Below are 57057 nucleotides of genomic sequence, written 5' to 3' on the forward strand. Positions count from 1 at the left end.
CGCGGCGTCCACCGGGTCGTCATCCGCGACGGCGAGAGCATCAGCGCGATGCTCACCCTGATGGGCGCGACCGCGACCGTCGCGAGCTGGGAGGAGCTGCGCCAGCGCCGCGAGGTGCGGGCGACCGCGAACCGCCTCGTCAACTTCGACGACGCGAACCTCCGCCGCTCCGCCCAGGCCGCCGTCGCGGCGTGCGCCCGCGTCGAGCGCGCGATGGAGATCCTGGGCGACGACATCCCCGAGCACCTCCGCTACGCCGGGCGCCTGCGCCTCGCCCACCGCGACGCGAGCCTCGACGAGCTCGGCCACCACGCCGATCCGCCGATGACGAAGGACGCCGTCGCCGGCCGCATCCGCCGCCTCCTCGCGATGGCCGACAAGCGCGCGTCCGACCTCGACATCCCGGGCACCGACGCGAACCTCCCGGCAGAGCTGCAGGACCTGTAGGCCCGGCCGCACGGCGCGCCCCGCCCGGCGAACGCTGAGTGTCTCCTGGTCGAACAACGCAAGCCCTCCGAACGCGGAGGGGCCCCCTCGCTAGACTGACCGGGTCGCTCAGGACACTCCCGGCCCTCCTCCTCCGCCTCGCGGAGGACGCCGAGACGCCGGCGGGTCGCACGGGAGCGACGACCACGAACAGGAGATCGCACATGGCTGACTACACGCTCGCCGAACTGCCCTACGACTACTCGGCCCTCGAGCCGAACATCAGTGGGCGGATCATGGAGCTCCACCACGACAAGCACCACGCGACGTACGTGGCCGGGGCGAACACCGCCCTCGCCTCGCTGCAGGAGGCTCGCGACAGCGAGAACCTCGCGAACGTGAACAAGCTCCAGAAGGACCTCGCCTTCAACCTCGCCGGTCACGTGAACCACACCGTGTTCTGGAACAACCTCTCGCCGGACGGCGGCGACAAGCCCGTCGGCGAGCTCGCCGCGGCCATCGACGACAACTTCGGGTCGTTCGACAAGTTCCGCGCCCACTTCACCGCCTCGGCCCTCGGCATCCAGGGCTCCGGCTGGTCGATCCTCGCCTGGGACTCGCTCGGCGAGAAGCTCATCATCGAGCAGCTCTACGACCACCAGGGCAACCTCGCCGCGGCGACCGTCCCGGTCCTCCTCCTCGACATGTGGGAGCACGCCTTCTACCTCGACTACGTCAACGTGAAGGCCGACTACGTCAAGGCGTTCTGGAACATCGTGAACTGGGCCGACGTCTCCGCGCGCTTCGAGAAGGCCCGCGAGAAGACTTCGGGCCTGCTGCTACTGTCGTAGCGATCTCGGCGTCCCGGGCCCCGCGTCCGGGACGCCCTGTCGTCGGCTTCCACCCCTCCACTGCACCGTCGAGGTGCCTTTCCTCACCAGGAGATATCTGTGTCCGTCAAGATCGGCATCAACGGCTTCGGCCGTATCGGCCGTAACTTCTTCCGTGCAGCCCTCGCCAAGGGCAGCGACCTCGAGATCGTCGCGGTCAACGACCTCACCGACAACAAGGCCCTCGCGCACCTCCTGAAGTACGACTCCATCACGGGCCGCCTCGACGCGACCGTCGAGCTCGACGGCGACCGCATCGTCGTCAACGGCAAGCCGATCATCGTCCTCGAGGAGCGCGACCCCGCGAACCTCCCCTGGGGCGAGCTGGGAGTCGACGTCGTCATCGAGTCGACCGGCCGCTTCACCAAGTCGGAGGACGCGCGCAAGCACATCACCGCGGGTGCCAAGAAGGTCATCGTCTCCGCTCCCGCCACCGGCAGCGACGTCGCGACCCTGGTCCTCGGCGTGAACGAGAACACCTACGACCCCGCGACGCACGACATCATCTCGAACGCGTCCTGCACCACGAACTGCCTCGCGCCGCTCGCCAAGGTGCTGCTCGACAACTTCGGCATCGAGCGCGGCCTGATGACCACGGTCCACGCCTACACCGCCGACCAGAACCTCCAGGACGGCCCGCACAGCGACCTGCGTCGCGCCCGCGCCGCCGCCGTCAACATCATCCCGACCTCGACCGGTGCCGCCAAGGCGCTCGGCCTGGTCATCCCGGAGCTCGTCGGCAAGCTCGACGGCTACGCCCTCCGCGTCCCGGTCCCGACCGGCTCGATCACCGACCTCACCGTCGAGCTGACCAAGCCCGCCACCGTCGAGGAGATCAACGCGGCGTACAAGGCGGCCTCCGAGGGAGACCTCAAGGGCATCCTCAAGTACACCGAGGACCCGATCGTCTCGAGCGACATCGTGACCGACCCGCACTCGTCGATCTTCGACGCGGGCCTCACGAAGGTCATCGGCAGCCAGGTCAAGGTCGCCTCCTGGTACGACAACGAGTGGGGCTACTCCAACCGCCTCGTCGACGTCACCGAGTTCGTCGCCGGCAAGCTCTAAGGGCTGCGCGCAGTGACGTTCCGCACTCTGGACTCACTGGGCTCCCTCGCAGGCAAGCGCGTCGTCGTCCGCTGCGATCTGAACGTCCCCCTGAAGGACGGAACGATCACGGACGACGGCCGCGTGCGCGCGTCGGTGCCCACGCTCCAGCGTCTGGTCTCCGAGGGCGCCCGAGTCGTGGTCGTGAGCCACCTCGGGCGCCCCGAGGGGAAGCCCGAGGCGAAGTACAGCCTCGCTCCCGTCGCCGCCCGCCTCGGCGAGCTGCTCGACGCTCCGGTGGCCTTCGCCGAGGACACCGTCGGGGAGGCGGCCTCGGCCGCCGTCGACGCCCTCGAGGACGGCCAGGTCGTCGTCCTCGAGAACCTCCGGTTCAACGCCGGCGAGACGAGCAAGGACGAGGCCGAGCGCCGCACCTTCGCCGAGAAGCTGGCCGCCTACGGTGACGCCTTCGTCTCCGACGGGTTCGGCGTCGTGCACCGCAAGCAGGCGAGCGTCTACGAGCTCGCCGAGCTTCTCCCCAGCGCCGCCGGCACGCTGATCGCGGCCGAGCTCGAGGTGCTGGAGCGGCTCACCGAGAAGCCCGAGCGCCCCTACGCGGTCGTCCTCGGCGGCTCGAAGGTCTCGGACAAGCTCGGCGTGATCGAGCACCTGCTGCCGAAGGTCAACTCGATCCTCATCGGCGGCGGAATGCTCTTCACCTTCCTCAAGGCCCAGGGCCACGAGGTCGGCGCCAGCCTGCTGGAGGCCGACCAGGTCGACACCGTGCTCGGCTACCTCGCGAAGGCGAAGGAGCTGGGTGTGGAGATCGTCCTGCCGACGGACGTCGTCGTGGCGTCGGAGTTCGGCCCCGACGCCGAGCACCAGGTCGCCTCGGCCGACGCGATCGAGGGCACGCCCTTCGGTGAGAAGGGCCTCGGCCTGGACATCGGACCGGACACCGCCGCGCACTTCGCCGAGATCATCGCGGCGTCCAGGACGGTGTTCTGGAACGGCCCCATGGGCGTCTTCGAGCTCGAGCCGTTCGCGGCGGGTACCAAGACCGTCGCGCAGGCGCTCACCGAGGTCGACGGTCTCAGCGTCGTCGGCGGAGGCGACTCCGCCGCGGCCGTCCGCGCCCTCGGGTTCCGCGACGACCAGTTCGGCCACATCTCGACGGGAGGCGGAGCGAGCCTCGAATTCCTCGAGGGCAAGCGCCTCCCCGGACTGGAGGTCCTCGGATGGTAGACACCACCGCCCGCACCCCGCTCATCGCCGGCAACTGGAAGATGAACCTGGACCACCTCCAGGCCATCGCCTTCGTGCAGAAGCTGGCGTGGAGCCTCAAGGACGCCGATCACGACTTCGACGGCGTCGAGGTCGCGGTGTTCCCGCCCTTCACGGACCTCCGGCCCGTGCAGATCCTCGTCGACTCGGACAAGCTGCCGCTCAAGTACGGCGCGCAGGACGTCTCGAAGTTCGACAGCGGCGCCTACACCGGTGAGATCTCGGGTCAGTTCCTGAAGCAGCTCGACTGCGACTACGTGATCGTCGGCCACTCGGAGCGTCGCACGCTCCACGGCGAGACGGACGCGGACATCGCCGCCAAGTCGGCTGCGGCCGTCAATCACGGCGTCGCTCCGATCATCTGCGTCGGCGAGACCGCGGAGGACCTCGAGAAGCACGGCCCGTCGGCCGTGCCGGTCGCCCAGCTGAAGGAGGCCCTCACCGGCCTCCCCGCGGACGCCGACCTCGTCGTCGCCTACGAGCCGGTCTGGGCCATCGGCTCCGGACAGGCCGCGACGCCCGAGCAGGCCCAGCAGGTCTGCAAGGCGCTCCGCGGTGTCGTCGCCGACGTCCTCGGCGCCGACACCGCCGCGAAGACCCGCATCCTCTACGGCGGCTCCGTGAAGTCCGGCAACATCGCCGGCTTCATGCGCGAGCCCGACGTCGACGGAGCACTCGTCGGAGGCGCCAGCCTCCAGGTCGACGAGTTCGCGGCGATCGCACGATTCCGGAACCACGTCGGGGTCTGAGCTGCTGCGACGAGAGGGCGGGCCCATCGGGCCCGCCCTTTCGTCGTCCACGCCGCTCCCCGCGCGGCGTGGCGCGGTCGGCTTCGCGACGGGGCGCGGTTCCGAGAGCGGGATGCGTTCGGCTACGGCGATCCGCTCGGACGCGGATCGCCGGTTCGCCTCGCTGTCGTCCACGCCGCTCCCTGCGCGGCGTGGCGCGGTCGGCTTCGCGACGGGGCGCGGTTCCGGGAGCGGGATGCGTCCGGCTACGTCGATCCGCTGGAACGCGGATCACCGGTTCGCCTCGGAAGATCCCACACCGGCTTCGCGCGTTGGCCGGTCCGGGGCTGTCGGCTCGTTGCGGGGTGTCGTCCGAGAGCGTGGCGCGTTCGGCTCGATCGGTCCGCTGGTACGTGGATCACAGGCTCGCGGTCCGGCGACTGGAGAGGTTGTCGAGGGCACCGCGACGAGGCCACCCGCTCCGCCCCTCGACGGACACTCGTATACATCGCCCCGAACACGGGACGACGCATTCCTCGCGGATTCGCAGGCGCCGTTATACTCGTCGGGGCGCGCAACGCGCCAGAACTTCGAAAGGTACCGCGTGGACATCCTCCAGGTCGTGCTCCAGGTCATCCTGGGCATCACGAGCCTCCTGCTCACCATGCTGATCCTGCTCCACAAGGGGCGCGGCGGCGGTCTGTCCGACATGTTCGGGGGCGGAGTCACCTCCAACCTCGGCGCGTCGGGCGTCGCCGAGCGCAACTTGAACCGCATCACCGTGATCCTGGGCGTCGTCTGGCTGGCCTGCATCGTGGTGCTCGGACTCATCACCAAGTTCACCACCGGAGCATAGGGGTACTCGCAATGGCATCAGGCGGCAGTGCAATCCGCGGTTCGCGCGTCGGCGCAGGACCCATGGGCGAGCAGGACCGGGGCTTCCACGCGGAGCGCGTCGCGGTCTCCTACTGGGACGCTCTCGGCAACGAGACGGTGCGCCACTTCTCGGCGGCCCTCCCCGAGGACGAGATCCCCGAGGTGATCGACTCCCCGCAGTCCGGTCTCCCCGCGGGCCGCGACCGGGCGAACCCGCCCCAGGTCGCGAAGACCGAGCCCTACAAGACGCACCTCGCTTACGTGAAGGAGCGCCGCACCGAGGCCGAGGCGGCTCAGCTCCTCGAGGAGGCGCTGCAGCAGCTGCGCGCCCGACGAGGCACCGCGACCCCGTCCTGATCCTCACCGCACGACGAACGACGGAAGGCCCGCCCCCTCAGGGGACGGGCCTTCCGTCGTTTCCGGACCGGGCTCAGTAGCTCGGAGCGATGAGCGACTCGGGGACCTCGGCCGCTGCCTCCTGGTCGACGAAGAACACCGTGCGCTTGCGACCGAACGCGCCCGACGCGGGCACCTCGTTCGTGCTGGCACCCGCGAGCGCGAGGCCCAGGGCCGAGGCCTTGTCGGCGCCGGCGAGCACCATCCAGATGCGGTCCGACTGGTTGATCAGCGGCAGCGTGAGGGTGAGGCGCTCGGGCGGCGGCTTCGGAGAGTTGCGGACGGCGAGGACGCCGGGCGTCGTGGAGCGGATCGCGGAGCGCTCGGGGAACAGCGACGCGATGTGCCCGTCCGGCCCGACGCCGAGGAAGGTGATGTCGAAGCGCGGGTAGTCGCGCCCCTCGGAGGCGTGCTCGCGCAGCTCCGCGTCGTAGGCAGCGGCGGCGCCGTCGAGGTCCAGGCTCTCGTCCGAGGCCGGGTAGGAGTGCACGTTCGCCGCCGGCACATCGAGGACGCTGAAGAGGTCCCCGGCCTGGACGTCGTTGCGGTCCTCGTGGCCGCGGGGCACCCAGCGCTCGTCGCCCCACCAGAAGTGCACGCGCGACCAGTCCACGTTGCCGGCGGCGGAGGAGGAGCCGATCTCCTTGAGCGTGGCGGCTCCCATCGTCCCTCCGGTGAGCACGACGTTCGCCGAACCCAGGTCGTCGAGGACGTCGATCGTCTTAGTGAGGAACCGGGCGGCGACCGAGCCGGCGAGGGTCTGCTTGTCGCGGTGGACCAGCACGCGGCGTTCGGTGGTCATCTCAGGGGACTCCTTCGGGTTCGGGTGCCGATCGGCGGGGTTCGGCTCCGTGTCGGGAAGCTCTGAGGTGCGGGCGCCCTGGACGGGCGCCCACACCTCAGGAGGCGCTGCGGGCCTCGGCCTTCTCAGTGAGCATGTCGACCCCGCGCGAGATCACTTCACCGTACAGGTCATCCGGGTCGAGCCGGCGCAGCTCCTCCGCCAGGCAGTCCCGGAGGCTGCGGCGGGGGAGCGAGATGTCGTGGACCGGCTGATCGGGCTGCGTGAGCGTCGCGACGTTGGGCACCGAGCGCTCGAGCTCGATCACTCCGGAGTCGCGGATGAGCCGGACGCCGTGGATCCCGCTGGACCCGGTCGCGCTGATCGTGAGCTCGTGGTCGACGGGGATGTCGAGCTCGAGCTGCAGCCAGGCGGCGAGCAGGATCGTGGAGGGGGAGTCGGGCGCGCCCGAGACCTCGACGGCCGTGATCGGCTCGTAGGGCGGCTGGTCGAGCACGGCGGCGAGCTGCGCGCGCCAGAGGGTGAGGCGGGTCCAGGCGAAGTCGGTGTCGCCGGGGGCGTAGGTGGACGCGAGGTGGTGCAGCGCTTCCGCCGGGTTCGACTGGGCCGACGCGTCGGTGATCCGCCGAGTGGCGATCCGGCCGATCGGGGACGCGGAGGCGTTGTCCGGAGCGCTGTTCGGCCACCAGGCCACGACGGGGGCGTCGGGGAGGAGCAGGCCCGTGACCAGGCTCTCCTCGTCCTCGGCCGCGTCTCCGTAGGGACGGAGCACGACGACCTCGCTCGCGCCGGCGTCGCCTCCGACCCGGATCTGCGCGTCGACCCGCGCCGTCGCGTCGACCGGGACCGTGGTGGTGCCGTCGTCCTTCGAGACCACGATGACGCGCATCGGGTGCTCGCGGGACGCGTCGTTCGCGGCCTCGATGGCCTCCTCCTCGTGACCCCGCGAGGTCGCGATGATGAGGGTGAGGACGCGGCCGAGGGCGACGGCGCCGCCCTCCTCGCGGATCTTGACGAGGGTCTTCGAGACCTCGCTCGTCGTGGTGTCGGGCAGATCGACGATCATGGACGCCTCCAGGTGCGGCCGTCGCGGGCGAGGAGCTCGTCGGCGGAATCGGGGCCCCAGGTTCCGGGGCGGTACTGCTCGGGCTGGCCCTGCGTGGCCCAGAACTCCTCGATCGGGTCGAGGATCTTCCAGGACAGCTCGACCTCCTCGTGCCGGGGGAAGAGCGGCGGCTCGCCCAGGAGGACGTCGAGGATGAGGCGCTCGTAGGCCTCGGGGCTCGCCTCGGTGAACGCGTGGCCGTAGCCGAAGTCCATCGTCACGTCGCGCACCTGCATGCCGGCGCCGGGCACCTTCGAGCCGAAGCGCATGGTGACGCCCTCGTCGGGCTGGACCCGGATGACGAGCGCGTTCTGGCCCAGCGACGTGGTCTGGCTCTCGGCGAAGAGCTGCTTCGGTGCCCGCTTGAACACGACCGCGATCTCGGTGACGCGGCGGCCGAGGCGCTTGCCGGCCCGCAGGTAGAACGGCACGCCGGCCCAGCGTCGGGTGCCGATGTCCAGGCGCATGGCGGCGTAGGTCTCGGTGGTCGAGGTGGGGCTCATGCCGTCCTCCTCGAGGAAGCCGAGCACCTTCTCGCCGCCCTGCCAGCCGCCGGCGTACTGTCCGCGGGCGGTAGAAGTGGAGAGGTCGGCGGGGAGGCGGACGGCCGCGAGGACCTTCTCCTTCTCCGCACGGAGGTCGGCCGCGTCGAACGAGATCGGCTCCTCCATGGCGGTCAGGGCGAGCAGCTGCAGCAGGTGGTTCTGGATGACGTCGCGCGCCGCTCCGATGCCGTCGTAGTAGCCCGCGCGCCCGCCCACGCCGATGTCCTCGGCCATGGTGATCTGCACGTGGTCGACGTAGTTCGAGTTCCAGAGCGGCTCGTACATCATGTTGGCGAAGCGGAGGGCCAGGATGTTCTGGACCGTCTCCTTGCCGAGGTAGTGGTCGATCCGGAAGACGGAGTCGGGCGGGAAGACCGACTCGACGACGTCGTTCAGCTCGCGGGCCGTCTTCAGGTCGCTGCCGAACGGCTTCTCGATGACGACGCGGCGCCACTGGCCGTCCTTCTGCTCGGCGAGGCCGGAGCTGCGCAGCTGCTCGGTGACCTGCGGGAAGGACTTCGGGGGGATCGAGAGGTAGAAGGCGAAGTTGCCGTTCGTGCCGCGCTCGCGGTCGAGGTCGTCGACGGTCGTCTTCAGGCGGGCGAACGCCTCGGGGTCGTCGAACTCGCCCTGCACGAACCGGATGCCCTGCGCGAGCTGCGCCCAGACCTCCTCGTGGAACTCGGTGCGGGCGTGCTTCTTCACGGAGTCGTGGACGACCTGCTCGAAGTCCTGGTCGTCCCAGTCGCGCCGGGCGAATCCGACGAGGGCGAAGCCGGGAGGCAGGAGGCCGCGGTTGGCGAGGTCGTAGACCGCGGGCATGAGCTTCTTGCGGGAGAGGTCGCCGGTCACGCCGAAGATGACGAGGCCGCTGGGCCCGGCGATCCGGTTCAACCGGCGGTCGAAGCTCAACCTCAGCGGGTTGAACTCGGGGGTGATGTCCACAGACATGTGCAGTGTCCTTCTGTGTGCCGGTGGGACCGGCGCACTGCTATCGGTGAGGGAGGGGGAGGAGCGGGCGGGCCCGGCTGCTGCCCCGGGAAGTGGTCGCGGGACGACCGCGGGCACGCCGCCGCGCGCTCGAGAGCGCAGCGGCGGCGTGCCCGTCGGATCAGGTGTTGAGGGCCTCGAAGAGCGCCTCGAGGTCGGCCTCGGGGTCGGTCAGCGTGAGGGTCAGCACCGGCCGGCCGTGCTCGGCGAGCACGCTCGCGTCGCCGGCGGCCTGCGCCAGGATGAGCTGGCCGAAGGTGAACGGGCTGTCCGGGATCTCGAGGTCCACGTCGGAGCGCTCGGTGATCTGGAGGAACACGCCGGTCGGCGCCCCGCCCTTGTGGTACTGCCCGGTCGAGTGCAGGAAGCGCGGGCCCCACCCGAAGGTGACGGGGCGCTGGGCCTGCGCGGCGAGGAGGTCGCGCACGCCCTCGAGCTGCGGGAGCGCGAGGCGGTCGACGTACGCCTGGATCGAGACGTAGCCGCCGTCGCCCAGCTGCGCGAGGAGGCGGTCGACAGCGGCGGCGACGGTCGAGACGCCCTCGGTGACGCTGCTGCTGCCGGTGACCTCGATGCCCGCGTCGGTGAACGCGGGCGCCTCGGGCTCGGGGCGCTTCTCGAGCAGGGCCCGGGTCGCGACCTTCGCCGACTCGACGTCGGGCTGGTCGAACGGGTTGATGCCCAGGAGGCGACCCGCGACGGCGACGCCGTACTCCCACGTCAGCATCTGAGCGCCGAGCGAGCCGGAGAGGAGGATCTCGCCCTCGTGGCGGTCGCGCGGGAACAGGTGCAGCGCCGTGGCGTCCTCGACCAGGCGGACGACCTGCACGTCGGGCAGGTCCTCCGAGAGCTCGGGGGCCAGCGTGCCGAGGACGACGGGGAGGATGCCCGTGCCGTCCTTGCCGGTGGACTCGGCGATGAGCTGCTCCGCCCAGTCGGCGAAGCCGACGATGTCGGTCCCGTCGGCGACGATCGCGAGCTTGTCGCGGCGCGGGCTGGTCGCGGCGATCGCCGCTCCGAGGATCAGGCCCGGGTTCTCGGGGGAGTCCACGGCGAGCCCGAGGGAGGCCTCGGCCGCCTCGTCGAGGAGGGCCTCGATGTCGGCGCCGGCGAGCCCGGACGGCACGAGGCCGAACGCGGAGAGCGCCGAGAAGCGCCCGCCGATGTTCGGGTCGGCGTTGAACACGCGGTAGCCGGCCTCGCGGGAGGAGGTGTCCAGGGGCGAGCCCGGGTCGGTCACGATGACGATGCGGTCGAGCGGATCGATGCCCGCCTCCGTGAACGCCTTCTCGTAGGCCTTCTTCTGGCTCGCGGTCTCGACGGTCGAGCCGGACTTCGAGGAGATGACGACCGCGGTCGACGCGAGCCGGTCGTTCAGGGCCGCGAGCACCTGGCCGGGCGCCGTCGAGTCGAGCACGGTGAGCTCGACGCCGGCGGTGCGGGTGATGACCTCGGGCGCGAGCGAGGAGCCGCCCATGCCGCCGAGGACGATGCGGTCGACGCCCTTGGCCTGGAACTCCTCGCGCAGGGCGAGGATCTGGGGGATCAGGGGGCGGGAGACGGTGGTCGACTCGGTCCACCCGAGGCGCTTGGCCGCCTCCTCCTCCGCCGCGGCGCCCCACAGGGTGGGGACCTGGGCGGTGATGCCGGAGGCGACCTCGTCGGCGACGAGCTCCGGGACGACGCGGTCGACGGCCTTCTCGGCGTCTCCGCTGACGTGGATCTGGATGGCCATGATCAGGCCTGCGCCTTCGCGCCCTCGAGCGCCGCGGTGACGGTGTCGAGCAGCTCGTTCCAGGAGACGATGAACTTCTCCACGCCCTCCTTCTCGAGCAGCTCGGTGACGTCGGCGTACGAGACGCCCTGCGCCGCGACGGCGTCGAGGACGGCGTTCGCGTCGGCGTACGAGCCCGTGACGGTGTCGCCGGTGATGACGCCGTGGTCGAAGGTCGCCTCGAGGGTCTTCTCGGGCATCGTGTTGACCACGCCGGCCGCGACGAGCTCAGTCACGTAGAGGGTGTCGGGGAGGTCGGTCGACTTGACGCCGGTCGAGGCCCAGAGGGGGCGCTGGCGGTTGGCGCCGGACTCCTGGAGCAGCAGGGCGCGCTCGGTGGCGAACGCCTCGACGAAGACCTCGTAGGCCAGCTGCGCGTTGGCGACGCCGGACTTGCTCTTGAGGGCGCGGGCCTCGTCGGTGCCGACGGCCTCGAGGCGCTTGTCGATCTCGGTGTCGACGCGCGAGACGAAGAACGAGGCGACGGAGTGGATGGTCGACAGGTCGATGCCGGCGTCCTTGGCCTTCTCGAGGCCGGCCAGGTACGCGTTGATGACGGCGCGGTAGCGGGCGAGCGAGAAGATAAGGGTGACGTTCACCGAGATGCCGGAGCCGATGACCTCCGTGATGGCCTCGAGGCCCTCGACGGTCGCGGGGATCTTGATCATCGCGTTGGGGCGGTCGACCTTGGCCCAGAGGGCCTTGGCCTGCTCGATGGTGCCCTGGGCGTCGTGCGCCAGGCCGGGCTCGACCTCGATCGACACGCGGCCGTCGTAGCCGTTGGTCGCGTCGTAGATCGGGCGGAAGATGTCGGACGCCGCGGCGACGTCGTCGGTGGTGATCTCGAAGACGGCGTCGGTCACCGAGGTGCCGGCGGAGGCGAGCTCGCGCACCTGGGCGTCGTAGGACTCGCCGTTGGTCAGGGCCGCGGCGAAGATCGTGGGGTTCGTGGTGACTCCGACGACGTTCTTCTCCTCGATGAGCTTCTGCAGCCCTCCGGTGGAGATGCGCGAGCGGGAGAGGTCGTCGAGCCAGATGCTGACGCCGGCGGCGGAGAGCTCTGCGGTGGGGGTGTTCTCGGTCATGTCTCTTCTTCTTCTGCGTAGGTGGTGCGTGGTGTGAGGGGGAGCCGCTGCTCCGACGGCGAAGGCCGCGTCCGTGGTGGACGCGGCCTTCGGGTCAGGAGGCTGCGAGCGACTCCTTGGCGGCGGACAGTGCCGCCTCGGTGGTGATCCCGAACTCGCGGAACAGGGTCTTGTAGTCGGCCGAGGCGCCGAAGTGCTCGATCGAGACGGAGCGGCCGGCGTCGCCGACGTACTTCTGCCAGCCCAGGCTCAGGCCGGCCTCGATCGAGACGCGCGCCTTCACCGAGGAGGGCAGGACCTTCTCGCGGTACTCGGCGTCCTGCTCCTCGAACCACTCGAGGGACGGAGCCGAGACGACGCGGGCGTTGACGCCCTCGCTCCTCAGGGCCTCGCGCGCCTCGACGGCGATCTGGACCTCGGAGCCGGTCGCGATGAAGATCACGTCCGGGGTGCCGCCCGGCGCCTCGGCCAGGATGTAGGCACCGCGGGCGACGTTCGCGGCGGAGGCGAAGGTCTCGCCCTCCGCGTCGCCCTCGCCGCGCTCGAACACCGGGATGTTCTGACGGGTGAGCGCGAGGCCGGCGGGGCCCTCGCGGCGCTCGAGGATGGTCTTCCAGGCGTAGGCGACCTCGTTCGCGTCGCCGGGGCGGACGACGTCCAGGCCCGGGATCGCGCGGAGGGTCGACAGCTGCTCGACCGGCTGGTGCGTCGGGCCGTCCTCGCCGAGCGCCACGGAGTCGTGGGTCCAGACGTAGATGGCCGGCGCCTTCATGAGCGCGGCGAGACGGACCGCCGGGCGCATGTAGTCGGAGAAGATCAGGAAGGTGCCGCCGAAGGGGCGGGTGTTGCCGTGCAGGACGATCCCGTTGAGGATCGCGCCCATGGCGTGCTCGCGGATGCCGAAGTGCAGCACGCGGCCGCCCTTCTTCCCGGTCCACTCGTGGGTCGAGAACTCCGTCGGGACGAAGGAGCCGGCTCCCTCGATCGTCGTGTTGTTCGACTCGGCGAGGTCGGCGGAGCCGCCCCACAGCTCGGGGATCACGCCGGCGAGGGCGTTGATGACCTTGCCGGACGCGGCGCGGGTCGAGACCTCCTTGCCGGGCTCGAAGACGGGGAGCGCCTCCTGGACGCCCTCGGGCAGCTCGCCCGAGAGGACCCGGTCGAGCAGCTCCTTCTTCTCGGGGTTCGCGGACGCCCAGGCGGCGAGCTGCTCGTCCCACTCGGCGTGCTGGGCCTGGCCGCGCTCGACGGCCTTGCGGGTGTGCTCGATGACCTCGTCGGCGACGTCGAAGGTCTTCTCGGGGTCGAAGCCGAGCACCTCCTTGAGTCCGCGGAGCTCGTCGGCGCCCAGGGCGGAGCCGTGGATCTTGCCGGTGTTCTGCTTCTTCGGCGACGGCCAGCCGATGATGGTGCGCAGGATGATGAGCGACGGCTTGTCGGTCTCGCCCTTCGCGGCCTCGATCGCGGCGTGCAGCTCGGCGACGTCCTCGTGGTACTCGCCGGTCTTCTTCCAGTCGACGACCTGGACCTGCCAGTCGTAGGCCTCGTAGCGCGCCTTGACGTCCTCGGTGAAGGCGATGTTGGTGTCGTCCTCGATCGAGATCTGGTTGGAGTCGTAGATGACGACCAGGTTGCCGAGCTTCTGGTGGCCGGCCAGCGAGGAGGCCTCGCTGGTGACGCCCTCCTGCAGGTCGCCGTCGCCGGCGATCACGTAGACGAAGTGGTCGAACGGGGAGGTGCCCGCGGCGGCCTCCGGGTCGAACAGCTCGCGCTCGAAGCGCGAGGCGTAGGCGAAGCCCACGGCGGAGGCGAGGCCCTGGCCGAGCGGCCCGGTGGTGATCTCGACGCCGTCGGTGTGGCCGTACTCCGGGTGGCCCGGGGTCTTCGAGCCCCAGGTGCGCAGCGCCTTGAGGTCGTCGAGCTCGAGTCCGTAGCCGCCCAGGTAGAACTGGACGTACTGGGTCAGCGAGGAGTGGCCGACCGACAGGATGAACCGGTCGCGGCCGATCCAGGTCGCGTCGGACGGATCGCGGCGCATGACCTTCTGGAACAGGAGGTAGGCGGCGGGCGCGAGGCTCATGGCGGTTCCGGGATGGCCGTTGCCGACCTTCTCGACCGCATCCGCGGCGAGAACCCTCGCCGTGTCGACTGCCTTCTCGTCAATGGATTCCCATTGCAGTTCTGACACTTGGTACTGACCCTTCTCGAGACGTGGGGCAGACGGGGACCGTCCGCCCTCTCGCATGGTGGAGCACGCCGCATGACGACTTCGACACGATGCTCCGGCGACGGCCCTCTCGGCCCCGTGCCGACGATCGTCGGGCGGGCTCGGGTGCGTGCCGGGCGCTCTGGCGAGCAGTCCCGAGTATACGGAGGGGGGTGCGCCGCTGACCGGGGGTTGCGTGGTCGCATATGTCTGCGTCCGATTGGACAAGCGTGCACGCCGGGCCCGGCTCCCGGACGGGCGCATTACACTCGTTCGGGATCATCGAATCGTTAGAGGAGCAATGGACGCAGTCGTGGAGACCACCGCCGTCGAGCGGGACGGGGCGTCGCCGACGACCCTCTCGCGCAAGGTGAAGGCCTTCGTCGCTCTGACGAAGCCGCGCGTGATCGAGCTGCTCCTCGTGGTGACTGCTCCGACGATGATCCTGGCGCAGGGCGGGATCCCGAATCTGCTGCTGGTCCTCAACGTCCTGATCGGCGGCGCCCTGAGCGCCGGGTCCGCGGGCGCGTTCAACTGCTACTTCGACCGCGACATCGACCGGATCATGAACCGGACGAAGAACCGGCCGCTCGTGACCGGGGAGATCTCGGACCGGGCCGCGCTCGTCTTCGCGACCACGATCGGCGTCCTGTCGATCGTCTGGCTCGGCCTCACGGCCAACTGGCTCTCCGCGGGTCTCTCGCTCGCCGCGATCCTGATCTACGTCGTGTTCTACACGCTCTTCCTCAAGCGCCGGACGCCGCAGAACATCGTGTGGGGCGGCATCGCGGGCTGCATGCCGGTGCTGATCGGCTGGGCGGCGGTCACCGGCTCGCTCGACTGGGCCCCCGTCATCCTCTTCTCCGTCATCTTCCTCTGGACGCCGCCGCACTACTGGCCGTTGTCGATGAAGTACCGGGACGACTACCAGGCCGCCGGCGTGCCGATGCTGGCCGTCGTGCGCGGGCGCACGATCGTCGGGCTCCAGGTCATCCTCTACGCCTGGGCCACCGTCGCCTGCTCGCTCCTGCTGATCCCCGTCGCCGGAATGGGGGTGCTCTACACGGTGGTCGCGCTCGGCAGCGGAGTCTGGTTCATCGCCGAGACGCACCGCCTCTACAGCCTCGCGATCCGTCACGAGCACGTCTCGCCGATGCGGGTGTTCCACGGGTCCATCGGATACCTCACCCTGCTCTTCCTCGCCGTCGGCATCGACCCGCTGCTCCCCTTCTGATGGTGACGCCGTTCTCCTTGCTCGCCGAGCGGGTGACCCTGGGTCCGCGCGCACTGCGCTGGGGGACCACCGCGGCGCTCGTCGCGAGCATCCTGATCATCTTCTTCGGGGGCGTCGTCCGGCTGACCGGCTCTGGCCTCGGCTGCCCCACCTGGCCGGCGTGCGAGCCGGGCTCGCTCACCTCGACCCCCGAGCTCGGGATCCACGGCTTCATCGAGTTCACGAACCGCGCGTTCACCGGCGTCCTCGTGGTCGCGGTGGGCTGGGCGATCACGGCCGCGTGCCTGCAGAAGCCGCGCGACCGCACCATGACCCGGCTCGCTTGGTCGCAGTTCTGGCTCGTCGTCGCGAACGCCCTCGCGGGCGGCGCGACCGTCCACTCGGGCCTCAACCCGTACATCGTGGCCGGGCACTTCGTTCTCGCCATCGCCCTCCTCACCACCACCGCACTGACGTGGCACCGCGCCCACCGCTCGCAGTCCGTGGCCTTCGAGCCTGACCGCCCGACGCGGGCGCTCAGCATCGGGCTCGTCGGCCTGACGCTCCTCGTGATCCTCGTGGGGACCCTCGTGACGGGGACCGGCCCGCACGCCGGCGACTCCGCGGAGGTGCCCCGCATGCAGTTCCACTGGGAGAGCGTGACCGTCGTCCACGGCGTGCTCGGCACGGCGGTGCTCGTCGTGGGCGCCGCGCTGCTCCTGCGACTGTCGCGGGCGGCGGGCTCGGAGCTCGCCCGGCGGCGCGTGGTCGCCTTCCTCGTGGTCGTCGTGCTGCAGGCGCTGGTCGGGGTCGCGCAGTCGCTCACCGCGCTGCCCGAGACGCTCGTCGCGGTGCACCTGCTCGGCTCGGCGCTCATCTGGGTCGGCGCGGTCCGCGTGCTGCTCGACGTCAACCCGAGGCTGTTCACCGTGCGCGCCCAGCGCCGGGACGCCGCCCAGGAGCTCCAGCCCGCCGCCTGACCGCGGGCTCCGGCTCGGCGGAGAGCAGGTGCCGCCGGAGGCGCAGGAGCACGCGGGGGAGCGCCCGCAGCGGGAGGTCGGCCGCGATCGCGCGGGCGAGAGGGCCGAACGCCCGTGCGGGTCCGGTCGGCAGGCCGGCGCCCACCAGTGCGGTCACGAGTCGTGCGGGGATCGGGGTCGATGCGTCGTTCGTCATGGCGGAACCGAATCACGGACCACCGACACTGGTATGGCCATGCGCGTCTGGAGGCACGTCACCGGTGCCCGGCCGACACCCAGGTGCGGAGGTTCCGCTGAACGGCGGACGCCGGTAGAATGAGAAGCTGGTCACGGTTCGACGCACCCTGCGCACGTGATCCGCACACGGCCCGATGGAGCGCCGACGCACACCTCCGGAATCCAGGGACGCACATCATCCGCTCCGCGCATCAGATCGATCGCGCGACCGGCCGGAGAGCACCCGCGGGCCACCCCCGGGGGAATGACTCCGGGACCCGACCGGTTAGCAGTGGGTAGGAAACGAGGTACACATGTCAGACATCCTGATCGACCGCCCCGAGCTCGAGAGCCTGGGCGTCTACGAGTTCGGCTGGTCCGACTCGGACTCCGCCGGAGCCTCCGCGCGACGCGGCATCTCGCCCGAGGTCGTCTCCGACATCTCCGCGCTCAAGAATGAGCCCGCCTGGATGCGCGACCGCCGCATGAAGGCCCTGAAGCTCTTCGAGCGCAAGCCCATGCCGACGTGGGGCGCCGACCTGTCGGACATCGACTTCGACAACATCAAGTACTTCGTCCGCTCCACCGAGAAGCAGGCGCAGACCTGGGACGACCTCCCGGACGACATCAAGAACACGTACGAGAAGCTCGGCATCCCGGAGGCGGAGCGCCAGCGCCTCGTCGGCGGCGTCGCGGCCCAGTACGAGTCCGAGGTCGTCTACCACCAGATCCGCGAGGACCTGGAGGAGCAGGGCGTCATCTTCATGGACACCGACACGGCGCTGCGCGAGCACCCCGAGATCTTCGAGGAGTACTTCGGCACCGTCATCCCCGCGGGCGACAACAAGTTCGCGGCGCTGAACACCGCGGTCTGGTCCGGCGGCTCCTTCGTGTACGTCCCCAAGGGCGTCCACGTGGACATCCCGCTGCAGGCCTACTTCCGGATCAACACCGAGAACATGGGCCAGTTCGAGCGGACCCTGATCATCGCGGACGAGGACAGCTACGTCCACTACATCGAGGGCTGCACGGCTCCGATCTACAAGTCGGACTCGCTGCACTCGGCCGTGGTCGAGATCATCGTGAAGAAGAACGCCCGCGTGCGCTACACGACGATCCAGAACTGGTCGAACAACGTCTACAACCTCGTCACCAAGCGCGCGATCGCGCACGAGGGCGCGACGATGGAGTGGATCGACGGCAACATCGGCTCCAAGGTCACGATGAAGTACCCGTCGATCTTCCTGGTCGGCGAGCACGCCAAGGGCGAGACCCTCTCCGTCGCGTTCGCGGGCCCCGGCCAGCACCAGGACGCCGGCGCGAAGATGGTCCACATGGCGCCGTACACGCAGTCGTCGATCGTCTCGAAGTCGATCGCCCGCGGCGGCGGTCGCGCCGGATACCGAGGCGAGGTCCGGGTGGACGCGAACGCGCACCACTCGGCGAACACCGTGCGCTGCGACGCCCTCCTGGTCGACACCATCTCGCGCTCCGACACCTACCCGGCGATCGACATCCGTGTCGACGACGTGCAGCTCGGCCACGAGGCGACGGTGTCGAAGGTCAGCGAGGAGCAGCTCTTCTACCTGATGTCGCGCGGCCTGCCGGAGGACGAGGCGATGGCCATGATCGTCCGCGGCTTCATCGAGCCGATCGCGCGCGAGCTGCCCATGGAGTACGCCCTCGAGCTGAACAAGCTCATCGAGATGGGGATGGAGGGCAGCGTCGGTTGACGCCCGCCTCCCCCCTCGAAGGGGCGCCCGGACGGGGCGCCCCGCACCCATCGAAAGGAACCACCGCCAGATGACGGTCCCCACGAGCGCCGCGACCCCCGAGATCGACGGCGCGGCCGCCGCTGAGCGCCTGGGCATCAGCGCCCACTCCGACGGGGCGTTCACGCCCGTGCAGACGCGCTCCGAGCGCTTCGCGTCGGCCGACGTCGAGGCCTTCGAGGCCGTCACCGGCCGCGAGATCGCCTGGAAGCTGACGCCCGTCGCCCGCCTCGGCGATCTGATCGACGGCGCGCTCGACGGCTCGCCCGCCCCCCTCGAGCACGCGGCGGTGGACGGTGTCGACGTCTCGTGGGTCGGCCGCGACGACCAGCGGATCGGCACCGCTGGCCTCCCCGAGGACCGCGCCGCCGCGAACGCCTGGTCGAGCTTCGAGAAGGCCCTCGCCGTCCGCGTGACGGGCGAGGACGAGAAAGTCGCCACCCTCGTCCGCTCGAGCCTCGGCTCCGCACCCCGCGCCGCGCACACGATCATCGAGGCGGCGCCCTACGCCCGCGCCGTCGTCGTGCTGCAAAACGAGGGGGAGGCCTCCCTCGCGGAGAACGTGGAGATCCTCGTCGGCGAGGGCGCGCAGCTCACCGTCGTCACCGTGCAGGAGTGGGCGGACGACGCCCGGCACCTGGCCAACCACTTCGTGCGGGTCGGACGCGACGCGAAGGTGAAGCACATCGTGGTCACCCTCGGCGGCTCCATCGTCCGGGTGAACCCCTCGGCGCACCTCGTCGAGCGCGGAGCGGACGGCGAGCTCCTCGGTCTGTACTTCGCCGACGGCGGCCAGCACCTCGAGCAGCAGGTGTACGTCGACCACGACGCCCCCGACACCCGCAGCCGCGTGACCTACAAGGGCGCGCTGCAGGGCGAGGGCGCGCGCACCGTCTGGATCGGCGACGTCCTGATCCGCAACAGCGCCACCGGCACCGACAGCTACGAGCAGAACCGCAACCTCGTCCTCTCGGACGGCACGCGCGCCGACTCCATCCCGAACCTCGAGATCGAGACCGGTGACATCGCCGGAGCGGGGCACGCCTCGGCGACCGGCCGCTTCGACGACGAGCAGCTCTTCTACCTGCAGTCCCGCGGCATCCGTGAGGACGAGGCGCGACGCCTGGTCGTGCGCGGGTTCCTCAGCGAGATCGTGCAGCAGATCAAGGTCGCCGAGCTCGAGGACCGCCTGCAGCTCGCGATCGAGGCGGAGCTCGCCGGCAGCGCCGGCCAGACCGGCTCCTCCCGCGGAGCGGTGGTCCCCGCATGAGCAACGCCGCGATGATCTGCTCGGTCTCCGAGCTGATCCCCAACCAGGCCATGCGGGTCGAGGTCGACGGAGTCGCGATCGCGGTCGTGCAGGACTCCGCCGGCGAGATCCACGCCATCGGCGACACCTGCACCCACGGCGAGATCTCGCTCTCCGAGGGCTTCGTCGAGGGCGACAGCCTCGAGTGCTGGGCGCACGGCTCCCAGTTCTCCCTCCGCACCGGCACCCCCCTGAACCTCCCGGCCTACGAGCCGGTCCCCGTCTTCGTCGTCGAGATCATCGACGGCGACGTCTACATCGACCCGACCGTCACGAAGGAAGTCTGAATGTCCGTTCTCCAGATCAGCGATCTCCACGTCAGTGTCGAGACCGAGCAGGGGACCAAGCAGATCCTCCGCGGTGTCGATCTCACCATCAACCAGGGTGAGATCCACGCGATCATGGGCCCCAACGGGTCCGGCAAGTCCACCCTCGCGTACACGATCGCGGGACACCCCAAGTACCACGTCGACGGCGGCTCGATCACCCTCGACGGCGTCGAGGTCCTCGACATGTCCGTCGACGAGCGCGCCCGCGCGGGCCTCTTCCTCGCCATGCAGTACCCGGTCGAGATCCCCGGTGTGACCAACACCAACTTCCTCCGCACCGCCAAGACCGCGATCGCCGGCGAGGCGCCCGCCATCCGCACGTGGACGAAGGACGTCAAGTCGGCGATGGCGAACCTCCGCATGGACTCGTCCTTCGCGGCGCGCAACGTCAACGAGGGCTTCTCGGGCGGCGAGAAGAAGCGCAACGAGATCCTCCAGCTCGAGCTGCTCGCCCCGCAGTTCGCCGTCCTCGACGAGACCGACTCCGGCCTCGACGTCGACGCGCTCAAGATCGTGTCGGAGGGCGTCAACCGCGCCCACCAGAGCACAGGTCTCGGCGTGCTGCTGATCACGCACTACACGCGGATCCTCCGCTACATCCAGCCCGACTTCGTCCACGTCTTCGTCGCCGGCCGCGTCGCCGAGCAGGGCGGCAAGGAGCTCGCCACCCGGCTCGAGGACGAGGGCTACGACCGCTTCCTGACCTCGGCGACGGTCTGATCATGGCGGTCACCACTCTCGAGCCGAAGCTCTTCGACCAGGTCGAGGAGGCCCTCAAGGACGTCATGGACCCCGAGCTCGGGGTCAACGTGGTCGACCTGGGACTCATCTACGACCTGGGCTGGGACGACGAGAACGACGCCCTCGTCATCCACATGACCCTCACCTCGGCGGGCTGCCCGCTGACCGACGTGCTCGAGGAGCAGACCGCCGAGTCGCTCGACGGCATCGTCGAGGCGTTCCGGATCAACTGGGTCTGGATGCCGCCGTGGGGTCCCGACCGGATCACCGAGGACGGGCGCGACATGATGCGCGCACTCGGCTTCTCGATCTAGCCGCTGCACACCGACGCCGAAGGGCCGGGAGGAGTCGTCCTCCCGGCCCTTCGGCGTTCCTGTCGTCTTCAGCCGGTCGCAGTCCGTCGCGGAGTCGGAACGGCCGGGCGGGACGGCTCCGGCGTCGAGGGCCGTCGTCGTCCCCGCCGGTCGAGTCGGTGGAGGTGCCCACCGAGGTCGAGCAGGAGGACCGGGCGGCTCGACCTCTGCCGGACGCCCGAAGGGCCGGGAGGAATCGTCCTCCCGGCCCTTCGGCGTCCGTGCGACCGCTCAGCGCGAGCGTCGCGAGAGCATCGCCCAGGTGGTGGGGAGCAGCGCGGCAGCGACCAGCGCCTTGAGCGCGTCGCCGACCAGGAAGGGCACGAGTCCCGCGAAGAGGACGGAGCCGAGGTCGGCTGGCAGCCCCAGCGAGGCGAGGGCGGCGGCCAGCCAGGGCAAGCCGACGAGGTAGATGGTGGCGGTGCCGGCGAGGAAGGTCACCAGCGTGCCGAGGACGCGACGGTCCCACTGCCGCTGGGCGAGCCACCCGGTGACGATCGACGCGAGGACGAAGCCGACGATGTAGCCGCCGGTGGGACCCGCGAGGACCGCCCAGCCGTGCGAGCCCTCGGTGAAGACCGGGGCGCCGAGAGCGCCGACGAGCGCGTACACGAGCATGGACAGCGCGCCGCGGAGTGCGCCGAGCGTCGTGCCGACCAGGAGGACCGCGAAGGTCTGGCCCGTGAAGGGGACCGGCCACATCGGGATGAACAGCTGCGCCATCGCCGCGGTGAGACCCGCGCCCGCGAGCACCAGCAGGGCGTCGGTCGCGACGGAGCGGGTGACGAGCCGGTCGGCGAGGACCGGGCGCGGGAGGGCGGAAGAGGAAGGGGACATGGGTGATCTCCGAGAGTCCTGGTCGCCCGAGAGCGAGGAGCGAGCGCGTCCGCGGTGAGCGGACGTGGATCCGCCCCGCGGCTCAGGAAATATACTAGGGGGCTGCCGCATCGCGGCCCCTTGCCCCACTCCTCCCGAACCGAACGCCATTTCTTGGCGGGAACGGACAGCACTGTGCTCAGCGTGCACGACCTCGAACTCCGAGTCGGCGCCCGACTCCTGATGGAGAACGTCTCCTTCCGGGTGGGCGACGGCGACAAGGTCGGCCTCGTCGGCCGCAACGGGGCGGGGAAGACGACGCTGACCAAGGTCCTCGCGGGCGACCTCATCGCCTCGAAGGGCACGGTCGACCGCGGCGGCGAGATCGGCTACCTCCCTCAGGACCCGCGCTCCGGCGACCCGGAGGAGCTCGCGCGCACCCGCATCCTCGACGCCCGCGGGTTGGGGCAGCTGGTGCTCGGCATGCAGGAGGCGACGGTCGCGATGTCGAGCAGCGACACCCCCGTGAGCGAGGCCGGCATGAAGAAGTACGGCAACCTCACGGATCGCTTCCTCTCCCTGGGCGGATACGCGGCTGAGGCGGAGGCCGCGTCGATCGCGAGCAACCTCAACCTCCCCGACCGGATCCTCGACCAGCCGCTCAAGACGCTCTCCGGTGGCCAGCGGCGCCGCATCGAGCTCGCGCGCATCCTCTTCTCCGACGCGAGCACGCTGATCCTCGACGAGCCGACGAACCACCTCGACGCCGACTCCGTCGTCTGGCTCCGCGAGTTCCTCAAGAACTACCGCGGCGGCTTCATCGTGATCAGCCACGACATCGAGCTGGTCGGCGAGACCGTGAACCGCGTCTTCTACCTCGATGCCAACCGCCAGGTCATCGACGTCTACAACATGAACTGGAAGAACTACCAGCGCCAGCGCGCCGCCGACGAGGAGCGCCGCAAGAAGGAGCGGGTCAACGTCGAGAAGAAGGCCGGCGCCCTCCAGCTGCAGGCCGCCAAGTTCGGCGCGAAGGCCTCGAAGGCCGCAGCGGCGCACCAGATGGTCGCGCGTGCCGAGCGCATGCTCAGCGGGCTCGAGGAGGTCCGCGCGGTCGACCGCGTCGCGAAGCTCCGGTTCCCGACCCCGTCCGCCTGCGGTCGCACCCCTCTGCAGGCTCAGAACCTGTCGAAGAGCTACGGCTCGCTCGAGATCTTCACCGCCGTCGACCTCGCGATCGACCGCGGCTCCAAGGTCGTCATCCTGGGGCTCAACGGAGCGGGCAAGACGACGCTCCTGCGCATCCTGGGCGGCGTCGACCAGCCCGACACCGGAGTGATCGAGGCCGGGCACGGCCTCCGGATCGGCTATTACGCGCAGGAGCACGAGACGATCGACGTCAAGCGCTCAGTGCTTGAGAACATGGTCTCCTCCAGCCCGAACCTCACCGAGACCGAGGCGCGCCGGGTCCTGGGCTCGTTCCTGTTCACCGGGGACGACTCGCACAAGCCGGCCGGGGTCCTCTCCGGCGGGGAGAAGACCCGTCTCGCCCTGGCGATGATCGTGGTCTCGGGCGCGAACGTTCTCCTGCTCGACGAGCCCACCAACAACCTCGATCCCGCGAGCCGCGAGGAGATCCTCGACGCGCTCGCGCACTACGAGGGCGCGGTCGTCCTGGTCAGCCACGACGAGGGAGCCGTCGAGGCGCTGAACCCCGAGCGCGTCCTGATCATGCCGGAGGGCACCGAGGACCACTGGGCAGCCGACTACCTCGACCTGATCACGCTCGCCTAGCGGGCGTCGAGCAGCTCGTCCTCGACCTCGGAGTCGCTGCGGCCGCGGCGTCGGCGGCGCTCCTCGCGCCGCTCCTCGGCCGCCACGACCTCGGGGTCGTCGGCGTTGCGGATTCGGTACTCGTGGCGGATCGCCCAGCCGAGCCCGCCGAAGCCCATGACGGCGAACAGCACCCACTGGATCGCGTAGCTGATGTGCAGGCCCTCGTCGGCGACCGGCTTGATCGCGGCCAGCGGGGGAGCGTCGACCGGCGCCGGCGCCTCGGCGACCAGCAGGCCGTACGCCGAGGTCCGCAGGGGCTCGTCCAGCTGCGTCGACAGATCATCGAGCTGGATCGTGGCGATCTGGCCGGCCGGTGCGGAGCGTCCGTCGATCCGTCCCTCCGCGGGCTTCAGGCGGGCGACGACGGTCACCTCTCCCTCGGGCGGCGCGGGGATCGCGTCGGGGGAGTCCTGGGTCGAGCCGACGGGGACCCAGCCGCGGTCGACGACGAACACGCTGCCGTCGTCGAGCCGCAGCGGCGTCAGGATCTCGAAGCCGGGGTTGCCGTTGTAGGGCCGGTTGCGGACGAGGGTCTGCCCCTGCGTCTCGTAGACGCCGGTGATCTCGACCGGGCGGTACTCGAGGGCGTCGTCCCACGTGGAGTCGGCGGGGAGCAGCCCGTCGAGCGCCACCGGGTCGGCGGTCCAGTTCGCGGTGACCAGCCGGTTGGTCGAGGCGGCCTGGTCGAGCCGCGCGACCTGCCAGCGCGAGAGCAGCACGCAGGCGACGGCGAAGACGATCGCGAGAGCGAGGTAGCCGAACCAGCGTCGCGAGAAGACGAAGCGCCAGGAGGGACGGGGCGCGTCGCCGCTCATCGTTCCGCTCCGCGATCGACCGTGTAGAGCGGCTTCACCTCGAGCGGGAAGTCGCGGGCGAGGAGGAACTCGCGCAGGAACTCCCGGTGCTCGCCGCAGGCCAGCCAGGTCTTCCGACGGTCCTCCGCGTGGATCCTCGGGTTCCGCCACTCGATCGCGAACGTCGCCGTCCGCGGGCAGCCCGCTCGGGAGCAGGCGTGCGCGTCGGGGACCCGGCCGAGCGGGATCACGGCCGGTCTCCCCGCGGGTCGCCGCCCTCGGGGCCGCTCGGCGCCTCGGAGTCGGGGGCGGGGGGCGGCGGGACCGGCCGGGAGAGGACGATCGCACCCGGCCGCTCGACGTTGCCGCGCTCGCCCGCACTGCCGACGTTGGCCAGCACGACGGCGAAGTAGGGCAGGACCACGGCGCCGATGGCGAAGAACAGCAGCCACCAGCCGTGGGCGAAGAGCAGGCAGATGACGCAGAGCATCCTGATGCCCATGGCGATCGAGTACTTGATCGCGCGGGAGCGCCGCTCGGCGCTCGGCGACGGCGGTAGGGAGGTGAGTGTCTCGCGTGGTTTCACAGCCCTGCAAGCCTACGTCGCGGCAGGCGGGTGCAGGCCGGGAGGGCCTCATCCCGGAATCTGTTGCGCGACGCGCCTCTAGGATGTACGGGTCGCCCGGCGCCGCACGAGCGCCGGCAGGAGGGACACCATGACCACGCCGCGCACCGTCCTCGTCACCGGGGGCAACCGGGGGATCGGCTTCGCCATCGCCCAGGAGTTCGTGGCCGCCGGTCACCGGGTCGCCGTGACCGCGCGCTCGGGATCCGGTCCGGAGGGCTCCCTCACCGTCGTCGCGGACGTGACCGACGCCGCCTCCATCGACGCCGCGTTCACGCAGGTCGAGGCGGAGCTGGGCCCGGTCGAGATCCTGGTGGCGAACGCGGGCATCACCCGCGACACCCTGCTGCTGCGCATGACGGAGGAGGACTTCACGTCCGTCGTCGACACGAACCTCACCGGGGCGTTCCGCGTCGTCAAGCGCGCATCGAAGGGGATGCTCAAGCAGCGCTTCGGCCGCGTCGTCCTCATCTCCAGCGTGGTCGGCCTCTACGGGTCGCCGGGCCAGATCAACTACTCCTCGTCGAAGGCCGCCCTCGTGGGCTTCGCCCGCTCGCTGACCCGCGAGCTCGGCGCCCGCAACATCACCGCCAACGTCGTCGCTCCCGGCTTCATCGAGACCGACATGACCGCCGAGCTCTCGCCGGAGCAGCAGGCGGAGTACCGGAAGAGCATCCCGCTCGCCCGCTACGGCACCGCTGCCGAGGTCGCGAAGGTCACGCGCTGGCTGGCCGGTGACGAGGCGGCGTACATCTCGGGTGCCGTGATCCCGGTCGACGGCGGCCTCGGGATGGGCCACTGACCGATAATCCCTGGGCTTATATCCGGCGGATATAAGCTCTAGGCTTATGCGATGACCTCCTCCGTTGTCGTCGCCGTGCTCCTGGACCTGGTGACCTCCCGCTCCCTCGTCGACCGCGCGGGTGCTCAGCGCGAGATCGAGCGGGGCTTCGCCGAGGTGGAGGCCGCGGTCCCGGCGATCCAGCCCCTGCACCCGACGGTCGGCGACGAGTTCCAGGCGATCTACCCCTCCGTCCACGCCGCACTCCGGGCGACGCTGCAGGCGCGCCTCTCGCTCCCGGCCGGCGTCGACTGCCGCGCGGGCATCGGCCTGGGCGAGGTGCGGGTGGTCGGGTCGGGGATAGCAGGGGACCTCGAGGACGGGTCCGGCTGGTGGCGCGCGCGCGAGGCCATCGATCGCGCCCACGCGCTCGAGGACGGTGCCGTGCCCACGGCCCGCGGATGGTTCGTCGCCGGGGACGCCGACGGGGACTCCGGCGAGGCGGCCGTCAACGCCTACCTCCTCTCCCGCGACGCGCTGGTCGGAGCGCTCAGCGCGCGCGATCGCCGACTCGTGCTGGGGAGCCTGCGCGGAGCGTCGCAGAAGGAGCTGGGCGAGCAGGAGTCGATCTCGCAGCCCGCCGTCTCGCAGGCGCTGCGGCGCGCGGGAGCGGGCGCCCTCCTCGCCGGCGCGCGCCTGCTGGAGGAGACGTGCTGACGGCGCTGCTGCTCGCCGTGATCGGCCTCGGCGACCTCGCGCGCACGCACCTCCGCCGCCGTGCGGCCCTCCTCGCGATCCCCGTGCTCGCCGCCGCAGCCGTGACCGCAGCGCTCCTCGTCGGAGCCCCGCCGCTCGGTGCGGCGATCGTCGTCGTCCTGGCCGGAGCCTGGCTGCTGACGACCACGACCGTCGAGAACGCGCGGCCGCCCGGGGGTCTGCGTCCGGCCGTCGCCCTCGTCGCGGCGGTCCTGGTGCTGACCGCTGTCGACCGCGCCGTCGGCATCCCGACGGGGCCGCTCGCGCCGACCATCGTCGCGAGCACGCTCCCTCCGATCGAGCAGCTCGCTCTGGCGGTCGGAGCCGGGCTCTTCCTGCTGGAGAGCGGCAACGTGATCGTGCGGGCGGCACTGTTCCGCGAGCTCCCGCAGGCCGAGCCCGCGCCGCGCCCGCGCTGGAGCGAGCGGTTCGCGCGTCGGGAGCCGGCCGACGCCCGCCTGCCGGACCTCCAGGGCGGGCGCACGATCGGACCGCTGGAGCGGCTGCTGATCGCCGGCCTCACGCTCGCCGGAGCGATCGGCCTCGCCGGTGCCGTGCTCGCGGCCAAGGGGATCGTGCGCTTCCCCGAGATCTCCCGCGACGGCGGCAGCGGCGAGAAGGCGGAGTACTTCCTGGTGGGCTCGCTCGTCAGCTGGGCGCTGGCGCTCGGCTGCGCCGGACTCGTCGCGATCGCGGGCCGCTGACCTCCCTGAGGCCGGGGGAGGCGGGCCTCAGCCGCGGAGGCCGAGGACAGGCAGCAGCTGCGACAGGTCGAGGCCGCCGACGACGAGGTCGGCGCGCTCGCGCACCAGGGGCTTGGCGTTGAAGGCGACCGCGAGGGAGGCGACCGCCATCATCTCCAGGTCGTTCGCACCGTCGCCGACGGCGATCGTGCGCTGCGGCGGGACGCCCGAGACCGCCGCCCACTCGCGGAGCGCTTCCGCTTTGGCCGCGGCGTCGATGACCGCCCCGTCGACCGCTCCGGTCAGCAGGCCGTCCCCGCAGCAGAGGCGGTTGGCCCGGACGAAGTCGAGGCCGAGCGCACCGGCGACCGGGTCGAGGACCTCGTGGAACCCTCCGGACACCACACCGACGCGGCCGCCGGCGGCGTGGACGCCGGCCACGAGCTCGGCGGCGCCGGGCGTGACGCGGACGCCCGAGCTCACACCGGGGAGCACCGACTCCGGGACCCCGGCGAGAGTGGCGACCCGCTCGCGGAGGCTCTCGCCGAAGTCGAGCTCGCCGCGCATCGCCCGCTCCGTGACGGCGGCGACGCGCTCCTCGGAGCCGGCGTGCACCGCGAGGAGCTCGATCACCTCGTCCTGGAGGAGGGTGGAGTCCGCGTCGAGGACGACGAGGAAGCGGGCAGGCGTCGCAGGACGCTCACTCATGGGCCGGTCCGATCGGTCGGGTGGGCGCGCCGGGGCGCAGAGCTCGACCCGCGGGGGTGCTACGGGTGGACGACGACGCCCTTGCCGACGACGGTGATGCCCGACTCGGTGACGGTGAACCCGCGCTCGCGATCGCGGTCGTGGTCCACGCCGACTCGAGCACCGGGCTCGACGACGACGTCCTTGTCGAGGATAGCGCGGACGACCAGCGCGTCCGGGCCGATGCGGACCTTGTCGAAGACCACCGAATCGGTGACCGTCGCGTTCGACTCGATGACCGTCCAGGGCCCGACGACGCTGCGCTCGATGTGCGCGCCCGAGATCACGGTGCCGAGCGAGACGACCGAGTCGACCGTCGATCCCATGTTGCCCTTGCCGTCGCGGACGATCTTGGCCGGAGGGGAGTTCAGCTGCGACGAGAAGATCGGCCACTGCTGGTTGTAGAGGTTGAAGACCGGCAGCGCCGAGATGAGGTCCTGGTGGGCCTCGAAGAAGGAGTCGATGGTGCCGACGTCCCGCCAGTAGTAGCGGTCGCGGTCGGTCGAGCCGGGGACGTCGTTGAGCTTGAGGTCGTAGACGCCGGCTTCGCCGCGCGCGACGAAGTCGGGGATGATGTCGCCGCCCATGTCGTGGTCCGACGTGGAGGACTCGCCGTCGCGGATGACCGCGTCGATCAGGGCGTCCGCGTCGAAGACGTAGTTGCCCATGGAGGCGAGGACCTCGTGCGGGGAGTCGGCCAGGCCGACGGCGTCCTTGGGCTTCTCGAGGAACTCGGAGATCATCGTCGGGACGATGCCGTCGCCCGCCTCGTCACCGGCGAGCTGGATGACGCCGAACTGGTCCGCGAGCTCGATCGGCTGGCGGATGGCCGCGACGGTCGCCTTCGCACCGGACGTGATGTGCGCGTCGATCATCTGCGAGAAGTCCATGCGGTAGACGTGGTCGGCGCCGACCACGACGACGATGTCGGGCTTCTCGTCGCGGATCAGGTTGAGGCTCTGCAGGATCGCGTCGGCCGAGCCGCTGAACCAGCGCTTGCCCAGGCGCTGCTGCGCGGGGACCGAGGCGACGTAGGAGTTCAGGAGCCCGGAGAGGCGCCAGGTCTGCGAGACGTGGCGGTCGAGCGAGTGCGACTTGTACTGCGTCAGCACGACGATCTGAGTGAGACCGGAGTTGATCAGGTTGGACAGCGCGAAGTCGATCAGCCGGTACTGCCCGCCGAACGGCACCGCGGGCTTGGCCCGGTCCGCCGTGAGGGGCATGAGGCGCTTTCCCTCGCCGCCGGCGAGGACGATGCCGAAGATCTTCTTTGACTGCATGGCACCACAGTAGGGGCTCGGGCTTCCCCGTGGACCCAGGCTGTCGCCGGGGGAGCGCCCTGTACTACGGTTCGGGGGTGCGAGTCGATCTGCTGACCAAGGAATACCCGCCCGAGGTGTACGGGGGAGCCGGTGTCCACGTGGCCGAGCTCACCAAGGCGCTGCGCAGCGACCTGGAGGTCGTGGTGCGCTGCTTCGGCGCGCCGCGCGAGGAGGAGGGCACGTTCGCGTACTCCGTCCCCGTGGAGCTCGCCGAGGCGAACGGCGCGCTGCAGACCCTCGGGGTCGACCTGCAGATCGCGCAGGACGCGGCGGGGGCCGACCTGGTCCACTCCCACACCTGGTACGCCAACGCCGCGGGGCGTCTCGCCCAGCTCCTGCACGGCATCCCGCACGTGGTCTCGGCGCACAGCCTCGAGCCGCTGCGTCCGTGGAAGGCCGAGCAGCTCGGCGGCGGCTACCGCGTCTCGAGCTGGATCGAGCGGGAGGCGTACGAGAACGCCGACGCCGTGATCGCGGTGTCCGGCGGCATGCGCGAGGACATCCTCCGCTCCTACCCGGCCCTGGACCCGGCGAAGGTCCACGTGGTCTACAACGGCATCGACCTCGACGCCTGGCACCCGGTCGAGGACGAGGCCGTCCTCGCCGAGCTGGGCATCGACCCCTCGCGCCCCTCCGTGGTCTTCGTCGGCCGCATCACCCGGCAGAAGGGCCTGCCCTACCTGCTCCGCGCCGCGGCGACCCTGCCTCCCGAGGTGCAGCTCGTGCTCTGCGCGGGCGCCCCCGACACCCCCGAGATCATGGCCGAGGTCACCTCCCTCGTCCGCAGCCTCCAGGAGGAGCGCACCGGCGTCGTCTGGATCGACCGGCACCTGCCGCGCCACCAGCTCTCCGCGGTCCTGACGAACGCGACCACGTTCGTCTGCCCCTCGATCTACGAGCCCCTCGGCATCGTCAACCTCGAGGCGATGGCCTGCGGTGCGGCGGTCGTCGGGACGGCGACCGGCGGCATCCCGGAGGTCGTCGACGACGGAGTGACCGGCCGTCTCGTCCCGATCGAGCAGGTCACCGACGGCACCGGCACCCCCGTGGACCCGGAGCGCTACGTCGCCGACCTGGCCGCCGCCCTCGCCGAGGTCGTCGCCGACCCGGAGACGGCGAAGCGGATGGGCGCCGCGGGCCGCGAGCGCGCGCAGAGCCACTTCAGCTGGACGCAGATCGCGCGGGACACCCGGGCGATCTACGACTCGCTCGTCTGAGCCTCCCGGCCGCCTCCTTTAGAATGGCTCCCATGCCCAGCGTTGTCTCGTTCGTCGATGTGTCCTTCGTCCGGAACGGCAAGCGGATCCTCGACCACGTGTCGTGGGACGTGGCCGAGGACGAGCGCTGGGTGATCCTCGGCCCCAACGGGGCGGGCAAGACCTCGATCCTGCAGATCGCCGCCGCGCAGAACTACCCCTCGACCGGTGCCGCGCACCTGCTCGAGGAGACCCTCGGCCGGGTCGACGTGTTCGAGCTGCGTCCGCGCATCGGCTACGCCTCGACCGCGATGGCGCGCCGCCTCCCGGCCGGCGAGAGCGTGCTCGACGTCGTGATGACCGCCGCCTACGCCGTCACCGGCCGCTGGAACGAGGGCTACGACGCGATCGACGAGCGCCGCGCCCGCCGCGTGCTGTCCGAGTGGAAGCTCGAGCACCTCGCCGAGCGCACCTTCGGGACGCTCTCGGACGGCGAGCAGAAGCGCGTCCAGATCGCCCGCGCGATCATGACCGACCCCGAGCTGCTCCTGCTCGACGAGCCGGCCGCGAGCCTCGACCTCGGCGCCCGCGAGGAGCTCGTCCAGCTGCTGGGCGGCTTCGCGAAGGACCCGGCGTCGCCCGCGATCGTGATGGTGACCCACCACGTCGAGGAGATCCCCGACGGCTTCACCCACGCCCTGCTACTCCGCGACGGAGCGGTGGTGGCGGCGGGCCCGCTGGCCGAGTCCCTGACCGAGGCGACGCTCGCCGAGACCTTCGGGCTCGACATCGCTCTCACCCGCGAGAACGGGCGCTTCTCGGCCCGCGCCCGCGGCTGACCCCGGCTCCGGGGTCCGGGCGCGGCGCGACTTCTGCGCGCGCTGCCGGTCTGGTATTCTCGGTAGCTGGTTCGGGCCCGTTCGCGGTGCGCCCGCCCTCATCCACCCGTTCCCGTCGACGACAGGTGCGGTTCAGGACCATCGACGACAGGACACGACCATGAAGACCGACATCCACCCCGAGTACTCCGCGATCGTCTTCCGCGACCTCGCGTCCGGTGAGACCTTCCTCACCCGCTCGACCGCGAAGAGCAGCAAGACGATCGAGCTCGACGGCGTGACCTACCCCGTCATCGACGTCGAGATCTCCTCCGCCTCCCACCCGTTCTACACGGGCAAGCAGCGCATCATGGACTCGGCCGGCCGCGTCGAGAAGTTCAACAGCCGCTACAAGAACTTCGGCAAGTAGCACTCCTCGAAGGGCCCTCGACCTCACGGTCGGGGGCCCTTCGTCGTTCCCGCGGGGCGGTCCTCAGTAGCGGTAGAAGCCCTCTCCGGTGGCCGTTCCGAGGCGGCCGCGATCGAGGTACTCCGTCTTCAGGTGGGCGGCGAACGCCTGGGAGGCCTCGTCCGGGGCCGCGGCGGCGATGTTGAAGGCGGTCCGCAGACCGACGACGTCGAAGATCTGGAAGGGTCCGAGCGGGGCGCCGGTGCCGATCCTCCAGGTCTTGTCGATGGTCTCGTAGTCGGCGTAGCCGCCCATGAGCAGCCCCGACGCGGCGTTGAGGAGCGGCACCAGCAGCGAGTTCAGGACGTAGCCGGCCTTCTCCTTCTGCAGCCTGATGGGCTCGAGGCCGCTGGAGACGGCGAACTCCACGACGGCGTCGACCACGGCGGGGTCCGTGTCCGTCGTCCCCATGATCTCGGCCGTGTTCTGCGCCCAGACGTGGTTGGCGTAGTGCAGCGCGAGGAACCGGTCGGGTCGGCCGGTCGAGGCCTTCAGGTCGCTGGGGAGCAGCGTGGACGAGTTGGTCGCGAAGACCGTGCGCTCGGGAGCGAGCGCACCCAGGCGGCCGTACAGCTCCTGCTTCAGGCCCAGGTCCTCGGGGACGGCCTCGATCACGAGGTCGGCGTCGGCGACAGCCTCCGCGAGGTCGGAGGTGAGGCGGAGGGAGTCGAGCGCCTCCTGCGGTCCGCCGGCGACGCCGCCGGGCACCGACTCGTAGACGCCCGCGAGACCGCGGAGCCGCTCGCGCGCCGACTCGAGGACGTCGTCGGAGAGGTCGTAGACGGTGACGGCGAAGCCGTGGAAGGCCGACTGGAAGGCGATCTGGGAGCCGAGCACTCCGCTGCCGAGGACGGTGACCGTGCGGATCGTGGGCATGACTTCTCCTTGCGAGAGGGGGGAGGGGGAACACGTGCTCACCCGATCCCACAGCGCCGCGGTCCGCGGAGCGAGGGCTTGCGCCGACGGGCGGGCCGTGGCCGTCGGGGAGCCGGCGCGGTAGCGTCCCGGCATGGTGTCCTTCGCCGACAAGCCGATCCTGCCGTTCACGACTCCTGAAGAGTGGGACGCCTACCTCCGCGGCGAGCCCGACCCGGACGGAGTCCGGCTGAAGCTGCGGAAGAAGGCCGCCGTCGATCCGGGGATCACCTACGCCGAGGCGCTCGACATCGCGCTCTGCCACGGCTGGATCGACGGTCAGGCGGGAGCCTTCGACGAGCAGTTCAAGCTCCAGGCCTTCACCCCGCGGCGTCGCGCTAGCCCGTGGTCCAAGGTCAACCGCGATCACGTCGCACGGCTGCTGGCGGAGGGCCGGATGCTGCCGGGCGGGCTGGCCGAGGTCGAGCGGGCACGCGCCGACGGGCGCTGGGACGCGGCCTACCGGCAGCGCGATGCGGAGGTGTCGGACGACTTCCAGCGGGCGCTCGACGCGGATCCGCAGGCCCTGGCCTTCTTCGCGACCGTCGGCGGGCAGAAGCGCTTCGCGTTCCTCTTCCGCCTCTCGCAGCTGAAGCGGGCGGCGACGCGGGAGCGGCGGATCGCGGAGTACGTGGCGCTCCTGCGCGAGGGGCGCACGCTGACCTGAGGGGTCAGTGGCGGACCGGCCAGCCCCCGTCGGCGACGAAGGACTCGTCGCGGACGCGGCGCATGTACTCCTGGAAGGACTCGGCCTGGGTGCGGCACCAGTCGACCTGGAGCGCGTGCAGGGCCTCCGCGCCGACTCCGAGCTCGTCGGCGAAGGCGCGGCCCAGCGCCTGGGCGACCCGACCCGCCGCGATCGCGTCCGCGCCCGCGTCGTGCGCCTCGGTGAGGGCGACGCCGTAGTGCTCGGCGGCGAGGGTCAGGGTGCGCTTGCCCTTGCGGTAGCGGTCCACCGCCTTGTCGATCACGAGCGGATCGACGACGGGGCTCGGGTCGAGCAGCACGGGCACGCCCCAGCGGCGCGCCTCGTGGGCGAGGAGCGAGAGGTCGTAGGGGGCGTTGTAGACGACGACCGGGATGCCGCGGGCGAGGAGCGAGCGCAGCGCCTCGGAGATCTCGGCCACGACCTCGCCGGCGGGGCGGCCGTGCGCGCGGGCGTGCTCGGTGCTGATCCCGTGGACGGCGGAGGCGCCGGCCGGGATCTCGACCCCGGGATCGGCGAGCCAGGTCGTGCCCTCGATCGGCTCGCCCGCCGCGTCGATCACGCCGACGTGCGCGGTGACGATGCGGCTCGTGCGGACGTCGATGCCGGTGGTCTCGAGGTCGAACACGGCCAGCAGGTCGAACCACCGCGCCCCCTCGGAGGGGACGAGCGCCCGCTCGGCTTCGTCGAACAGCATCGGCTCGGTCTGCGTCTCGGTCGTTCCGGTGGTGCTCACGCCGACAGCCTAAAGGGGGCCTCCGACATCGGCCGGAGGCCCCTCGGCGTGCTGCCGGGTCAGCGGGCCTCGTGCGCCTTGGCGACGTGGAGCCAGAAGAAGCCTTGCGTGCCGAGCGTCATCGTCAGCGTGCCGTCGTCCGAGAATCCGGGGAAGCGGCCGCCGCCGAACAGGTCGCTGAGCGTCGATCCGGGGTTCTCCGGGTCCGTGATCGTGACCGAGACCGGGTTGTGGTTGAAGCTGAAGACGCAGAGCACCTCCTCGGGCTGGTCGCCCATCTCGGACCCCGAGCCGGCGTAGTCCCGCACGAAGGCGAGCACCGACTCGTGGTCCGTCTCGAGGACGCGCATCGACCCGAGGCCGAACGCCGGGTGGCCGCGGCGCACGTGCAGGACGTTCCGCATCCAGTGCAGCAGGGAGCGGGACTGCGCCAGCTGCGCCTCCACGTTGACCTGGTTGTAGTGGTAGACGAGCGACTGGACGATCGGCTGCACGAGCTTGCCGGGGTCGGCGGCCGAGAAGCCGGCGTTCCGGTCGGGCGTCCACTGCATCGGCGTGCGCGACGCGTCGCGGTCGTTGAGCCAGATGTTGTCGCCCATGCCGATCTCGTCGCCGTAGTACAGGAACGGGCTGCCGGCGAGGGAGAAGAGCAGGGCGTTGATCAGCTCGAGCTCGGCGCGCGAGTTGTCCAGAAGCGGCGCAAGCCTGCGGCGGATGCCGATGTTGGAGCGCATCCGCGGGTCGTAGGCGTACCAGCCGTACATGGCCTGGCGGTACTCCTCGGACACCATCTCGAGCGTGAGCTCGTCGTGGTTGCGGAGGAACACGCCCCAGGCGGCGCCGCTGGGGATGTCGAACGTCTCGGAGAGCACCTTCTTCAGCTCGTTCGCCGTCTGCGCGCGGAGGGAGTAGAAGATGCGCGGCATGACCGGGAAGTCGAACGCCATGTGGCACTCGGGCTCCTCCTCCGTGCCGAAGAACGCGGCGACCTCCCGCGGCCACTGGTTCGCCTCGGCGATCAGGATGCGGCCGGGGTAGTCGCGGTCGACCATGGTGCGGAGGTTCTTGATGAACTCGTGGGTGGGCGGCTCGCCCTCTCCGTTGCCCTCGTCGGACTCGTAGAGGTAGGGGATCGCGTCGAGTCGGATACCGTCGACGCCGAGGTCGAGCCAGAACTTGACCACGTCGTGGATCGCCTCGTGCACGGCGGGGTTCTCGAAGTTGAGGTCCGGCTGGTGGGAGAAGAAGCGGTGGAAGTAGAACTGGCGGCGTTCGGCGTCGAAGGCCCAGTTCGAGTCCTCGGTGTCGACGAAGATGATGCGGATGTCCGGCCACTTGTCATCGGTGTCGTTCCAGACGTAGAAGTCGCCGTAGGGGCCCTCGGGGTCGGACCGGGACTGCTGGAACCATTCGTGCTGGTCGCTGGTGTGGTTGAGCGGGAAGTCCATCACGATGCGCATGTTGCGCTCGTGGGCCTTCCGCACGAGGTCGCGGAAGTCCTCCATCGTGCCGAACTCGGGGAGGATCGCCTTGAAGTCGGAGACGTCGTAGCCGCCGTCGCGCAGAGGCGACATGTAGAACGGCGGGAGCCAGAGGGCGTCGATCCCGAGCCACTGCAGGTAGTCGAGCTTGGAGGCGAGCCCGTTGATGTCGCCGGCGCCGTCGCCGTTGGAGTCGTAGTACGACCGGATCATCACCTCGTAGAACACCGCCCGGCGGTACCACTGGGGGTCGAGGGCTAGTCCGGGGAGTTGGATCGGCGACGTGAAGCTCACGGTGCTCCTTCTGCTGCTGCCTGAGCGGATGACCGTCTCGCGAGACGGGTGGGCGGTGCGCCGTGTTGCGAGCGCGTGATCATGCTCCCGGCTCGGATCGAGGCCACGCAAGGCGTTGCGGCCAGATCTTCGACGGGCTTTCCCTACGATAAGGAACGCGATGACCACTCCCTCCCCCTACGCCTCCGATCTCGGCCGTGTCCCCGTCCGCGAGGCCGCGGTGGACGTCGCCGGATCCCGCACCGCCTACTGGACCTACGGCGCTCCGGACGCCTCGACCGTCCTCGTGCTGGTGCACGGGTTCCGCGGCGAGCACCACGGCCTCGAGCCCGTCGTCGCCCGTCTGCTCGCCGGGGGAGCGGACGTGCGGGTCGTCGCTCCCGACCTGCCCGGCTTCGGCGCCTCGACCCCGATGACGCGCCTGCCGCACGACGTGGACGGCTACGCCTCCTGGCTCGGCTCCTTCCTCGACACGCTGGGGCTCCGCGGCGAGGCGGCCGTCCTCGGCCACTCCTTCGGCTCGATCGTCGCGGCCGCGGCCGTCGCCGACGGGCTGCCCGCTCCGCTCCTGGTGCTGGTCAACCCGATCGGCGCGCCCGCCCTGCAGGGTCCGCGCGGCGTCCTGACCAGGCTCGCCGTCCTCTACTACCGGCTCGGCGCGCTCCTGCCGGGGCCCCTCGGACGCCGCCTGCTCAGCGACCCGCTGATCGTGCGGGTGATGAGCCTGGCGATGGTGAAGACGAAGGAGCCGGCGCTGCGACGCTTCGTGCACGACCAGCACGACCGCTACTTCAGCGCCTTCGCCTCCCGCGACACGGTCCTCGAGGCGTTCCGCGCCTCCGTCTCGCACGACGTCGGCGAGTACGCCTCCCGGATCGGCGTGCCGACCCAGCTGATCGCCGCGGCGCAGGACGACATCACTCCGCTCCCGGCGCAGTACCGCCTGCTCGAGAGGCTGCCGCACGCCCGCCTGCACGTCATCGACGGAGTCGGCCACCTGATCCACTACGAGACGCCGGACGAGGCCGCCGCCGTGCTGCGGACGGCCCTCGAGGAGGGGATCGACCGATGAGGATCGTCGTCGACTGCCGGTACACCCGGCTCGAGCGGCACGACGGGATCAGCCGCTACACCGCGGAGCTCGTCCGCGAGCTCGCGAAGCTGCACGACGTGACCATGCTGATCAGCGACCGCCGCCAGCTCGCGATGCTCCCGTCGCTCCCGTGGGAGCGCGTGACCGGGCCGACCAGCCCGTTCGAGCCGTTCGTCGCGCTGCTGGTGAACCGGCTGCGGCCCGACGTGGTCTTCTCGCCGATGCAGACCATGGGCTCGCTCGGCCGCCGCTACCGGCTCGTCCTGACCGTGCACGACCTCATCTACTACCGCCACCGCACTCCGCCGCGCGACCTGGCCGCTCCCGTGCGCGCGCTCTGGCGGCTCTACCACCTCGCCTGGTGGCCGCAGCGGAGGCTCCTCCAGCGCGCCGACGCGGTCGTCACCGTTTCGGAGACGACCCGCGACCTGATCCGCTCCCACCGCCTCACCACCCGGCCGGTGGTCGTCGTCCCGAACGCGGCGACCGAGCCCGACGAGGCGAGCGCCGCTCTGGCGGGATCGCTGCCCGACCGGTCGGCCGCGCGCTCGCTCGTCTACATGGGCTCGTTCATGCCCTACAAGAACGTCGAGACGCTCGCGCGCGCGATGCGGCTGCTGCCCGACTACGAGCTGCACCTGATGAGTCGGGCGAGCGACGAGACCGTCGAGACGCTCCGGGCCCTGGCGCCGACCGCGAAGCTGGTGTTCCACCAGGGGGCGCCGGACGCGGAGTACCGCGCGGTGCTCGCGCGGGCGACCGCTCTCGTGACGGCGAGCAGGGACGAGGGCTTCGGGATCCCGCTGGTCGAGGCGATGGCGCTCGGGACGCCGGTCGTGGTGAGCGACATCCCGATCTTCCGCGAGATCGCCCAGGACGCCGCCGTGTACGTCGACCCGTCGAGCGCGAAGGGCATCGCGGACGGTGTGCGGTCGCTCGAGGACGGCGCCGTGTGGCGGACGCACTCGGCCCGGGCGAGGGAGCGGGCCGCGGCCTTCTCCTGGCGCGACTCCGCCCGGGTGCTCTTCGGGCTCCTGCAGGACCTCGGCCGGCGCTGACGCGGTCCGGCGATCGGACCGCCTCCGGGAGGCGGGCCGTCAGGCTCCCGGGGCCGGGCTGAGCACGTCGTCGAGGTCGACGTCCGCCACGACCACGTCGCCGGAGTCGTCGACGCCGACGATGCGCAGTGCCCCGTCGACGATCGCGAAGTCGTGCCGGGAGCCGTTGCCGACCGAGACGCCGTGCACGGGGAGGTCCTCGCTGCTGAGCGCGCGGATCAGGCTGCCGATGACCGCACCGTGCGTGGCGACGACGACGGACGCGTCGGGGAAGCGCTCGGCCACCTCGAGCAGCGCGGCGGTCGCCCGCTCGACGACCTCGGCGCGGGTCTCGCAGCCGGGGATCGGCGCGCGCTCGATGCCTCCGGGGAAGCGCTCGGCGAGCTCGGGACCGGTCATCCCCTCCGCCTCGCCGTAGGCGCGCTCGGCCAGGCCCGGCACCGCCAGCGGCTCGTCGAGGCCGAGACCGCGCGCGATGATCGCTCCGGTGTCGAAGGCGCGCTGCAGCGGACTGGCGACCACCGCGTCGAAGCGCCGGTCGGCGAGCAGCCGCGCCGCCGCCCGCGCCTGGGCGCGCCCGGTCGCGTTGAGCGGGATGTCGCTCCTGCCCTGGATGCGCCGGGCGGCGTTCCAGTCGGTCTGGCCGTGGCGGACGAGGGTGAGCTGGGTCACAGGGGCCTCTCGGGAGGTCGGGTGCGGAGCGGGCGGGAGCTCAGAGGGCGGCGGTGCGGCGCGCGGGCAGGCGCTCGGCGAGCTCGCGGAGCACCTCGCTGGTGCCGCCGTCGATCTTGATGCTCGCGCGCGAGTCGCCCTTGGTGGTGCCGCGGTTGACGATCACGATCGGCATCCGGGCGCGACGGGCGATCTCGAGGAAGCGGATGCCGGAGTTGACCACGAGCGACGAGCCGGCGACGAGCAGGGCGTCGGCGCCCGCGACGATGGCGCGCGCCTCCTCGAACCGCTCGGTCGGGATGAACTCGCCGAAGAAGACGATGTCCGGCTTCAGGATCCCGCCGCAGACCGTGCACTCGGGGACGGTCATCGCCGAGACGTCGTGGACCTCGGCGTCGCCGTCGGGGTTGAGGGAGGAGACGTCGGGGTCGTCGAGCCAGGGGTTGAGCGCCTCGATCCGCTCGGCCACCGCGTCGCGGGCGAAGTACTGGCCGCAGGTCATGCAGCGCACACGGTCCGCCGAGCCGTGCAGATCCACCACGCGGCGCGAACCGGCTCGGACGTGCAGGCCGTCGACGTTCTGCGTGACGACGCCCGTGAGCAGGCCGCGCTCCTCGAGCCGGGCCAGGGCCCGGTGGCCGTCGTTGGGGCGCGTGCTGGTGAAGCGGCGCCAGCCGAGCTGGCTGCCGGCCCAGTACCGGCGGCGGTAGTCGGGATCGGCGACGAACTGGGAGTAGGTCATCGGGCTGCGCACCGGTGCCCCGGCTCCGCGGTAGTCGGGGATGCCCGAGTCGGTGCTCATGCCCGCGCCGGTGACGGCGGCGATGCGGCGCCCGCTGAGGAGTTCGACGGCCTGCTCGACCGCGAGCGCCTCGGGGCCCTCGGCGACCGGTGTCGGACTCGACTCCATCCGCGCCTCCTTCGAGGGCCGTTCGAGCGGCCCCTGGACGAGTTTAGTCCGCGCCGTGCCCTAGATTGCCGGGATGCCGATCGTGCACATCACCGACCTCGACCACCCGCTCCTCGCCGACTACCACCGCCTCACCGACGTGGCGCTGCGGCGGGTGCTGGAGCCGGAGGGCGGTCTGTACATCGCCGAGTCGGCCAAGGTGATCGAGCGGGCGCTAGACGCCGGGCACCGTCCCCGCTCGGTCCTGGTGCAGGAGAAGCGGCTGCCGGACGCGGCCGGGGTGCTCGAGCGTCATTCCGAGGTGCCGGTCTTCGTGGCGCCGGATCCGCTGATCGAGGAGCTGACCGGGTTCCACCTCCACCGCGGAGCGCTCGCCTCGATGCACCGTCCGCCGCTGCGGCCGATGGCCGAGCTGCTGGAGGGCGCGCGCCTCGTCGTGATCCTGGAGGACCTGGTCGACCACACCAACGTCGGCGCCGTCTTCCGCGCCGCGGCCGGCATGGGCGCGGACGCGGTCCTCGTGACGCCGCGCTGCGCGGACCCCCTGTACCGTCGCAGCGTCCGGGTGAGCATGGGCACGGTCCTGCAGGTGCCGTGGACGCGCACCCCTGAGTGGGCACCGGCTCGCCGCGCTCTGGAGGAGGCCGGGTTCTCGGTCGCCGCGCTGGCGCTCGCTCCGGACGCGGTGCCGCTCGACGAGTACGCGGCGGCTCGCCCCGAGCGCGTCGCGATCGTCCTGGGCGCCGAGGGGGACGGCCTCAGCCGCGCGGCGCTGGACGCATCGGACACCGTCGTCACCATCCCGATGCTGCACGGCGTCGACTCGCTCAACGTGGCCTCGGCGAGCGCCGTCGCACTGTGGGCGCTGACCCGCGGGCGTTGACCGCCCGGCTCCGGCGCTCGGCGGCCCCGCGGTGACCTGCTGCTGACGCTCCCGCCGCTGGATCGGGGTCGGTGCCGCGCGTCACCCGCCGCGTCCGACGACGGGGCGGCGTCCGGGACGGGGGAGAGGCCCGCCCGTACGATGACGGGGTGACCTCCCCGACCCGATCCGACGACGCCCTCGACCTGTTCGGGGAGCCCGCCGCGCCGGAGCCGCGACCGCGTCGACGGCGCGGGGCAGTCGTCGCCGGTCTCGTCGCCGCGACCGTGCTGGTCGGTGGAGGCGGTGCCTACGCGACCAACGCGGCGACCGCGGAGCTGCCGACGGCGAGCGCCGTCGCGGTGGACCCCGTCTCGAGCACCGTCGACGCGCCCGCTCTGGCCTGGCCGGCCTACGGCTCCGGCGCCGTGGCGGCCGTGGGCATCGACGGGACGGAGGAGGACGGGCTGCTCGCCCGCTACGGCTCCACCGGAACCGTGCCGACGGGGAGCATCGCCAAGGTCGTCACCGCTCTCGTCGTCCTCGCGGCGAAGCCGATCGCAGAGGGGACGGACGGGGAGACCATCACCTTCACGAGCGCGGACGTGCAGTACTACAACGACACCCTGGCCGAGAACGGCTCGAACGCTCCGGTCACCGCGGGTCTGCAGCTGACCGAGCGGGAGGCGCTGACCGCCATGATGCTCCCGTCCGCGAACAACTACGCGAAGTCCCTCGCGATCTGGGCGTACGGCTCGGAGGACGCCTTCCTCGCCGCGGCGCGCGGCTGGCTCGACGGGCAGGGGCTCGAGCGGACCTCCCTCGCCGACACCAGCGGGCTCTCGCCGGCGACGGTCAGCACGACGGCCGAGATGGTGCGCCTGGGCGAGCTGCTGATCGCGGACCCGGTGCTCGCTCCGATCGTCGCGATGCCGACCGCGGTCATCCCGGGGGTCGGCGAGGTCGACAACACCAACTCGCTCCTCGGCCGCTCGGGAGTGGACGGGATCAAGACGGGGACGACCGACGAGGCGGGGTCGTGCCTGCTGTTCTCGCTCGACTCGACCGTCGAGGGCCGGCCGGTCACCCTGGTCGGCGTGGTGGTGGGCGCGCGTACGCACCCGCAGCTCGCCGCGGACGTGCTGACCCTCGTCCCGACCGTCGAGGCGGGCTTCCGGACCGTCCCGCTGACCGTCGAGGGCCAGGACTACGGCACCCTCACGAGCGCCTGGGGGGAGACGGCGACGGCCGAGACCGCGGAGGCGCGGTCCGTGCTGGTGTGGGGCGCGGTCTCGACGACGACCACGGTCGCCCTCGATCCGCTCGAGACCGTCGCCGACGGCGAGCGCGTGGGGACCGCGACCGTCGACGTCAACGGCACCCCGTACGAGCTTCCCCTCGTCGCCGACGGGTCGATCGAGGACCCGGGCTTCGCCTGGCGCCTCGGCCACCCGGCCGAGCTGTTCGGCTGAGCGCGGGGCGAGCCGCCGCCTCCCGGGAGCGGATCAGGCCAGGGGATCCGCGGCCCGGTCGCCGACGATCCGCACGCCGGCGGTCGCGATGTCCTCGGCGACCTCCTCCGGCGTCGCGTTACCCGGCACGACCGAGCCCGGCTCCGAGGCCCCGGGATCGGTGCTCCAGCGCTCGGCGGAGGGCCGCTTGGCGGTGATGAAGTCGCCGGAGGACTGGTGGCGGACTCGGCGCAGCACCCACGGCACGAGGTACTCCCGCGCCCACTGGATGTCCTCCGTGCGGGCGGCACGCCAGGTGCGGGCGTGCAGCGGCTCCGGGGCGAGGGGGCGCAGGTCGTTCTCGACGTTCAGCGACTCGAGGACCATGCGCGCGACCTCGTGGTGGCCGTGCGGGTTGAGGTGCAGGCGGTCCGGCGCCCACATCCGCACGTCCTGGATCTCCTGGAGGGACCACTGGTCGGCGACGATGCAGTCGTACCGCTTGGCCAGCGCCCGCAGGTTCTCGTTGTAGATCGCGACCTTCCCGCGGATCCGCCCGAACACGGGGGAGAAGCCCACGTCCACTCCGGTGAAGAGGACGACGGTCGCCCCGTCGGAGCGGAGCCGGGCGAGGCCCGACTCGAAGCGGGACGCGATGTCGTCGGGGTCGGTCCCCGGGCGGATGACGTCGTTCCCGCCCGCGGAGATGGTGATGAGATCGGGGCGCAGCTCCAGGGCGGGCTCGACCTGCTCGTCGACGATCTGCTGCAGGAGGCGGCCGCGCACCGCCAGGTTGGCGTAGGCGAAGTCCTCGTTCTGGCTGCCCAGGACCTCCGCCACGCGGTCCGCCCAGCCGCGGTGCCCGCCGGGGCTGCCGGGCTCCGGATCGCCGATCCCCTCGGTGAAGGAGTCGCCCAGGGCGACGTAGCGGGACCACGGATGACGCTGCTCGACCATCCCTCCATCATGCTCCGCACCCGGCCGTCGGTGGCACGGCGCGACACGCCGTGCGCCTCCCGGCGGGCCGCGGAGACCGAGCCGCTGTCGGAGGCGTCGGCTAGATTCGGTCCACGTGAACAGTCCCTCGAGCTTCGGTCATCAGGTCGGCACCTCCGCCGCTGAGCACCTGTCCCCGTCCTTCCCGGGCAGGGCACCGTGGGGTACCGCGAACAAGCTCCGCGCCTGGCAGGCGGAGGCGCTCGAGGCCTACTTCCAGCACGAGCCGCGCGACTTCCTGGCCGCCGCGACCCCGGGCGCGGGCAAGACCACCTTCGCGCTGCGGCTGGCCGCCGAGCTGCTGCACAACCGCACGGTCGACCGGATCACCGTGGTCGCACCGACGGAGCACCTCAAGCGCCAGTGGGCCGAGGCCGCGCACCGCGTCGGCATCCGCCTGGACCCGACCTTCACCAACCGCATGGGCCGCCACGCCCGCCACTACCACGGCGTCGCCGTCACCTACGCGCAGGTCGCCGTCCGCGCCGAGCTCCACCGCGAGCTCACCCTGTCCGGCCGCACCCTCGTCATCCTCGACGAGGTGCACCACGCCGGCGACGCCCTCAGCTGGGGCGACGCGGTGCGCGAGGCCTTCGAGCCCGCCGTCCGCCGGCTCTCGCTGACCGGGACGCCGTTCCGCTCGGACACGGCGGCGATCCCGTTCGTCAGCTACCTGCCGGACGAGGAGGGCATCCGCACCTCGCTCACCGACTACGCCTACGGCTACGGCCGCGCGCTCGCGGACGGCGTCGTCCGGCCGGTGCTGTTCATGGTCTACGCCGGGCAGATGCGCTGGAAGTCGAAGGCCGGCGACGAGATGGAGGCGCGGCTCGGCGAGGGCAACACCAAGGACATCACCTCGCAGGCCTGGCGGACCGCGCTGGACCCGAAGGGCGACTGGATCCCCTCGGTCCTCCGCGCCGCCAACACCCGCCTCACCGAGGTGCGGCGCGCCGTGCCCGACGCCGGCGGCCTGGTCATCGCGACCGACCACTACACCGCGCGCGCCTACGCCGCCATGCTCCGCGAGATCAGCGGCGAGACCGTCACCGTCGTGCTCTCCGACGAGAAGGAGGCGAGCGACCGGATCGAGGAGTTCGCGAAGGACACCAGTCGCTGGATGGTCGCGGTCCGCATGGTCTCCGAGGGCGTCGACGTGCCGAGGCTCGCCGTCGGCGTGTACGCGACATCGGCGTCGACTCCTCTGTTCTTCGCCCAGGCGATCGGCCGCTTCGTGCGCGCGCGGCGCCGCGGCGAGACCGCCTCGGTGTTCCTCCCGAACGTGCCCGGCCTGCTCGCGCTGGCGGGCTCGATGGAGCTGCAGCGCGATCACGCGCTCGACCGCAGGACCTCCGACGACGAGGAGTACCCCGAGGCCGATCTGATGGCCGACGCCGAGCGCAGCGAGAAGGCGTCCTCGGATCTCCTGGAGGAGGGCCGCTTCGAGTCGATCGGCTCGGCCGCCACCTTCGACCGCGTCGTCTACGAGGGCGCCGAGTTCGGGATGGAGGTCGAGGTCGAGAGCGAGGAGGAGCTCGACTTCATCGGACTGCCGGGGCTCCTGGAGCCCGACCAGGTGCGGGAGCTGCTCCAGCACCGGCAGCAGCGGCAGGCCAAGCGCGCCGGCAGCCGCGCGGGCGCGGCGGCCCCGGCCGAGCCGGCGAGCGAGATCCCGGCGCCGCTCTACCGCACGCTCAAGGAGCAGCGCAGCCTGCTCAACTCCCTGGTCGGCCTGTGGGCACGGGGGACGGGCGAGTCGCACGGCCAGGTGCACACCGAGCTGCGCCGGCTCTGCGGCGGACCCGCGGTGGCGCAGGCGAGCGTGACCCAGCTGCAGGCGCGGATCGACCTCCTGCGGCGCAGGCTCGGCTCGCACTGATCGCGGTGCGGCGCCCCGGTCCGTGGTGACGTGGCCCTGACGACGGGGCCGATCGCTGCTCCCGCCCAGCCCGGCCGGCCCCTCCGCGTGGGCCGGACAGCCCCTCCGGCGCGTTCTAGCCGATGCACCCGGCGCGGCGCCAGCCCTCCCCGGCGGACCGGGCGCGACCGTACTGTTCGAGCGTGACCCACCGGAACGACCTGCCCGCTCACGCGCCCGCAGGACGAACCGGACGGCGGTTCCGGCCGCCGGTCGTGACCACCGGAGGAGGACCGCGCGATGAGCGCTGACCGTCAGGGGAATGCTCGAGACACGCTCGCTAAGCTGAGCAGTCGGTCCGTCGCGGAAGTGACGGACCATCACCCCCGACGTCGGGCATCCGCAGACCGCACATCGGCGTCTCCCGGACTGCCCGAGAACAATCCCCTGAGGAGTCTCGTGGAGACCTGGCCCGGAACCGCCTACCCGTTGGGCGCGACGTTCGACGGAAGCGGCACGAACTTCGCCCTGTTCAGTGAGATCGCCGAGCGCGTCGAGCTGTGCCTCTTCGAGGAGGACGGCACCGAGACGCGCGTCGAGATCCAGGAGTCGGACGCCTACGTCTGGCACTGCTACCTTCCGCAGGTCCAGCCGGGCCAGCGCTACGGCTTCCGCATCCACGGACCGTACGACCCCGATGCCGGCCACCGCTGCAACCCGAACAAGCTGCTGCTGGACCCCTACGCGAAGGCGATCTCGGGGGAGATCGACTGGGACCAGTCCCTCTTCTCGTACACCTTCGGCGACCCGGACTCGACGAACGACGAGGACTCGGCGCCGCACATGATGATGGGCGTCGTCATCAACCCCTTCTTCGACTGGGCCGGTGACCGCCGCCCGCGCACCTCCTACGACAGCACCGTGATCTACGAGGCGCACGTGAAGGGGCTCACCAAGACGCATCCCGACGTGCCGGAGGAGCTCCGCGGCACCTACGCCGGAGTCGCCCACCCCGCGGTGATCGACCACCTCAAGCACCTGGGCGTCTCGGCGATCGAGCTCATGCCCGTGCACCAGTTCGTGAACGATTCGACGCTGATGGACAAGGGCCTCTCGAACTACTGGGGCTACAACACGATCGGCTTCTTCGCACCGCAGAACACCTACTCCTCCACGGGCGACCAGGGCCAGCAGGTCCAGGAGTTCAAGAGCATGGTGAAGGCGCTCCACGCGGCCGGCATCGAGGTCATCCTCGACGTGGTCTACAACCACACGGCGGAGGGCAACCACCTCGGCCCCACCCTGTCGTTCCGCGGCATCGACAACGAGGCGTACTACCGCCTCGTCGACGACGACAAGCGCTACTACATGGACTACACCGGCACCGGGAACACCCTGAACGTGCGCCACCCGCACTCGCTCCAGCTGATCATGGACTCGCTGCGCTACTGGGTGACGGAGATGCGCGTCGACGGCTTCCGCTTCGACCTCGCCTCGGCGCTGGCACGCGAGTTCTACGACGTCGACCGGCTCTCCACCTTCTTCGAGCTCGTCCAGCAGGACCCGGTGGTCTCGCAGGTGAAGCTGATCGCCGAGCCGTGGGACGTCGGGCCCGGCGGCTACCAGGTGGGGAACTTCCCGCCCCAGTGGACGGAGTGGAACGGCAAGTACCGCGACACGGTCCGCGACTTCTGGCGCGGCGAGCCGTCGACGCTGGGGGAGTTCGCCTCGCGCCTCACCGGCTCGGCCGACCTCTACGCGCACTCGGGCCGCTACCCGGTCGCCTCGATCAACTTCGTCACGGCGCACGACGGCTTCACCCTCCGGGACCTGGTCTCGTACAACGAGAAGCACAACGACGCCAACGGCGAGGACGGCAACGACGGGGAGTCGCACAACCGCTCCTGGAACCACGGCGTGGAGGGGCCCACGGACGACCCGCGGGTGCTCGCGCTCCGGGCACGCCAGCAGCGGAACTTCCTCGCGACGATGCTGATCTCCCAGGGCGTCCCGATGATCCTCCACGGCGACGAGCTGGGCCGGACCCAGAACGGCAACAACAACACCTACGCCCAGGACAGCGAGCTGACCTGGATCGACTGGGCGCACGCCGACCGGCCGCTGCTCGAGTTCACCGCGGCGCTCATCCGCCTGCGCGCCGAGCACCCGACCTTCCGACGCATGCGCTTCTTCGACGGCCGCCCCGTCCTGCGCGGCGACGGCGAGCCCCTGCCCGACATCGTCTGGTTCACCGCCGCCGGCACCGAGATGTCCCCGTCCGACTGGGACTCCGGTCTCGGCCGATCGGTGGGCATCTACCTCAACGGCAACGGGATCCGCGAGCGCGACCAGCGCGGCCGCCCCGTCACCGACGACAGCTTCCTCCTGTACTTCAACGCCGACGACGTCGACGTCGAGTTCGCGATCCCGAGCGACGAGTACGCGCTCGAGTGGAGCGTCCTCGTCGACACCGCCGGCGCCGAGGCGGACTCGATCCCGCGTCCGGCGGGGGCCATGCTCACCGTCCAGGCGAAGTCGCTCGTCATCCTTCAGGAGCACAGCACCCCCGAGCCCGAGGTCGACCACTCGGTCGCCGCCTCGCTCGCGTCCCTGGCCGCCACCTCGGCCATCCCGATCGTCTCCTCGACGGGACCCACCAGCCCCCACGCCGAGTCGACCGACTCCGCGACCGCACCCTCGACAGGAGCCTGACGTGCGTCTGCCCGCCTCCACCTACCGCCTCCAGATCCGGTCGGCGTTCGACCTCGACGACGCCGCCCGCGTCGCCGACTACGTGCGCGCGCTCGGAGCGGACTGGCTGTACTTCTCGCCGCTGCTGAAGGCCGAGCCCGGCTCGGACCACGGCTACGACGTGGTGGACCACACCGAGGTCGATCCCGATCGCGGTGGCGCGGCCGGCCTGGCGAACGCCTCGGCCGCGGCGCGGGCGGAGGGCCTCGGCGTCCTCATCGACATCGTCCCCAACCACATGGGCGTCGCGACCCCGAGCGAGAACTCGTGGTGGTGGGACCTGCTGAGGAACGGGAAGTCCTCCCGCTACGCCACCGCCTTCGACATCGACTGGGAGGCGGGGGGCGGGAAGCTGCGCGTGCCGGTCCTCGGCGACGGTGCGAGCGAGGGAGACAGCGACAGCGAGCTCGACGCGCTCGAGGTCGTCGGCGACGAGCTGCACTACTACGAGAACCGCCTGCCGATCGCGCCCGGCACCGCCGAGCCCGGCGACTCCGGCCGCACGGTGCACGAGCGCCAGAGCTACGAGCTCGTGAACTGGCGCCGCGCCGACGCCGAGCTGAACTACCGCCGCTTCTTCGCGGTGAACACCCTCGCCGCCATCACGGTCGAGCGGCCCGAGGTGTTCGACGCCTCGCACGCCGAGATCGTCCGCTGGTTCACCGAGGGGCTCGCAGACGGCCTGCGCGTCGACCACCCGGACGGCCTGGCCGACCCGGGCGGATACCTCGACGACCTGGCCCGCGCGATCGGCGGCGCCCCGGTCTGGGTCGAGAAGATCCTCGAGGGCGACGAGGAGCTCCCGCCGCACTGGGCGACCGTCGGCACCACGGGCTACGACGCCCTGGCCGACGTCGACCGCATCCTGGTCGACCCCGACGCCCGCCCCGTGCTGGAGGGCCTCGACGCCGAGCTCACGGGGAAGGGCGCCCCGCTGCAGTGGGCCGACCTCATCCACGACACCAAGCGCGGCATCGCCGACGGCATCCTCCGCTCCGAGGTCCTGCGGCTGGCCCGCCTGATCCCCGGCATCGAGGGAGCGGACGACGCGCTGGCGGAGCTCCTGGCGACCTACCCGGTCTACCGCAGCTACCTCCCCTACGGAGCGGAGCACCTCGAGCACGCCCGCGTCGACGCCGTGCGCCGCCGTCCCGAGATCCGCGCGACCATCGACGAGGTCGCCGCGGCGCTCGGCGAGACCGGCACTCCGGTGTCCGTGCGCTTCCAGCAGACCTCCGGCATGGTGATGGCGAAGGGCGTCGAGGACACGGCGTTCTACCGCTTCAGCCGCCTCACCTCGCTGAACGAGGTCGGAGCGGACCCGGACGAGTTCGCGATCGACCTGGTCGAGTTCCACCGCCGCCAGGCCGTGCGCCAGGCCTCGTTCCCCGCCTCGCTCACCACGCTCTCGACCCACGACACGAAGCGCGGCGAGGACACCCGTGCCCGCATCACCGCACTGGCCGAGGACCCGGAGGCGTGGGCGGCGACGCTCCGCGAGCTCCACGCCCTCGTCGGCTTCGGCGACGGCCCGATCGAGCACCTGCTCTGGGAGGCCGTCGTGGGGACCTGGCCCGCGAGCCGCGAGCGCCTGCACGCCTACGCCGAGAAGGCGTCGCGCGAGGCCGACGACTCGACGCACTGGACCGCTCCTGACGAGCAGTTCGAGAAGCGGATGCACGCGGCGATAGACGCGGCGTTCGACGAGCCCGCCGTCCGCCGGCTGGTCGAGCAGACCGTCGAGCGGGTGTCGGCCGCCGGCTGGTCGAACGGCCTCGCCGCGAAGCTCGTGCAGATCACCGCCCCGGGCATCCCGGACGTCTACCAGGGCAGCGAGCTCTGGGAGACCTCCCTCGTCGACCCGGACAACCGCCGCGAGGTCGACTTCGGGCAGCGTCGAGCGCTGCTGGAGCGGATCGACGGCGGCTGGAAGCCCGCGATCGACGCCGAGGGAGCCGCGAAGCTCCTCGTCACCTCACGCGCCCTCCGGCTCCGCCGCGACCGCCCCGAGCTGTTCACCCGCTACGCCGCCGTCCCCGCGATCGGGCCCGCCGCCGAGCACGCGATCGCCTTCGATCGCGGCGGCGCGCTGACCGTCGCGACCAGGCTCCCCGAGGGCCTCGCCGCTTCGGGCGGGTGGAACGGCACGGTCGTGGTCCTGCCCGGGCACCCGATGGAGGACGTCCTCACCGGCCGCACCTTCGCGGGAGGAGTGACTCCGGTCGCCGAGATCCTCGCCGACTACCCCGTGGCACTGCTCGCCCCGGTCTCCTGACCGGTTCCGCACCGCACCGCAGACCGATCCGACCCCTCCTGGAGACAGCAGTGATCAGCACGACTCCCTACCGCTACGCACTCCCGACGACCGGGCCCGAGCGGTTCGACGTCTGGGCCCCCGAGGCCTCGACGGTCGAGCTCCTTCTCGGTGACGACTCGTCGCTGACGATGACCCGCCACGGAGACGACGGATGGTGGCGGGCGCCCGCGTCGGCCCCGGCCACCGGCGAGGTCGACTACGGGTACCGGGTGGACGGCAGCGGTCCGCTGCCGGACCCCCGCTCGCGTCGCCAGCCGAAGGGCGTGCACGAGCTCTCGCGCACGTTCGACCCCTCGGCGCACGAGTGGGGCGACTCCGCCTGGACCGGGCGCGAGCTCGCCGGCGCCGTCATCTACGAGCTGCACCTCGGTACGTTCACACCCGAGGGCACCCTGGACGCGGCGGCGGAGCGCTTCGAGCACCTGCGCTCGATCGGCGTGGACTTCATCGAGCTGCTGCCGGTCAACGCGGTGAACGGAACGCACAACTGGGGCTACGACGGCGTCCTCTGGTACGCCGTGCACGAGCCGTACGGCGGACCCGAGGCGTACCAGCGCTTCGTGGACGCCGCCCACCGTGCCGGCCTCGGCGTGGTCCAGGACGTCGTCTACAACCACCTCGGCCCGAGCGGCAACTACCTGCCGGAGTTCGGCCCGTACCTCAAGAACGAGAAGGCCAACACCTGGGGCAGCTCGATCAACCTGGACGGCGAGGGTTCGGACACCGTTCGCGGGTACATCATCGACAACGCTCTGATGTGGCTGCGCGACTACCACGTCGACGCCCTGCGCCTGGACGCGGTGCACGCCCTCTCGGACGAGCGGGCCGTGCACGTGCTCGAGGAGATGGCGAGCGAGGTGGCCGTGCTGTCGGCCCACGTCGGGCGCCCTCTGACGCTGATCGCCGAGTCCGACCTCAACGACCCGACGCTGATCACTCCGCGGGAGGCGCACGGCTACGGGCTCGACGCGCAGTGGAGCGACGACTTCCACCACGCGGTCCACGTCGCGCTGACCGGGGAGACCACGGGCTACTACGAGGACTTCGCGCCGCTCGGCGCCCTCGCGAAGGTGCTGACGCGGGGCTTCTTCCACGACGGCACCCTCCGACGTTCCGCGGCCGCCACCACGGCCGTCCGGTGGACACCGAGCACATGCCGACCTGGCGCCTGGTGGTCTGCAGCCAGAACCACGACCAGATCGGCAACCGGGCGGTCGGCGACCGTCTGACGGCGACCCTCGACGAGGGGCGCCTCGCGATCGCCGCGGCTCTGACGCTGCTGGGCCCTTTCACTCCCATGCTGTTCATGGGGGAGGAGTGGGCGGCGTCGACCCCGTGGCAGTTCTTCACCTCGCACCCGGAGAAGGATCTGGGCGAGGCGACGGCGAAGGGCCGCATCGAGGAGTTCGCGAAGATGGGCTGGGACCCGGAGGTCGTGCCCGATCCGCAGGACCCGGAGACGTTCCTGCGCTCGCGGCTCGACTGGTCCGAGGTCGGGGAGGGGCGTCACGCCCGCACCCTCGAGGTGTACCGCGAGCTGGCGGCGATCCGCCGCCGCTACCCCGAGCTGACGGACCCGCGCTTCGGTTCGCTCCGCGTGGAGTTCGACGAGGATGCCCGCTGGCTGACTCTCGGCCGCGGTCGGGTGACCGTGGCGATCAACGTCGGCGAGTCCGCCGCCCGCATCGCCCTGCCGGAGGTGGCGGAGACGCTGCTCGGCGTCGGGGAGTACGCGGTGCAGCCCGGGGACACCGAGGTGGATCTCGGCGCCTCCTCGCTGCTGGTGACGCTGAGCGCCTGAGCTCCGTGGCGGCCGGCTGTTCAGGTGGCCGGCCGCCGCTGTCCTGAACGGCCGCCTCGGGCCCGAGCGCTCAGAGCGTGACCGCGGCGTACTCCGTCGCGGTCACGACCCGCACTCCCTCGTCGTGGACGAGCAGGAGCGCGCGGAGGGGGATGGCCCGCTTGTGGCACGCCGCCGCCAGGTGACGGGCGAGGACCCGATCGGTCTCGCCGAGGAAGGCGCGCCCGGGACGTTCCAGGGCGAAGGCGAGCGAGCCCACGTCCTGGTGCGCCACGGCCTTGGCGAGGGTGGCGACGATCCGCTCGGTCTTCTCCTCGTCGGGGTGCACGGGGAGTCCGTCCACCGGGTAGAGGATCGGCAGCTGCACGCCGTCGCGGTCGAGGAAGATCGGCCACAGGGCCCGGCGGTAGGCCGGTCCGATCAGCGAGGAGACGCGCTCGCGCAGCTCGCGGTCGTTCAGGAGCGGCGCATCGAGGTGCGGAGCGGGAGCGGCGTGGTCGAGAGTGGTCATGGTGTCGCTTTCTCGTGGGGCGAGCGGGCGGTGCCGCTGAGGGGTCATCGGAAGTTGCGGGAGGTGGTGCGAGCGCCGACCGTGAGGGTCTCGAACCTGTCGGCGAGGAGGTTCGTCACCCCCTCGTCGGAGCGCTCGAGGATCCCCCTGACCAGCAGGGCGGGTGCCTCGCGGGCCACGCGGCGGTAGCGGTTCCATACTCCGACGGAGCAGATCACGTTGAGGATCCCGTGCTCGTCCTCGAGGTTGAGGAAGGTCACTCCACCGGCTGTGGAGGGACGTTGGCGGTGGATCACGACCCCGCCGACCTCGATCCGGGTCCCCGAGGGGATGGCGGGGAGATCGGCCGAGGAGCGGGCGCCGCGGCGAGCGAGTCCCTCGCGGAGGTGGCGCAGCGGATGGTCGTCGGGCGAGATGCCGGTGGCCCAGAAGTCGAAGACCACGCGCTCCTGAGGGGAGAGCATGGGCAGGAGCGGGGGCTGCACGACGACCGTGGAGCCGGCGAGGAACTCCTCGCGGTCGCCTGCGGCGGTGCCGGCCTCCCAGAGCGCCTGACGACGCTGCAGACCGAGCGAGTCGAAGGCGCCCGCGGCGCCGAGGGCCTCCAGCTGAGCCGCGGTCGTGCCGACCCGACGCGAGAGGTTGGCCATGCTCGCGTAGGGTCCGCCGCGTTCGCGCTCGGCGACGATGTGCTCGGCGAGCGCGGTGCCGATGCCCTTCACCCCTGCCAGCCCGAGCCGGATCAGGAAGCCGCTGTCGCGCCTGTGGTCGTCCGTGTGGAAGTGCTCGGTGCGGTCGAACAGTCCCGTGGGCGGCTGATCGGCGCGGAGGCAGTCGTCGCTCCCGTAGGCGGCGCCGCCCCTCCGGCGTGCGGGGGCGTCCTCCTTCGCCTCGAGCCCGGGAGGCGCCAGGGAGCGGTTGACGTCGGGCGAGACGACCTCCACTCCGTGACGCCGGGCATCGGCGACCAGGGTGTGCGGGGCGTAGAAGCCCATGGGCTGCGCCCTCAGCAGCGCGGCGGTGAACGCGGCGGGGTAGTGCAGGCGGAGCCAGGCGCTCGCGTAGACCAGCAGGGCGAAGCTGATCGCATGGCTCTCGGCGAAGCCGAAGTTCGCGAAGGCCTGGATCCGGAGGTAGATGTCGTCCGCGACCTCGCCCGTGATGCCGTTGCGTGCCATCCCCTGGTAGAGCCGCTCGCGGAGGGTCTCGATCTTCTCGGTCCCGCGCTTGGACCCCATCGCCCGGCGCAGCAGGTCGGCGTCCTCCGCGTTGCAGTCGCCGACGGCCACGGCCACCTGCATGAGCTGCTCCTGGAAGAGCGGCACGCCGAGGGTGCGCTTGAGCGGCGTCACGAGGAGGGGGTGCTGGTACGTCACCGGCTCCTCGCCGAGCTTGCGGCGGATGTAGGGGTGGACCGCACCGCCCTGGATGGGGCCGGGGCGGATGAGCGCTACCTCGATCACCAGATCGTAGAAGCGGCGCGGCTGCAGCCGGGGGAGGGTGCCCATCTGCGCCCGGCTCTCGACCTGGAACACCCCGATCGAATCGGCGCGGCAGAGCTGGTCGTAGACGCCCTTCTCCTCCCGGGGGAGGGTGGAGAGGTCCCACTGCTCGCCGACGTGCTCGGCGACGAGGTCGAACGTGTACTGCAGGGCAGCGAGCATCCCGAGCCCGAGGAGGTCGAACTTGACCAGGCCCATCCAGGCGCAGTCGTCCTTGTCCCACTGCAGGACGGTGCGGTCCTCCATCCGGGCGGGCTCGATCGGGCAGACCTCGCCCACGGGCCGGTCTGTCAGCACCATGCCGCCGGAGTGGATGCCCAGGTGCCGGGGCGTGCCCAGCACTCGGGTGGTCAGGGCGACCACGTCCTCGGGGATGTCGTGGTCGGTGCTCTCGGTGACGGACCCCCACCGCTCGACCTGCTTCGACCAGCCGTCCTGCTGCCCGGCGCTGTATCCGAGGGCCTTGGCCATGTCGCGCACGGCGAACTTGGGCCGGTAGGTGATGACGTTGGCGACCTGGGCCGCGTTCAGACGTCCGTACTTCCGGTAGACGTACTGGATCACCTCCTCGCGTCGCTCCGAGTCGAAGTCGACGTCGATGTCGGGCTCCTCGTCGCGGATGCTGGAGAGGAACCGCTCGAACGGCAGGTCGTAGAAGATCGAGTCGACCGCCGTGATGCCCAGGACGTAGCAGACCGCCGAGTTGGCGGCCGAGCCGCGTCCCTGGCAGAGGATGCCGTTCCGCTTGGCGTAGTGGACGATGTCGTGGACGATCAGGAAGTAGCCCGGGAAGTCCTTCTGCTCGATCACCGCGAGCTCCTTCTCGAGGCGCGCGAGGACGTCGGCGTCGGCGCGGGGGTACTTGGCCGGCACGGCCTCGCGCACGAGCTCGCGCAGCCAGCTCATCGGGGTGTGCCCCTCGGGGACCTCCTGGCGCGGCAGCCGGGGCCGGACTCGGCCGAGCTCGAAGGCGATCTCGTCGGCGACGCGTACCGTGTTCTCCACGGAGCCGGGGTAGCGGCCGAAGCGCTCGGCCATCTCGGCGCCGGAGCGCAGGTGGGCGCCGCCCGCTGCGGGGAGCCAGCCGTCCATCTCGTCGAGGCTCCGGCGTGCTCTGACCGCGGCGAGGGCCGTCTGGAGGGGGCGCTCCTCCGGCCGGGCGTAGTGCACGTTCCCGGTGGCGACCGTCCGCAGCCGGAGCTTCTCGGCGATCGCCGCCAGCTGGTCGTTGGCGCGCGAGGCTAGGGGATCCCCGTGGTCGTACAGCTCCACGAGGACGTTGGCGGGACCGAAGAGCCGGACGAGCTCGCGGACCTCCTGCTCGGCCGCGGCCACTCCTGCGGCGGCGAGCGCTTGACGGACCGCTCCCTTGCGGCAGCCCGTCAGCACGATCCAGTGGCCGTCGGCGGCGCGCGCGAGCTTCTCGAGGTCGTAGCTCGGCTTGCCCTTCTCGGCTCCGGCGAGCTGAGCAGTGGTGATCGCACGGGCGAGGCGGTGGTAGCCCTCCTCGCGGCGCGCGAGGACGAGCAGGTGGGTCCCCTCCGGATCGGCGACCCCGTTCTGAGGCGAGGTGAGCCCGATCGAGAGCTCGGCTCCGAAGGCCGTGCGGACGGCGTGCCCCTGCGCGGCCTCGGCCATCCTCACGATGCCGTAGAGGCCGTCGTGGTCGGTGAGCGCGAGAGTGTCGATGCCGAGCCGGACCGCCTCCTCGACCAGCTGCTCCGGCTTGCTCGCCCCGTCGAGGAAGCTGAAGTGGGAGTGGGCGTGCAGCTCGGCGTAGGGGACCGGATGAGCCGGCGGCCGGACGTCGTCCCCTGCCACGTAGGCGGGGCGCTTGTGCGACCAGGCCGGACTGTCGCCGCCGTCGCCCCGGACGACCGTGCCGTCGGCGCGCTTGCCGCTGGAGAGGCGGCGCTCGAACTCCGACCAGGGGATCGGCGGGTTGTTCCAGCCCATCGGGGCTCCTTCGGTGCTCGTTCGCGGTGGTGGAGGGATGCTCCGGTTCAGTCGTAGCGGGCCTCTGCGGCCCAGACCCCGTCGAGGCAGAGCAGCAGCCAGGCGACACCGGCGGCGTCGACCACCTGGAAGCGGTCGTAGCGGACGGCGGTGCTCGGATCCCACCAGCGCTCGTCGATCGGCCAGGGACCCGCCCATCCGGCGAGGGGCTCCAGGCGTGCCTGAGAGGTCCCGGGGGTGAAGTAGGCGGGCACGGAGCTGAGGGCGCCGCGCTTGTCGACCGCGACGGGTTCGCCCCTCGGTCCGCGGACCAGCACGGCCGCGGGCTCCGCGAAGACCGTCGGCGGGAGGGGCGGCGGCAGGGAGCCGGGCCAGGGCAGGGTCCTCGGCCGTGCGTCGCCCGGCTCCCGGTCGCCCCAGGGGATCAGGTGCTGGCGGTCGCGGAGGGATCGACCCCCTCCGATCGACGCGGTCATCACGGCCTCGTGCCCGAGCATGCTCTGCACGCGGCTCAGCCCGTGGTGGACGCGCTCCTCCGGAGCGGTGCCCCAGAGACCCTGCTCATGGTTGCCGATCGCGTCGACCGCCTCGGGCTCGACGCACAGCCGCGAGATCGGAGCTCCGAGACCGGTGTCGATCTCCCCGCTGCCCTGCAGCTGCCAGCGGACCCGGTCGAGCACGTCGCCCGGGGTGAACCATCTCGGGTGCAGCCAGCTCCTGGAGGAGACCTCACCGCGCTCGCTGACGACCTCGATGCGGATAGCGGTCGCGACCAGCTGTGCGCGGGTGAGCCCGGCGACGAACTGCTCCGCGGGGACGCGGAAGGCGAAGGCGGCCTGGTCGATGCGGTCCAGAGGGGGCTCGAACTCCATCGCCCGGTCGAGACGCTCCGGGGGGAGCCGGGGCACCACCGTCTCCGACTCCGCACCGGCGGCGAGGAGGTGCGCGTGGGCGCCCTCCGGTCCGAACCGGGCGGCGACGTCCTCGCGAGGGAGGGCGGCGAAGGCGCCGAGGGTGCGGACGCCGAGTCTGAGCAGGAGCGCCACCAGGTCGTCCCCCCGGCGGGGAGCACGGGCAGGGGCTGCGACGGACTCGGTCTCGAGGGCGTCGAGCGGGAGAGGAGCGAGGAAGCCTGCCGCTGCTCCTGGGGGCACGACGGCGACGAGGCGGCCGGAGTGCTTCGCGGCGAGCTCGGAGGCGAAGAGCCCGTCGGCGATCCCGATGCGGGCGTCGGGGAGACCCAGCTCGGCCAGCCGCTGCAGGATCGCCTCGGCCGC

The 57057-nt window shown here is 71.4% G+C and carries 50 protein-coding genes and 1 pseudogene (2 of these 51 running past the window's edge); 30 read left to right on the forward strand and 21 right to left on the reverse strand.

The annotated features are described in order from the left end of the window. The 7 genes from whiA to C5C53_RS08535 form a co-directional block, all read left to right on the forward strand. A protein-coding gene (whiA, locus tag C5C53_RS08505) for a DNA-binding protein WhiA (protein ID WP_104221905.1) crosses the window boundary here: on the forward strand, positions 1 to 447 show its 3' end. 534 nt of this gene lie to the left of the window's left edge; 447 of the gene's 981 nt are visible here — the last part of the coding sequence; its start codon lies off the left edge, out of view; the stop codon is at positions 445 to 447. Between the two features lie 203 nt (positions 448 to 650). Next, positions 651 to 1277 carry a superoxide dismutase gene (locus C5C53_RS08510; RefSeq protein WP_104221907.1) on the forward strand — a complete coding sequence of 209 codons (627 nt, stop codon included), beginning with the start codon at positions 651 to 653 and terminating at the stop codon, positions 1275 to 1277. A gap of 99 nt (positions 1278 to 1376) precedes the next feature. After that, positions 1377 to 2384, forward strand: coding sequence for a type I glyceraldehyde-3-phosphate dehydrogenase (gap, locus tag C5C53_RS08515; protein WP_104221909.1), 1008 nt, complete (start codon positions 1377 to 1379; stop codon positions 2382 to 2384). A 12-nt stretch (positions 2385 to 2396) separates the two neighbouring features. Beyond that, positions 2397 to 3608 (forward strand): phosphoglycerate kinase, encoded by a 1212-nt coding sequence (locus C5C53_RS08520; RefSeq protein ID WP_104267317.1) that lies wholly within the window; start codon positions 2397 to 2399, stop codon positions 3606 to 3608. Beyond that, the gene (tpiA, locus tag C5C53_RS08525; protein WP_104267318.1) at positions 3602 to 4396 is read left to right on the forward strand and encodes a triose-phosphate isomerase; all 795 of its coding nucleotides are present in this window, start codon (positions 3602 to 3604) and stop codon (positions 4394 to 4396) included. The genes C5C53_RS08520 and tpiA overlap by 7 nt, the downstream gene beginning before the upstream one ends. Before the next feature lie 583 nt (positions 4397 to 4979). Then, positions 4980 to 5231, forward strand: a complete 252-nt coding sequence (gene secG / locus C5C53_RS08530) for a preprotein translocase subunit SecG (RefSeq protein ID WP_104221915.1) — start codon at positions 4980 to 4982, stop codon at positions 5229 to 5231. Between the two features lie 11 nt (positions 5232 to 5242). Continuing rightward, on the forward strand, positions 5243 to 5608 hold the full coding sequence (locus C5C53_RS08535) for an RNA polymerase-binding protein RbpA (protein ID WP_055791968.1): 366 nt from the start codon (positions 5243 to 5245) through the stop codon (positions 5606 to 5608). 73 nt (positions 5609 to 5681) lie between these two features. Here the strand turns inward: C5C53_RS08535 and pgl are convergent, their stop codons facing one another. The 6 genes from pgl to tkt form a co-directional block, all read right to left on the reverse strand. Next, a complete protein-coding gene (gene pgl / locus C5C53_RS08540; protein ID WP_104267319.1) occupies positions 5682 to 6449 on the reverse strand; it encodes a 6-phosphogluconolactonase in 768 nt (255 codons plus the stop codon). 97 nt (positions 6450 to 6546) lie between these two features. Next, positions 6547 to 7515 (reverse strand): glucose-6-phosphate dehydrogenase assembly protein OpcA, encoded by a 969-nt coding sequence (locus C5C53_RS08545; RefSeq protein WP_104232638.1) that lies wholly within the window; start codon positions 7513 to 7515, stop codon positions 6547 to 6549. Beyond that, positions 7512 to 9050, reverse strand: coding sequence for a glucose-6-phosphate dehydrogenase (gene zwf / locus C5C53_RS08550; RefSeq protein ID WP_104225293.1), 1539 nt, complete (start codon positions 9048 to 9050; stop codon positions 7512 to 7514). The genes C5C53_RS08545 and zwf overlap by 4 nt, the downstream gene beginning before the upstream one ends. A 160-nt stretch (positions 9051 to 9210) precedes the next feature. Continuing rightward, on the reverse strand, positions 9211 to 10824 hold the full coding sequence (locus C5C53_RS08555) for a glucose-6-phosphate isomerase (RefSeq protein ID WP_104267320.1): 1614 nt from the start codon (positions 10822 to 10824) through the stop codon (positions 9211 to 9213). A 2-nt stretch (positions 10825 to 10826) separates the two neighbouring features. Beyond that, complete coding sequence (gene tal, locus C5C53_RS08560; RefSeq protein WP_104221924.1) at positions 10827 to 11948, reverse strand: transaldolase; 1122 nt, start codon at positions 11946 to 11948, stop codon at positions 10827 to 10829. A gap of 94 nt (positions 11949 to 12042) precedes the next feature. Then, a complete protein-coding gene (gene tkt / locus C5C53_RS08565; RefSeq protein WP_104225291.1) occupies positions 12043 to 14136 on the reverse strand; it encodes a transketolase in 2094 nt (697 codons plus the stop codon). Positions 14137 to 14455: 319 nt separating this feature from the next. On the opposite strand from tkt, the gene C5C53_RS08570 reads away from it, so the two are divergent. The 7 genes from C5C53_RS08570 to C5C53_RS08600 all read left to right on the forward strand — a co-directional run bounded on the left by C5C53_RS08570 (position 14456) and on the right by C5C53_RS08600 (position 21028). Continuing rightward, positions 14456 to 15388, forward strand: a complete 933-nt coding sequence (locus tag C5C53_RS08570) for a heme o synthase (RefSeq protein WP_104221928.1) — start codon at positions 14456 to 14458, stop codon at positions 15386 to 15388. Then, positions 15388 to 16347 (forward strand): heme A synthase, encoded by a 960-nt coding sequence (locus tag C5C53_RS08575; protein ID WP_104267321.1) that lies wholly within the window; start codon positions 15388 to 15390, stop codon positions 16345 to 16347. The genes C5C53_RS08570 and C5C53_RS08575 overlap by 1 nt, the downstream gene beginning before the upstream one ends. A gap of 530 nt (positions 16348 to 16877) precedes the next feature. Further along, positions 16878 to 18296 carry a Fe-S cluster assembly protein SufB gene (sufB, locus tag C5C53_RS08580; RefSeq protein WP_104221933.1) on the forward strand — a complete coding sequence of 473 codons (1419 nt, stop codon included), beginning with the start codon at positions 16878 to 16880 and terminating at the stop codon, positions 18294 to 18296. 70 nt (positions 18297 to 18366) lie between these two features. Beyond that, positions 18367 to 19605: a Fe-S cluster assembly protein SufD gene (gene sufD, locus C5C53_RS08585; protein ID WP_104267322.1), complete on the forward strand. Its 1239-nt coding sequence runs from the start codon at positions 18367 to 18369 to the stop codon at positions 19603 to 19605. Beyond that, complete coding sequence (locus C5C53_RS08590; RefSeq protein WP_077222834.1) at positions 19602 to 19931, forward strand: non-heme iron oxygenase ferredoxin subunit; 330 nt, start codon at positions 19602 to 19604, stop codon at positions 19929 to 19931. The genes sufD and C5C53_RS08590 overlap by 4 nt, the downstream gene beginning before the upstream one ends. Then, positions 19932 to 20693 (forward strand): Fe-S cluster assembly ATPase SufC, encoded by a 762-nt coding sequence (gene sufC, locus C5C53_RS08595; RefSeq protein ID WP_104221937.1) that lies wholly within the window; start codon positions 19932 to 19934, stop codon positions 20691 to 20693. It abuts the gene before it with no gap. Between the two features lie 2 nt (positions 20694 to 20695). Beyond that, the gene (locus C5C53_RS08600; RefSeq protein ID WP_104221939.1) at positions 20696 to 21028 is read left to right on the forward strand and encodes a metal-sulfur cluster assembly factor; all 333 of its coding nucleotides are present in this window, start codon (positions 20696 to 20698) and stop codon (positions 21026 to 21028) included. Positions 21029 to 21298: 270 nt separating this feature from the next. On the opposite strand, the gene C5C53_RS08605 is transcribed toward C5C53_RS08600, so the two are convergent. Beyond that, positions 21299 to 21904, reverse strand: coding sequence for a biotin transporter BioY (locus C5C53_RS08605; RefSeq protein WP_104267323.1), 606 nt, complete (start codon positions 21902 to 21904; stop codon positions 21299 to 21301). Positions 21905 to 22078: 174 nt separating this feature from the next. On the opposite strand from C5C53_RS08605, the gene C5C53_RS08610 reads away from it, so the two are divergent. Continuing rightward, positions 22079 to 23677: an ABC-F family ATP-binding cassette domain-containing protein gene (locus C5C53_RS08610; protein ID WP_104267324.1), complete on the forward strand. Its 1599-nt coding sequence runs from the start codon at positions 22079 to 22081 to the stop codon at positions 23675 to 23677. On the opposite strand, the gene C5C53_RS08615 is transcribed toward C5C53_RS08610, so the two are convergent. The 3 genes from C5C53_RS08615 to C5C53_RS08625 are packed head-to-tail and all read right to left on the reverse strand — an operon-like array spanning position 23674 to position 25099. Continuing rightward, positions 23674 to 24534 carry an SURF1 family protein gene (locus C5C53_RS08615; RefSeq protein ID WP_104257816.1) on the reverse strand — a complete coding sequence of 287 codons (861 nt, stop codon included), beginning with the start codon at positions 24532 to 24534 and terminating at the stop codon, positions 23674 to 23676. The two genes, C5C53_RS08610 and C5C53_RS08615, sit on opposite strands and share 4 nt — an antisense overlap. Beyond that, entirely contained in the window at positions 24531 to 24764 is a 234-nt protein-coding gene (locus tag C5C53_RS08620) for a hypothetical protein (protein ID WP_104221947.1), read from the reverse strand. The genes C5C53_RS08615 and C5C53_RS08620 overlap by 4 nt, the downstream gene beginning before the upstream one ends. After that, positions 24761 to 25099, reverse strand: coding sequence for a DUF3099 domain-containing protein (locus C5C53_RS08625; RefSeq protein WP_104267325.1), 339 nt, complete (start codon positions 25097 to 25099; stop codon positions 24761 to 24763). The genes C5C53_RS08620 and C5C53_RS08625 overlap by 4 nt, the downstream gene beginning before the upstream one ends. Before the next feature lie 130 nt (positions 25100 to 25229). On the opposite strand from C5C53_RS08625, the gene C5C53_RS08630 reads away from it, so the two are divergent. The 3 genes from C5C53_RS08630 to C5C53_RS08640 are packed head-to-tail and all read left to right on the forward strand — an operon-like array spanning position 25230 to position 27379. Further along, on the forward strand, positions 25230 to 25940 hold the full coding sequence (locus C5C53_RS08630) for a beta-ketoacyl-ACP reductase (protein WP_104225284.1): 711 nt from the start codon (positions 25230 to 25232) through the stop codon (positions 25938 to 25940). A gap of 51 nt (positions 25941 to 25991) precedes the next feature. Then, positions 25992 to 26636, forward strand: coding sequence for a SatD family protein (locus C5C53_RS08635; protein ID WP_104267326.1), 645 nt, complete (start codon positions 25992 to 25994; stop codon positions 26634 to 26636). After that, on the forward strand, positions 26630 to 27379 hold the full coding sequence (locus tag C5C53_RS08640) for a hypothetical protein (protein ID WP_104257560.1): 750 nt from the start codon (positions 26630 to 26632) through the stop codon (positions 27377 to 27379). Before C5C53_RS08635 ends, C5C53_RS08640 begins: the two co-directional genes overlap by 7 nt. A gap of 27 nt (positions 27380 to 27406) precedes the next feature. On the opposite strand, the gene serB is transcribed toward C5C53_RS08640, so the two are convergent. Continuing rightward, positions 27407 to 28066 (reverse strand): phosphoserine phosphatase SerB, encoded by a 660-nt coding sequence (serB, locus tag C5C53_RS08645; RefSeq protein ID WP_104262940.1) that lies wholly within the window; start codon positions 28064 to 28066, stop codon positions 27407 to 27409. A gap of 59 nt (positions 28067 to 28125) precedes the next feature. Further along, positions 28126 to 29385, reverse strand: a complete 1260-nt coding sequence (locus C5C53_RS08650; protein WP_104221960.1) for a glucose-1-phosphate adenylyltransferase — start codon at positions 29383 to 29385, stop codon at positions 28126 to 28128. Positions 29386 to 29462: 77 nt separating this feature from the next. On the opposite strand from C5C53_RS08650, the gene glgA reads away from it, so the two are divergent. The 3 genes from glgA to C5C53_RS08665 all read left to right on the forward strand — a co-directional run bounded on the left by glgA (position 29463) and on the right by C5C53_RS08665 (position 31871). Continuing rightward, entirely contained in the window at positions 29463 to 30644 is a 1182-nt protein-coding gene (gene glgA, locus C5C53_RS08655; protein ID WP_104267327.1) for a glycogen synthase, read from the forward strand. Positions 30645 to 30676: 32 nt separating this feature from the next. Continuing rightward, positions 30677 to 31462: an ABC transporter ATP-binding protein gene (locus tag C5C53_RS08660; protein ID WP_104221964.1), complete on the forward strand. Its 786-nt coding sequence runs from the start codon at positions 30677 to 30679 to the stop codon at positions 31460 to 31462. 160 nt (positions 31463 to 31622) lie between these two features. After that, the gene (locus tag C5C53_RS08665; protein ID WP_068253003.1) at positions 31623 to 31871 is read left to right on the forward strand and encodes a type B 50S ribosomal protein L31; all 249 of its coding nucleotides are present in this window, start codon (positions 31623 to 31625) and stop codon (positions 31869 to 31871) included. A 63-nt stretch (positions 31872 to 31934) separates the two neighbouring features. Here C5C53_RS08665 and C5C53_RS08670 read toward each other — a convergent pair whose 3' ends face one another. Further along, on the reverse strand, positions 31935 to 32786 hold the full coding sequence (locus C5C53_RS08670) for a 3-hydroxyacyl-CoA dehydrogenase (protein WP_104267328.1): 852 nt from the start codon (positions 32784 to 32786) through the stop codon (positions 31935 to 31937). Between the two features lie 133 nt (positions 32787 to 32919). Here C5C53_RS08670 and C5C53_RS08675 point away from each other — a divergent pair, with 133 nt between their 5' ends. After that, a complete protein-coding gene (locus tag C5C53_RS08675) occupies positions 32920 to 33492 on the forward strand; it encodes a YdeI family protein (RefSeq protein ID WP_104267329.1) in 573 nt (190 codons plus the stop codon). Positions 33493 to 33496: 4 nt separating this feature from the next. On the opposite strand, the gene C5C53_RS08680 is transcribed toward C5C53_RS08675, so the two are convergent. Both C5C53_RS08680 and treS read right to left on the reverse strand, forming a co-directional pair. After that, entirely contained in the window at positions 33497 to 34228 is a 732-nt protein-coding gene (locus C5C53_RS08680) for a 3'-5' exonuclease (RefSeq protein ID WP_104267361.1), read from the reverse strand. A gap of 98 nt (positions 34229 to 34326) precedes the next feature. After that, entirely contained in the window at positions 34327 to 36042 is a 1716-nt protein-coding gene (treS, locus tag C5C53_RS08685; protein WP_104221970.1) for a maltose alpha-D-glucosyltransferase, read from the reverse strand. Positions 36043 to 36202: 160 nt separating this feature from the next. Here treS and C5C53_RS08690 point away from each other — a divergent pair, with 160 nt between their 5' ends. Further along, on the forward strand, positions 36203 to 37114 hold the full coding sequence (locus C5C53_RS08690) for an alpha/beta fold hydrolase (RefSeq protein WP_104267330.1): 912 nt from the start codon (positions 36203 to 36205) through the stop codon (positions 37112 to 37114). Further along, on the forward strand, positions 37111 to 38193 hold the full coding sequence (locus tag C5C53_RS08695) for a glycosyltransferase family 1 protein (RefSeq protein WP_104225279.1): 1083 nt from the start codon (positions 37111 to 37113) through the stop codon (positions 38191 to 38193). The genes C5C53_RS08690 and C5C53_RS08695 overlap by 4 nt, the downstream gene beginning before the upstream one ends. Positions 38194 to 38232: 39 nt before the next feature. Here C5C53_RS08695 and C5C53_RS08700 read toward each other — a convergent pair whose 3' ends face one another. Continuing rightward, positions 38233 to 38865 (reverse strand): histidine phosphatase family protein, encoded by a 633-nt coding sequence (locus C5C53_RS08700; protein WP_104232621.1) that lies wholly within the window; start codon positions 38863 to 38865, stop codon positions 38233 to 38235. 40 nt (positions 38866 to 38905) lie between these two features. After that, positions 38906 to 39775: a Sir2 family NAD-dependent protein deacetylase gene (locus C5C53_RS08705; RefSeq protein ID WP_104221978.1), complete on the reverse strand. Its 870-nt coding sequence runs from the start codon at positions 39773 to 39775 to the stop codon at positions 38906 to 38908. Positions 39776 to 39848: 73 nt separating this feature from the next. Between C5C53_RS08705 and C5C53_RS08710 the strand changes: the two genes are divergently transcribed. Together C5C53_RS08710 and C5C53_RS08715 are read left to right on the forward strand one after the other, a co-directional pair. Further along, on the forward strand, positions 39849 to 40658 hold the full coding sequence (locus tag C5C53_RS08710) for an RNA methyltransferase (protein ID WP_104225277.1): 810 nt from the start codon (positions 39849 to 39851) through the stop codon (positions 40656 to 40658). Between the two features lie 149 nt (positions 40659 to 40807). Then, the gene (locus C5C53_RS08715; protein WP_181065652.1) at positions 40808 to 42109 is read left to right on the forward strand and encodes a D-alanyl-D-alanine carboxypeptidase family protein; all 1302 of its coding nucleotides are present in this window, start codon (positions 40808 to 40810) and stop codon (positions 42107 to 42109) included. A 33-nt stretch (positions 42110 to 42142) separates the two neighbouring features. On the opposite strand, the gene C5C53_RS08720 is transcribed toward C5C53_RS08715, so the two are convergent. After that, on the reverse strand, positions 42143 to 43045 hold the full coding sequence (locus C5C53_RS08720; protein WP_104267332.1) for an SGNH/GDSL hydrolase family protein: 903 nt from the start codon (positions 43043 to 43045) through the stop codon (positions 42143 to 42145). Positions 43046 to 43160: 115 nt separating this feature from the next. On the opposite strand from C5C53_RS08720, the gene C5C53_RS08725 reads away from it, so the two are divergent. From C5C53_RS08725 to treZ, 4 genes and pseudogenes are all read left to right on the forward strand, one after another. After that, the gene (locus C5C53_RS08725; protein WP_104254993.1) at positions 43161 to 44963 is read left to right on the forward strand and encodes a DEAD/DEAH box helicase; all 1803 of its coding nucleotides are present in this window, start codon (positions 43161 to 43163) and stop codon (positions 44961 to 44963) included. A gap of 438 nt (positions 44964 to 45401) precedes the next feature. Then, positions 45402 to 47654 carry a glycogen debranching protein GlgX gene (glgX, locus tag C5C53_RS08730; protein ID WP_104237465.1) on the forward strand — a complete coding sequence of 751 codons (2253 nt, stop codon included), beginning with the start codon at positions 45402 to 45404 and terminating at the stop codon, positions 47652 to 47654. 1 nt (position 47655) lies between these two features. Continuing rightward, positions 47656 to 49968: a malto-oligosyltrehalose synthase gene (gene treY, locus C5C53_RS08735; protein ID WP_104267333.1), complete on the forward strand. Its 2313-nt coding sequence runs from the start codon at positions 47656 to 47658 to the stop codon at positions 49966 to 49968. 50 nt (positions 49969 to 50018) lie between these two features. Next, a pseudogene (treZ, locus tag C5C53_RS08740) lies at positions 50019 to 51811 on the forward strand (malto-oligosyltrehalose trehalohydrolase). 70 nt (positions 51812 to 51881) lie between these two features. Here treZ and C5C53_RS08745 read toward each other — a convergent pair. The 3 genes in view from C5C53_RS08745 to C5C53_RS08755 are tightly spaced (at most 47 nt apart) and all read right to left on the reverse strand, a layout consistent with a single transcriptional unit that may run on beyond the window. Further along, positions 51882 to 52322, reverse strand: a complete 441-nt coding sequence (locus C5C53_RS08745) for a hypothetical protein (protein WP_104221992.1) — start codon at positions 52320 to 52322, stop codon at positions 51882 to 51884. Between the two features lie 44 nt (positions 52323 to 52366). Then, entirely contained in the window at positions 52367 to 55780 is a 3414-nt protein-coding gene (locus C5C53_RS08750; protein ID WP_104267334.1) for an error-prone DNA polymerase, read from the reverse strand. Positions 55781 to 55827: 47 nt separating this feature from the next. Further along, positions 55828 to 57057, reverse strand: the 3' portion of a protein-coding gene (locus C5C53_RS08755; RefSeq protein ID WP_104267335.1) for a DNA polymerase Y family protein. 369 nt of this gene lie beyond the right edge of the window; only the last 1230 of its 1599 coding nucleotides appear in the window; the start codon falls outside the window, past its right edge; it ends in the stop codon at positions 55828 to 55830.

Source organism: Rathayibacter sp. AY1E3 (assembly GCF_002932235.1).
GTDB lineage: Bacteria > Actinomycetota > Actinomycetes > Actinomycetales > Microbacteriaceae > Rathayibacter.

Excerpts from the sequence above, each read along its gene's own strand:
- C5C53_RS08545 (WP_104232638.1), bottom strand. The coding sequence starts at position 7,515 with ATGATCGTCGATCTGCCCGACACCACGACGAGCGAGGTCTCGAAGACC.
- C5C53_RS08635 (WP_104267326.1), top strand. The coding sequence starts at position 25,992 with ATGACCTCCTCCGTTGTCGTCGCCGTGCTCCTGGACCTGGTGACCTCC.
- zwf (WP_104225293.1), bottom strand. The coding sequence starts at position 9,050 with ATGTCTGTGGACATCACCCCCGAGTTCAACCCGCTGAGGTTGAGCTTC.
- C5C53_RS08750 (WP_104267334.1), bottom strand. The coding sequence starts at position 55,780 with ATGGGCTGGAACAACCCGCCGATCCCCTGGTCGGAGTTCGAGCGCCGC.
- sufC (WP_104221937.1), top strand. The coding sequence starts at position 19,932 with ATGTCCGTTCTCCAGATCAGCGATCTCCACGTCAGTGTCGAGACCGAG.
- C5C53_RS08675 (WP_104267329.1), top strand. The coding sequence starts at position 32,920 with ATGGTGTCCTTCGCCGACAAGCCGATCCTGCCGTTCACGACTCCTGAA.
- C5C53_RS08690 (WP_104267330.1), top strand. The coding sequence starts at position 36,203 with ATGACCACTCCCTCCCCCTACGCCTCCGATCTCGGCCGTGTCCCCGTC.
- C5C53_RS08555 (WP_104267320.1), bottom strand. The coding sequence starts at position 10,824 with ATGGCCATCCAGATCCACGTCAGCGGAGACGCCGAGAAGGCCGTCGAC.
- C5C53_RS08615 (WP_104257816.1), bottom strand. The coding sequence starts at position 24,534 with ATGAGCGGCGACGCGCCCCGTCCCTCCTGGCGCTTCGTCTTCTCGCGA.
- C5C53_RS08605 (WP_104267323.1), bottom strand. The coding sequence starts at position 21,904 with ATGTCCCCTTCCTCTTCCGCCCTCCCGCGCCCGGTCCTCGCCGACCGG.
- C5C53_RS08600 (WP_104221939.1), top strand. The coding sequence starts at position 20,696 with ATGGCGGTCACCACTCTCGAGCCGAAGCTCTTCGACCAGGTCGAGGAG.
- C5C53_RS08670 (WP_104267328.1), bottom strand. The coding sequence starts at position 32,786 with ATGCCCACGATCCGCACGGTCACCGTCCTCGGCAGCGGAGTGCTCGGC.
- C5C53_RS08720 (WP_104267332.1), bottom strand. The coding sequence starts at position 43,045 with ATGGTCGAGCAGCGTCATCCGTGGTCCCGCTACGTCGCCCTGGGCGAC.
- C5C53_RS08695 (WP_104225279.1), top strand. The coding sequence starts at position 37,111 with ATGAGGATCGTCGTCGACTGCCGGTACACCCGGCTCGAGCGGCACGAC.
- C5C53_RS08590 (WP_077222834.1), top strand. The coding sequence starts at position 19,602 with ATGAGCAACGCCGCGATGATCTGCTCGGTCTCCGAGCTGATCCCCAAC.
- C5C53_RS08665 (WP_068253003.1), top strand. The coding sequence starts at position 31,623 with ATGAAGACCGACATCCACCCCGAGTACTCCGCGATCGTCTTCCGCGAC.
- C5C53_RS08630 (WP_104225284.1), top strand. The coding sequence starts at position 25,230 with ATGACCACGCCGCGCACCGTCCTCGTCACCGGGGGCAACCGGGGGATC.
- sufB (WP_104221933.1), top strand. The coding sequence starts at position 16,878 with ATGTCAGACATCCTGATCGACCGCCCCGAGCTCGAGAGCCTGGGCGTC.
- C5C53_RS08660 (WP_104221964.1), top strand. The coding sequence starts at position 30,677 with ATGCCCAGCGTTGTCTCGTTCGTCGATGTGTCCTTCGTCCGGAACGGC.
- C5C53_RS08745 (WP_104221992.1), bottom strand. The coding sequence starts at position 52,322 with ATGACCACTCTCGACCACGCCGCTCCCGCTCCGCACCTCGATGCGCCG.
- C5C53_RS08510 (WP_104221907.1), top strand. The coding sequence starts at position 651 with ATGGCTGACTACACGCTCGCCGAACTGCCCTACGACTACTCGGCCCTC.
- C5C53_RS08575 (WP_104267321.1), top strand. The coding sequence starts at position 15,388 with ATGGTGACGCCGTTCTCCTTGCTCGCCGAGCGGGTGACCCTGGGTCCG.
- C5C53_RS08710 (WP_104225277.1), top strand. The coding sequence starts at position 39,849 with ATGCCGATCGTGCACATCACCGACCTCGACCACCCGCTCCTCGCCGAC.
- serB (WP_104262940.1), bottom strand. The coding sequence starts at position 28,066 with ATGAGTGAGCGTCCTGCGACGCCTGCCCGCTTCCTCGTCGTCCTCGAC.
- tal (WP_104221924.1), bottom strand. The coding sequence starts at position 11,948 with ATGACCGAGAACACCCCCACCGCAGAGCTCTCCGCCGCCGGCGTCAGC.
- C5C53_RS08535 (WP_055791968.1), top strand. The coding sequence starts at position 5,243 with ATGGCATCAGGCGGCAGTGCAATCCGCGGTTCGCGCGTCGGCGCAGGA.
- C5C53_RS08680 (WP_104267361.1), bottom strand. The coding sequence starts at position 34,228 with ATGCTGTTCGACGAAGCCGAGCGGGCGCTCGTCCCCTCCGAGGGGGCG.
- C5C53_RS08650 (WP_104221960.1), bottom strand. The coding sequence starts at position 29,385 with ATGCAGTCAAAGAAGATCTTCGGCATCGTCCTCGCCGGCGGCGAGGGA.
- tpiA (WP_104267318.1), top strand. The coding sequence starts at position 3,602 with ATGGTAGACACCACCGCCCGCACCCCGCTCATCGCCGGCAACTGGAAG.
- C5C53_RS08570 (WP_104221928.1), top strand. The coding sequence starts at position 14,456 with ATGGACGCAGTCGTGGAGACCACCGCCGTCGAGCGGGACGGGGCGTCG.
- C5C53_RS08705 (WP_104221978.1), bottom strand. The coding sequence starts at position 39,775 with ATGGAGTCGAGTCCGACACCGGTCGCCGAGGGCCCCGAGGCGCTCGCG.
- pgl (WP_104267319.1), bottom strand. The coding sequence starts at position 6,449 with ATGACCACCGAACGCCGCGTGCTGGTCCACCGCGACAAGCAGACCCTC.
- sufD (WP_104267322.1), top strand. The coding sequence starts at position 18,367 with ATGACGGTCCCCACGAGCGCCGCGACCCCCGAGATCGACGGCGCGGCC.